The following is a 57,671-nucleotide window of genomic DNA, read 5'->3' on the forward strand; positions in this document are numbered from 1 at the left end:
AGTCTTTCCCAATCCGCAAAAAGTAATCCGGGTTCGTATTCTTTAAATTTTTCCTTGAGCGCGGATAACTCTCTGCAAGGAAACGTTTCCCATCCTAAAACTTTGAGATGCGCTCGGATTCTTTGAAACAAAAGCGGTTCGGGTCCGATCACGATCGAATTCAATCCTTTTTTTCGAGGAACATTTTCCAACGGGATATCGACGATCCGAGAAGTATGAAGATCTAAAAAGTAATTCAGTCCTTGCTGAAATAGATTCCTCAAGAGATAGGATTCCATTCTACCGATCAATAACGGCTGTTTGGACCAATCGATTGCGGTTCGTAACGATTCGATCTCGATCGTTTTCCGAACTATAATTTGTCCCGGATCTGATTCCGGAAATCTTCCGGCTCCCGCCCATTCCTGAATTGAAATTTCTTTCCAATCCAAAAGCGAGAACAGCAGCTTTTCTTCCTTTTTTGTAAGCCCGTTTAAGAAGAGGCAATCGAACGGTAGGCTTGTCATGGATTTTGCTTGACCGAAGGCTTTTCCGGCGAATTCTAGAATTGTGCGACGCGCAAAAGAAGCAACCAATTAAAATGAAACTTCTAAAACGATATGCGAATCGTAGGCTCTATGATCCCGAAACGAGCAAGACGATTACTCTCGAAGACGTCGCGGAGATGATTATCCGCGGAGAGGAAATTCGCGTGATCGACAATATGTCCGGTTCGGATATCACTCCGAAAATTCTCGGACAAACTTTTCTCAAAGTTTCTTTAGGACAAAGAAACGAAGAGTTTTCCAACTTCATGCTTTCGGCTCTGATCCGCGAAACCGGTAAGGACATAAGTTCCCTCTTCGGTAGATTGGTGTTAGGCGGAATCGGCGCGAGTTATCTGACTCGGGATCGTTTGGAAAAAATTCTCCAATCCATGATTTCGTTAGGCGAACTCAAACTCGAAATGGCGACGGAATACAGAGACGATCTTCTTACTCATATGGCGAGCAGAGCCTCCGAAAACAAACTCAGAATTCAAGAAGACCTCAAAAAGATCGGTAAAGAGCTGGAAGAATCCGCCGAAGCCGATCTTCCATTGGAAGACCTTTCCGAAAAAATCCGCAAAATTGCGGAAAGTGTAAAAGAAAAGGAAGCCTGAAACTTTAAGCTGAAGATTTCAAAAACCGATATTACAAGGGAGGGAATTTCATGTTTAAGAATATTTCGATCTCTATCATTCTGTTTTCTTTCGGCGTTTCGCCTTTATTCTCCTCGGATAAGGCGGTTGAATACGCCGACAGAGCGTACTTCGAACAGATCCGAAAACTCGAATCCGGTTCTTACGAAGAAAAATTAGACGCAGCCGATTATCTCAAATTCGTTAGCAACAAACTTGCGGTCCGTCCTCTTCTAAACGCGCTCCGAGGAAATCCCAAAGTTCCTAAATCTCTTGAAAATCATCCTTATCTCAAGTTTACGGTCGCTCAAGCCCTTTCGGTAATCGATCTGGAAGTCGCCATCAAACCGACCATTGAAGAATATAAAAAATTGGAACCCACCATCCAAGAAAAGGACGAACCTTTTTTCACTTCGAAAGAGGATTATACGATGGTGATCGCAGTCGGTGAGATTTTAAGAACGATCGGATGTTATCCTTATGCGAAAGAATCCGAAGACGTTCTGATCAACGCACTCAGTCATCCGAATTATTATATCCGCGCTTCCGCCGCAGACGGTTTGAAATATATGAATCGCAAGGAAACCGTAAACTTTCTAGTTTCCACCTTTGAAAAAGAAAAGAACGATTTCACAAAGGCCGCCCTTCTCAATTCCATCGTTAACATCATGAGAGTTGCCGATAAAAGTTTTTATAATCTCTGCGATATGCTCAAGAGCGAAAGCCCTTCCGTTCGTTATCGTGTTTCGATGGCTCTCGGAGAAGTCGATTTGAAAGCGGCGGAGTATTATCTGCGTCAGGCTCTTTTAGTCGAAGATAAACAACACGTTCGGGATCAGATTCGTAAGGATTTGGCGTCCGTTCTCGGTTTTAAACTGCCCACGATTTCCGTGATTCTGGCGGAGTAAGTTTTTTCCCGTACGTTTTACAAAACTTGCGGATGGATTCTTCCAAAACGCGCATTCGTTCCGTATGAATTTGAGGTTTTGAGATAAAACGCAAATCGAAAAAGAAAAACCAAACCGGTCATTGGAAAGCTCCTGTAGTTCAGGGGCTTTTTTGTTGTTTGGGTTCTTCCAAGAAAAAAAGATAAATTCCTGCGATCAAAGCCGCGACTCCCGAAACGACCAAAGCCACGTTGGAGTTCCAACGAACCCATAAATATCCGGTGATCGAGCTCGCGAGAATCATACAAATACTTTGAAATGCGTTAAACGTTCCTAACGCGGTCGCGGTTTCCGTTTTAGAAACTAAATTGCTGATCCAAGCTTTCGAAATTCCTTCCGTAGACGACGCAAAAATTCCGTAACCCGAAAATGAAATCCAAAGAACCCAAGCCGATTCGCCGAATCCCATTCCAAAATATACGAATGTGTAACAAATCAATCCGAAGATAAATAACTTCTTCAGTCCGATCTTATCCCCTAAGATTCCGAGCGGATACGCGGTGATCGCATAAACAATATTATAAAAAATATAGGCTCCGATCGAGGAGGAATCGTCCATTCCGGATTCTTTTAATCTCAAAAGCAAAAATACGTCCGAACCGTTGAACAACGTGAAAAACAAAATTCCTTGTGTTAGATTTTTGTAAGACGGAGAAGCGTGTTTCCAATATTTAAAAAAAAGAAAAATCGAATATTCTTCTTCGTCTTCCGATTTTTGAGGGATTGTTTTTTTTTCGCGAATCCAAAATGTAAATAGAATGGCGAAACATCCCGGTATAAACGCTAGAAGAAATAATTCCTTGTATCTTCCCGGATAAAAGTAAAGAAACACGAGCGCGCAGATCGGTCCGAGTACGGCGCCTAACGTATCCATGGATCTATGAAAACCGAAAACCGCACCCTTATTTTCGATCGTGGTTTCGTCCGAAAGAAGAGCGTCCCTCGCAGCCGTCCTAACTCCCTTTCCTAAACGATCTGCAGTCCTGACAAAAAATACCCAAATCGGAGATACGAAAAATGTCATCATCGGTTTGGAAAGTGAACTTATAAGATAACCCCATCGTACGAAAGGCAATCGTTTCCCGCTGAGATCGGACATTCTTCCGAAAGAGCCTTTGCTAAATCCTGCGGTCGCCTCCGCCACTCCTTCTAAAATTCCGATGAGAAAGATCGAAAAACCGATTTCCTTTAAATAAATGGGAAAAATCGGATAGAGCATCTCGGATGCGATATCCGCAAACAGACTCACAAACGAAAGAACCAGAATTGTTTTTGTGATAATTCTCTTGGAAGGATTGGACATAAAGAACGAAACTTTCGAGTTCGACTCTTCGGTATGAGAAAAACAAGATCAGAACGGACCCTTTTCGCGAAAAAAGGGTGGTGGGAGATACTGGGATCGAACCAGTGACCTCTACCATGTCAAGGTAGCGCTCTAACCAGCTGAGCTAATCCCCCGTTCGCGGTCGCTTTCCAGAATTTGTTTCCCGTACAATTCGTAAAGAAGATTCCGCACTTTTCCATTCATTCTACGTTTTTCAAAAACGAATCGATTCGAAACGTCCACTCTTCAAAATTTTCCACAATCTATTTCTTACGAATGAAACTGCAAAAAACTGAAGTGATTGGCGATATGCATCGAGTGCGCCAGATCGTATTCTTCTTTGGACAAACTTCCGTAAGCGAAATGCGGTTTTAACTCTCCGTCGTAGGTTTGAAACTTAAGAACCGCGTCCCGTAAAACCGAAAGGCTTTCCTTCCAGTTCGTATCGGTTCGTATTTCCGTTCCACCCGGAATCGGAGCCTCTAGATCGTGGGACATTTTTTGGGAAAATGCGAACTTTAAGAATACGAGTTTTCCGATCGTATTCTGAAAAAACGCGCTTTTGTTTTCCGGATAACCTTGGATCGAATATTCGATCGATTGAGCGCAGTGAAGAAACACCTTACCCGCGTCCCAACTTCCGTATCCCTGAATTGAATTCAATTTTTTGAATGTTTCCAATTCGTTCAAAACTTGGGAGAGAGAAACAAAAGACAGGTTTTTGTTCACGAGGTCGGAGTTACATCCTATAACGGTCGGGAGGAGCGCGCCGCCCGCGCCTGCAAGGACGAAAAATTTTACGGAAGAATTCAGAAATTCTTTTCTGTTCAGCTTTTGCATGTCAAATTCTCTTCTTATGATTTTCAATGAATTACAGGTGCAACGCAGGAACTCAATAGGTTAGGAATTAGGGGTTAGGGGTTAGGGATTTTACAGAAGAAGAAAATCTGTCTTTGTTAAAGTCCAATCCCTCTATTAGGAAAAATCCCTCTGAACCTCTGAACCTCTGAACCTCTGAACCTCTGAATTCTATCCACTGATTCCTAGTATTAGTAAGAGATTCCCACTTTTTTATAGAAATAACTGAGGCACCAAGCCGGACCGATCAATAAAAACTGAATATCTTTAAAGAAGGAAGGTTTTTTGCCTTCTACCTTATGACCGATAAACTGAAAGATCCAAGCCACGATAAACACGCCTACGGACACGGCAATCAAAGTGGAAACTCCCGAAAGGGAAATATAATAAACTCCCGCGAGCATCACCGCGACCATTGTCATCATTCCGATAAACATAACCACGGAAAGTCTGAGATAAAAAATACCTGCGATCAAAACGAAGATCGTCGCCCAGTTTAAAAAAAGTCGCGCCTGACCTAACGATTCGGGAACGATACTTTGAATACTTCCGGAAGGAATGGACCAAAGCATTCCGAGTAACGTAAACATAATGGTCGGCACGGCGATCCAGTGAATTCTTTTATTGATCCTATTCTGATGACTCTCTGCATATTCGTTCAGCCATTCTTCAATCGTTTTCATATCCCGCTCCTTCTTGTAGATTTAAGTCGTTTTTTAATTTTTGACTTTCTTTTAGAGTCGACTATCGTCCTCGATTTTGCAGAAGATTACTTGAACGGAACTGCTATTTTTTAAAAAAAGAGAAGGTTTCAAGCCGAACATTTCCCGAAAAGTTCGGCTCATATGAGCCTGATCCGCAAAACCCGCTTCGTGAGCGGCGACAGTCAAAGAATTTCCCTTGGAAAGTGCAAACACACAGGTTTTGATTCTGAGCCACTGAACGTATTTTCTCATCGGAATTCCGACCTCTTCCTTAAACAAATGCATTAACCTGCTTTCGGATAAACCGGTGGAAAGAGTCAGTTCTTCCAAAGGAAGATTTTCAGGCATGGACCGGGCGATTTTTTGGACGACTCGTTCGATTCTGGAATCCCTTTGTTTTCGGAAGTTCCTATTTGGATCGAGTTCGTCCAGGATCTTTTTCCAGAGAAGGATCGCTTCTTCGGAAGTCGAAGGTGGAGTTAAAAACTTTATAATTTTTGCATATATTTCCGGTTTCAATTCCAAATACTCGGAATCAAAATCCAAAATCGGTCCTTGAATACGAACACTATCGGGATCAAAATGAAAAATGAATATGTCTTCGTTAGGAGTTTCCAGTTGTTGTTCCACGTTAGGACGTACGAAAATCGCCTTGGATTGAATCCAATCCGTAAATCCCGTTCTAAAACGGAAGGGTTTTCCTCCGCTCAAAAGTAAGGAAGCGCTATAGTGTTCGTGCAATTCGTTGGCGATCGGAACTCCGGTTAAAAGTACGTTGGAGCCTATCAAAAACAACTTCCCTGCCATCACGGGAAAATTTAGGAAACATTGAACTCATTGCAACTCACTTTTCTAGTGGCTAGGTTTTAGGGGTTAGGAATTAGGGGGGCTTGTAGCGTTCTAGAAAAGTTTTTTTGTTTTAGGAGTTTAGAGATTTCTGAAAAATTTACGTTTTCATAGTTTAACGTTTCATTGTATTCCGGACGAACCGGGTCCGGGGGTTTCAAGTGGCTAGGGGTTAGGAATTAGGGGGGCTTGTAGCGTTCTAGAAAAGTTTTTTTGTTTTAGGAGTTTAGAGATTTCTGAAAAATTTACGTTTTCATAGTTTAATGTTTCATTGTATTCCGGACGAACCGGGTCCGGGGGTTTCAAGTCGCTAGGGGCTAGGAGTTAGGTATTAGGAGCTTTTCTGAATATGCAAGTTAGGGATTAGGGGCTAGGAGTTTTTCTGAATATGCAGATTTCCTTGTGTTTCCACAAAAAATCCCCCGGAGAAGGGGTGAGCGGAGACCTTGGCTCCGCTCAGGGGAAAACTTTCCCCTACCCCAAGTCCTAAAATCCGATTCCTAACCGTATCACTTGCCACTTGAAAAACGCGTTAGTGCATGATCTACTAACGCGAAATCCTGTTTCCGCAAGAGTCAAATAGTTTTGGCTAAAAACAAAAAGATAAAATTTTCTCAAATCACGAATTTTTTTAAGGAAGTAACAATTTATAATTCTCAAAAATAAAAAACGAGCAAAAGCTTGAAAACACCTTGTTATAATCGATACGGGTAAAGCTGTTCGCTCATACGAACGGAGAAACTTGTTTTGAAGGAATTGTTTGAACTACCAAATAAAAGAACATTTCCATCCCGTAAAAAAAAGTTTCTGGAAAAATAGGAAACAAAAAACAACTAAAGGATTCGGATGTGGAAGAGGTTGAATATTATTCTTTAGCGGCAACGTTATACTTTATGATTGCCGCATTCGGGTTTTTCAAAAAAAATAGACAAAAAAAAATCGGCTCTCCGGTGCTGTTTTTCTTAATGTCCTGTGTTTTTTGGTCTTTTACGGCCACGATTTTTATTTCGGAAAATACACTCGTAAAAAAGTTGGCTCAGTATTTTTACGCCTACTTTTCGATCGCGGTCGCTTTATTTTTTATGAACTTCGCCGTAAGTGCAAAGAACGGAAATCTTCCGTATGTATATTCGGATTTTACGGCCCTTCGAAAATTGCTCCTTCGCAGTTTTGCCTCCACCGCCGCCATTGTAGTCGTCTGGGATTTGCTTGATGAATTCAAAATTCCTAATCTATCCGAGATCGTATCATTAGGAATTTTTTTGTTTTTTGTCTATCTTCTATTCCAAAACTTAATTCTTTTGCGTTTTTCGAAAAACAAAAAAACTTTGATCAAAATTCTTCCTTCCATCGGTTTGTTACTCGTTATAAAACTAACGGAAGTGTTCCGTTATTTCGAAGGTTCTAAAGTCATCGAGCCTATCCATAGGATCAATTATTATTTCTTAATTCTTTCTCCGATTATCTTGAGCGAATGTATTTCGATGATCTCCGATATTCAAAAAACACAAAACGAATTTCTATTGAGCGACGATTCGGCCGGAGAAAACAACACGGACAAAAATCTTTCTCATCGTGATTCTTCCGCCCAGGAAAAAAGATCTCTTTTGGAAGATCTCAATATTGAAAAAGTAGAAAGCAAACTCACCGAATTGATGCAGAACGAAAAGATTCATTTGGACGAAGAACTTCGCCTTCCCTCTTTAGCTTCGGAGATGGGCCTGTCCGTACATCATCTTTCCGCTTTTTTGAACGAACATATGGGAATGAATTTCAATTCCTTTATCAACCACCATCGAGTGAAAGAGGCAAAAGTGATGCTTCTTGAGGAACCGGATCGTTCCATTCTTTCGATCGGAATGGCGGTCGGATTCAGCTCTTCTTCCGCTTTTCACAGAGCCTTTTTGAAAGAAGCTAAAAAATCTCCAAAGGCTTTCCGAGAAGAAAATCTTCCGAATTACAAAAGTAAGGAAGATGAAATGGAAGACTTACGTTCCAGATATTCGCATTCGATCTAATGCGCTTTGACGGTAAAACATTGTTAGAAAACTTTACAAGGGAGTCGCGATTCGATCGGGATCGAATTCTTGAAATTCGATCCGTTTCGACAAACGATTGGGGTTTTTATTTTTAAAAACGGATTGTACTTTCGTATTTTGTGGGAACTTCGTTTCGGCAAGTTCAGTAGATTGTGAATTTTGTAACGTCTTAAAAGATGGATTGCGCTTTTACAAAGTACGATTTCCTGATTCAGTAAATTTACTATCCGCTAAAATCCATTCACTGACTCCTAACACGCGCGAGGTCGTTCAATTGCGATGAGAACGATTTCTTCCTATGATCGTATATAACCCCTTTGCGACCGTTTGAAGCATCCTCGTCATCACACCTTTCAATTTGATCTTTAAAAACAGTTCCAAAACGAGTTCCCTAAGCGCGAGGTCGAAAGGTAAATTATAATTCCGCCATACAATCGTAAAATGAAACGGATAACTCTGTTCGGGTTTATCCTGAGAATGAGGAGCGAAATGAATCAGAGTTCCTTCCACCGTCGTTTCGTCCGAATTGATGTGTTTGAATTCCACATAAATCCGAACCCTGTTTTTAAGAAACGGAAGTGGAATTACCTGCAACCCCGCGAGCTCCGACCAAGTGATGTCGCTTAACGATAAAAATCCTCTCGTTTCTCCGGCCAACACCCCGATTTTGAGAGTTCCCCTTTTGCCGAGTCTACAGGATCCGCTTTTGGTTCTAAAAAGAATTTCAAGAGGAGAACCCGAATCCATGTATCCGCCTTCGATCGCGATATCGTGCAATTGAATCGAATACGTAGGAGTTAAAGTTTTATCCACGATGGAAATCGATCCGTTTTCTATTTTCATATTTTGGAATACGATTTTTCCGCGTTTGGGCATGAGTCCTATTTTTTTATGGGGACTTATGATGTTCGTATAATCCATATGAAAATTTTTGAATATAGAAGAGGGAAATCTCAACTTTCCCTTAAAGAGGGAAAAAAAATCGATCTTCAGATTTAAGGAAGAAACTCTCGCATAAACCTGATCCGTTTTTAATATACCCGGAAATTCGATCGTACAATTTTTGGAGATTACGTAAAAAACCGGAAGTAAAATTCCGGAAGAGATCCATCGGAATTTGAAATGACGAAACGAAAAAAAATTAACGAGGAGTTGCAGGACGGGACCGGAAACCAAAAACTGAATACCGGCGTAAACGATTAGAAGATAGAATAACGTTTCCCAAACCCAATTCATACGGATTTTACGCGCAGAAAAGCCGCGCCAAACGGAAAGCACGTTATGCGCTCTTTGTGAATGGGAAAATTGTAGGTTTTAAAGGAAACCGAAAAGAAAAGAGGATCGTTTTTCAATCGAGGCGTTTACTTCTTTTTCCCAAGAATTCTGCTTTCGATATTCTTCTTGTCCATCGAAGATATTTCGAGTTCCTTTGCGAGATCGTCCAAAAATTCCTTTTCCTTTTTTGTAAGAGCTCCGTCCATCGAAACGATAACACACGCGTCCTCGTAAAAACCGGCGGCCATGATCGGATTTCCTTCCGAAAAATTACGAACCGTTTTTACGGGAAGTGGATTTTCAAACACGTCCGATAACTCGGCGAGGATGGAAGTTTTTTCGCTTTGATGATCGAAGAAAATACAACCTTCTTCAAAAAGCGCTTTCACCATCTGCCCGACCAGACTTCCTTCCTTTTGATGAAAGATTCCGTCGGCCATACAGGAATAGGACCAAATGCTGACGAGAACCTTTGCATAGTTCATCTTCAGATGGAATATTTCCTGTTCCGGATTCATTTCTTCTCTGAACTTTTCATAGAATTCATGCCCCGGCAGGACTTTACTTGCAAGGGATGAAAGATTCTCCATTGGCATCGGGAGTTCCTCCAGGTTTTCAGAAAATTCTATCCGAACCATTGATTTTGCAATGAAAATCCGAAAAGAAAGACGTTGATTTTGACCTAAATTTTAAGAACCTGACTTTTGTGAACTCTTCTTCATCTCACAGAAAGATATTGGTTACTTCCGCGCTTCCTTATGCAAACGGTCCGATTCATTTGGGCCATGTGTTGGAAGGAATTCAAACGGACATTTGGGTTCGTTTTCAAAAAGCGATCGGAAACGAATGTTATTTCTTTTGCGCGGACGATACACACGGAACTCCCGTGATGTTGGCGGCGCGCAAGGAAGGAATCACTCCCGAACAACTCATCCAAAGAGTCGGGCAAGAACACTATCGAGACTTAACTTCTTTCGGAATTCGTTACGATCATTATGATTCCACACATTCTAAAGCGAATCAAGAAATTTCCGAAGGTATCTATCTGAAACTGAAGGAGAAAGGACATATTTCGAGAAGAAGTATCGAACAGGCTTATTGCGAAAAGGATCGGATGTTTCTTCCCGATCGTTTTATCAAAGGTGTTTGCCCCAATTGTAAATCGAAAGATCAGTACGGTGATAACTGCGAGGTTTGCGGAGCGACTTACAGCCCTAAAGATTTGATCGATTCTCACTGCGCTTTATGCGGAACTTCTCCCGTCGTTAAGAACTCGGATCATATCTTTTTCAAACTCGGAGACTTTCATAAAAAAAACGAACAAACGCCGCTATCCAAAGAGAAACACACGACCCAATCCAATGCGGATTTCGATTTGCAAGACTGGGTGGAAACGAGCGGAGTTGTTTCCGAATCGGAAGGTGTTATAAAAAAATTAAGGGAATGGTTCGATGCGGGGCTGCAAGACTGGGACATTTCCAGAGACGGGCCTTATTGGGGTTTTGAAATTCCGGGCGAGAATCATAAATATTTTTACGTTTGGTTGGATGCTCCCGTGGGTTATATGGCTTCTTCCAAAAACTTTTTTGAAAAAAATTTTCCAAACGATCCGAATCGGTTCGATTCTTTTTGGAAAGATAGAAACTCGGAGATCGTTCACTTTATCGGTAAGGATATATTATACTTTCATACTTTATTTTGGCCGGCGATGTTGGAAGGAAGCGGTTACAGGGCCCCCTCCAAAGTTCACGTTCACGGTTTTATCGGAGTGAACGGAGAAAAAATGTCCAAGTCTCGCGGAACGTTCATCAAGGCGGAGACGTTCGTAAAACACTTGGACCCGGAACATCTTCGTTTTTATTTGGCCGCAAAACTTGGGCCCGGAATGGACGATATCGACCTTTCCTTTGACGATTTTGTACATAAAGTGAACGCGGATCTCGTGGGAAATTTAATCAATTCCGTTTCCAGGGTTTCCACTACGATTTTGGACGTTTTGGATCGCACGTTAGGCGTCGTTCCCGAGGAAGGGCGCGTTTTGCTTGAGGAAATTCTCAACCAGCCGGTAAAAGTCGGAACGGGAGAGGATTCGATTCAAAATATTATAAAAACTGCATACGAACAAAAAAACTACGCGAAAGTGATGAGGGAAATCACTCGTCTAGGAGATCGGGTAAATCGTTACGTAAACGACAACGCTCCCTGGAAACTCGTTAAAGAAAATCCGGAAAAGGCAAGGGAAGTCGTAACTACAACTTTGAACGCGAACCGATTTCTTGCGATTTATCTTTATCCCGTGGTTCCTAAAATTTCGGAGCAGATTTACAAACTCCTAAACTTGGAAGGGACCCCGCAATTTCAGGATTTGGATGTTGCAAACATATTAGAAAAAACGAAAGTAAATCCGTACGAAATGATCACCAAACGCGTGGATGAAAAGGCAATTAACGTTATGCTGGAAGAAAACAAACAATCCGAACTCCCCGAAAAAGAAAAAACTCCCAAGTCCTCCGAAAATTCCGGTAAGGAAGAACGGATCGAAATTTCGATCGAAGACCTTTCCAAGATCGAACTGAGAGTCGGTCAAATCGTGGAAGCCGGTCCGGTCGAAGGCGCCGACAAACTCGTAAACGTAAAAGTGGATCTCGGCGAACTCGGGATCAAAAACGTTTTTGCGGGGATCAAAGTCGCTTATCAACCGGAGGATCTCAAGGGTTTGAAAGTTGTTGTCGTCGCCAATCTCAAACCGAGAAAGATGAAGTTTGGAATTTCGGAAGCGATGTTGCTCGCTTCGGGTGAAGGAGAATCTTTGAGTTTGTTCGTTCCTCATAGGGACGCCAAACCGGGTGATAAGCTGAAATAAACAGTCGTTCTTGTTTTGCGTTGATTTCTCGCAGGGTTTTGTTACGGGAGTTCCGTAACTTTCAACCTTAGATAGAGAAGAATCGATTTTGAAATTGGGTTTCTATCTTTGTAAATTTTAGTCGGACTTTAAAGTCCGACGTTTCGGAAAAGAAAGATTTAAAAAGTCAGTGGATAATGTAATAATTAATAACATAATATGCCTTTACAATTGGATATCACATACAGTTTTCAGAGACTCTTGGAAAAGAGTAAAAACGTGGGCGGTCGGCTCGTATCCAGACAACTGACTCATATCGTGGATTCTTTTATCCTTTCCAAATTTGAAAGTTCCAAAGTCGGATTAAAATCCGGAGATCAACTCTGTATCGTTGCAATGGGCGGTTACGGAAGAATGGAGATGGCGCCTCATTCCGATATCGACCTATTGTATCTGCACAACGGAATCAAAGAACAAAAGTTGGAATCGATTATCTCCAAGATCAACACTTACCTCTACGATTCCGGAAAGGAAGTCGGACATTCCTGTAGAACGATCAAGGAATGTTTTCGATATCTGGACGACATGTCTTCTTATCACGCGTTTTTGGACGCTCGTTTTCTCGCCGGATCCAGAACCATATTCGAAAAGTTTAAAACGAATTTCTTGGAGAAACTTCCCGTTAAATGGACAAAACGTTATAACGAAATCAAGGAGGAAATTTTAACCTCCCGGTTTCTCAACGAAGAACGTCCTATTTTGTTAAGCGAACCGAATCTGAAAACGGATCTCTGCGGGCTTCGAGATATCCAGTATATGTTTTGGATGGAAAAACCCGTCCGAAATCTACCTTCACTGAGCGGATTGTCCATACTGCCGGTTTTTCAAAGAGGAGAAATCCAACTCCTTCAGGAAGCCTACGATTTTATACTACGCACAAGAATCGCGATGCACAGGATCACTTCCCGAAAGACGGATCGATTGGACCTAAGTCTTCAACAAGAAGTGGCGGAGTATTTGGGTTACGGAAAAAAAGAGGAACTTTCCTCCGTAGAAAAGTTCATGCATGCATTGTACCACCATCAGAAGAATGTCTATTTTATTATCCGCACGTATTTGGATTCCATCATCGAAAAAAGAAAAAGTTCTAAAGGGGAAAGTTTTTCTTACGAGGATCTTCATTTTTTTAAGATAGACAACACGGTATTTCCACCCGCCATCGGAACGTTGTTTACGAACCCGCATACGATTTATAGGGACGTTATGCGTTCTTTTCGAATGATTCAGGAAAAGAATTTGCAGGTTTCCGGTACGTTGTTAAACGAATTCAGATTTGCGGCGAATTTTTTGGACGACGACTTTAAGTATTCACCCGAAGTAAACGAGGATTTTTTAAAAATTCTAAGAACCCCTACTCGAAGAGGAACGGTTTTGAAGTTGATGCACGAATCCGGCGTTTTAGGCGCGATTTTACCCGAGTTCGGAGCATGTACCAACTTCCCGCTGTTCAGTTATCATCACGAGTTTACCGTAGACGAACATACATTATTGATTTTGCATGAACTCGATCTGTTGGATCGGGGAGAATTTCAGGACGCAGAAGTTCAAAAAGCGTATCGGGGATGTTCCAAAATAGAGTTGTTGGCGCTTGCGATTTTGTTACACGACGCCGGAAAGATAAAAGAAGGCGACCATTCCGAATACGGAGCAGAACTCGCAATTTCGGTGGGAGACAGACTCGGGCTCGACGAAGAGGATACGGATCTCTGTCGTTTTCTCGTGGAAAAACACACTCTTATGTCGGAGTTGAGTTCCAAGAGGGACATAGGCGATCCCAAACTGATTTTGGATTTTGCGAAAATCGTAGGAAGCCGAGAAAGATTAAGAAAACTTTATATTCTTACGGTAATAGACACCAAGTCCGTGGGAACGGGCGTTCTTACCAACTGGAAAAGCGCGATCTTGAACACTCTCTATCAAAATACGATTCCTTATCTCGCAACCGACTCGAAAGAAGATTTTGAAGAAGCCGGTCCGACTCGCGAAGTTCAATTGGAAAATTTAAGGAACTATCTCGTCGCCAAAGAGGGTATGGACGAAAATATCTCCAAAGCCGTCGTAACGTTCGCGGATAAAGTGTCTCCTTCTTCGTATGTCAACACTGTATCCAATCGTAAAATATTCAGGAATTTTAAATCGATCGGAGCGCTTGCACAAAACCCGCCTTTAGGAATGATTTTCGAAACGGAACAGGATCCCGCGTTCGTCACAATCGACGTCGTTACCGCAAATCAGCCCGAAATTCTTTTGGATCTATCCTGCGCCGTTTCTTCCGAAGGACTCAGTCTTTTAGGAATGAAAAGTTATACTCTCGGCGAGTTTTGGATCACGACGGTTCAGTTGACCGATTCGGCGGGAGGCGGAAATCTTTCGCACGAAAAGTTGAACCGAATCGAAGCCAAACTCAAATCGATTTCTTCCGGAAATTTGAAAAGGGAAAGTATCGCGTTTCAAAGAACGGATTGGAATCCTCGCAAACCGGCTCCGGAAAGTATCGTCAATCGATCGGTTTTATTTTACAACGAAGACCTTCCGGACGTAACGATCATGGAAGTAAGAATGCCGGACGTCGTCGGTTTGGTTTATCGAATTCTTCAGATCATTCTTCATCTGGATCTAAAGGTGCGTTATTTGAGAGTATCGACAAGCGCCGATTATGCGTATGATTCTTTTTACCTTCAAACATCCGACGGAGTCAAACTGGAAGATCCGGATCTACAGTTTACGTTACGGGAAAAAATTCTTACCATCCAATTCGGAGAACAAATCTTGGAAGAGTCGCCCGCGTTTCAAGTGGCGAGGGTTTTAGGTTTTAGTGGCTAGAGGTTAGAGTTCAGTTATTTTTTCCTAATAGAGGAATCAGACTTGAACAAAGATTAATCTTCCTCTTCTGTAAAATTTCTGAAATCTGAAATCTGAAATCTGAAATCTGAAATCTGAAATCTGAAATCTGAAATCTGAAATCTGAAATCTGAAATCTGAACTCTGATTTCTGAACTCTGATTTCTAAAATCTATCCACTAGAACGTTCAAGCTCGTTTGTTTTCCGTTTCTTTTTCGCTCGCACTCAAAACCGCGCAAAGTTATACTTTCCAAAGAATTAGGAGAGAATCATGCAATATCCTTTAAATCAATCCGCAAACCCGGCTCTTGCCCCCTTTGATATTTCCAATTATCGAGGAAATCGAGGAAAGAACTTTTACGAAGAAGACCGAGTGTTGCAAACTCTTGTGGAAAAATATTCCAAAGGTTACGACGCAGCCCATAAGAAAGCGATGATCGAACATCTTTTCGGTTACGGCACGTTAGTCGGAGGAGTTCTGGACGAACTCACGGACGCTTCTCACAAGGAAGGAAAATACGGAGAAGTCGTTAAGTACGATCGAACCGGAAATCGAATCGACGCGGTCGTATATTCGAACGAACAAAAACTTTCCAGAAAAATTTCCTATGATTATGGAATCGTAAATCTCAACTATCATTCTTCTTGGAAACATCCTTTTACCGATTTACATCGTTATTCTCTCGCTTATCTCGCCAATCAAAACGGAGAAGGAGGAGTCACTTGTCCTCTTGCGATGACCGAAGGTATGATCAAGGTTTTGGAGGCGCTCGGAACTTCGGAACAAAAAGAAAAGTATTTACCTCTTGTCGCGGGAGAAGGAAGCGACTCTCACTTTATGGCCGGTCAGTACGTCACTGAAAGAGTCGGCGGTTCCAACGTAAGCGCGAACAGAACGATCGCGAGAAAACAGGAAAACGGAAAATGGATTCTAACCGGAGAAAAATGGTTCTGTTCCAATCCGGGCGATCTCTGGGTGACCACCGCAAGAGTGGAGGATACGAACACGATCGGAATGTTTTTGGTTCCGAGAATCAAAGACGACGGAACGTTAAACGGACATCATATTCTCCGTAAAAAAGACATCATCGGTTCGAGAGGAAAACTTACCGTCGAAATCGTATACGACGGAGTCGAAGCGGAAGCGCTCGGCAGACCGGCGCACGGAATCGCGAACTTGATCAAATACGTAATCGGAATTTCAAGACTACACGTATCCATCGCCGCATCCGGAATTTCAAGAAGAGCTTGGATGGAAGCCTACGAATACGCGAAGTTCAGAACAGCTTACGGAAGTAAAATATTAGAATTTTCTTCTTTACTCAAGCAGCTCGGCGATCAAAGACTCAAACACACCGCGATGTTGACTTCCATCTTCAGACACTTTCATACTCCCGAACCTTTGAAACTGGCGGGAGAAGTGTTGGCCCCTCTTTTGAAATACAAATGTTCCGCAATCTCCACCGAGATCACATACAACTCGATCCTTGTATTGGGTGGAAACGGTATCGTAGGGGACTTTTCCGCGCTCCCGAGACTACATAACGATTCCATCATAAACGAAACCTGGGAAGGAACCCATTTATTGTTAAGCGAACACGTACTTCGCGGATTCAAAAGGGAAAAGGTAGCAAAGGCGTTCTTCAAATACGTGGAAGAAATCACGGATACTAGTTCGTCGGCTGCGGAAACGATCCGAAAAAAATCCGAACTTTTGCAAGGATTGTTGAACGATTCAAGTTCGCAGGAATTGGATCTGAACCGGATTTATATATCGGATCTGGCTTTCGAAACGTTCGCTTTGGCTGCGTTATCCGACATCTCCGGTAAAAATCCTCCGAATCCCCAAAAGGATATGTCGGTTTTCCGAGACGGCTACCTGGAATTGGTGACTGCTTCTCAGGAGTTTTTAAAACAGGAAAGTTTTTCGGGAAATACGGAACGTCTCAAATCGGTGATTCATTTCTAAAAGAACTTTAGAATATACTCATGAACTTAGGCCGTCGCGGGTCCGTGTGATTCTAAAAAAATCCACGGATTCCGTTTTCGATTTTCTTGATAGCGACTCCGGCCGTACTCCCCAAAAAAGCCTTACATCGAATTACATTTTAAAAAGTATGACCCTTTTCGTTTTCGTAGGAATTTTCAATCCATAGGAAGAAGATACGTTGTCTTGTGTTCCGTGAGCGGTTCGTAAATTTCCATCGACGCCCTTCCTTTTAAATCGCAACCTCTTTCTTCGCAGGCTCTGAAAAGTTTCGGATAAACCTTGTAGATTCCGAGAAAGATGGAAAGAAAATTTTTGAGAGGAAATTCCGCGAAGATATATTTTCGGGAAGGAATGGTTCTTGTTTTAAGATCCAAGGAAAGCCCTTCCGGAATTTTCGATAAAGGCTCCGTAAAAATCGCACCGACTTCGGATCGTAATTTTTCTTTCGGAACCTCGTTCGGATTGTCCAAATAAATGGAAAATAATTTAAAATCTCGGATTCCTTTTTCAGGCAATTCCTTTTGAAGCGCCTCAAACGTAAGACCTACGTTTCTATAATCGCCGATTCTTTCGTGAGAAAGAACGTAAAAAGGTCCTTTCATTTCCTCTTGAATCCGGACCCGGTCGAACGCGCCCATATAAAACAGGAAAACGGCGAGTAACAACACTAAAACTAAAACACTCAGTGCGAAAATTTTCATAAACCCCTCAAAGAATTAAAATTAGAAAGAAGAGAACCGCCAAACACATATTTATATAGAACATATAAGAATATCTTTTGAAAACGGACCGTTTCTTTTTTAGGAGAAACAGATCTTGGACAAGTAAAATTCCCGCGAGAAACAACAAAAAGGGGAAAAAAAATCGGCGGAATCATTCCTTTCGTAAGGAAAATTGTGAAAAAATTTCAACCAACCCGGCCCTCTTACGAACAAACTTGCAAAAACCAAGATTAAAAATAAATCCCACGGGACGAGTAACGTAAGTCCGAAAGCACAACTGCGATCGTGTTCCCATAACAATCGAAACGATCTAGATTCGCTCGAAATTCTTTCCCTAAAACCTGCAATTATAATATCAAATAAATGGAATATTCTAAAAATTCCATCTCGATAAGAATCTTCCGGATGAATCCGAAGAGCGTCTTTTATTCTTTTGGAAAAAAAACGCGGGTACACAATTTGGAAACACCGAAAAAACATTTTCAATTTCCTAAAAGATTCAATTTCTTCGCTCTCTTTAAGGTCGTGTCCAATTTTTTGAGCTCGTAAACGAGTATCCCTTTTCCATCGGAAGTAATCTCATAATAGAGTCTTCTCGGATCGTCGTTTTCGGACGTTTTTTTCTTCGAATATCGAATCCAACCGAAACCTCGAATCGTTTCCAAGGTTCGATATAAGGTCCCCGGTCCAAGACGAAAATTTCCCGCCGACGAGACTTCTATCGACTTTCCAATTCCATATCCGTGTTGCCGTCCTTCCACCAAGGAAAGAAGAATATGAAACATTGCGGGAGTAATTCCTTTCGTTTCAACGGATTCTTCCTTAATTCCCATATATCCATAATGGATATATCCACTTTGGACTCAAGCATTTTTTAAAAGAGCGTTCTGGGGCGAAACGATCGTTTTGCGATGTAAAGTCCTAATCCCAAGTCACTAATCCCTAACCACTCAAAGCGGGCGTGCCCCGGCGATATTTTTCCTTTTTCATCGCGCCGGGTCGCGCTCTTCGCTTCAATCTGCAAAGCACCATGTTAATCTTTTCGTATGTTCTAATTTTTTAATTTAGTTCATGGCGCATTGCAGTATTTTCGCTACGATCGCTCACGCAGGTTTTAAGAGTCAGTTGAGAGGTATAAATGTTAGGACTTTACACCTTGCCTGTCCCCTGATTCCGTAACTCAGTGTCGCGGCTTTCTATGGGCGCCGTGGAGAAACTCAATGCCGCGGCTTTCTATGGGCGCCGCGGCAGGATAAATTTTCGCTTTAACACGGACCCTTTCTTAATCTCCATTCGATCCGTTTTGCGCCGCGTAAATTTCCTCGAACAATACGACAATAAAATTGAACATGTTCAATTTTTTTATTGCAAAAAAGAACGTTCGATTTAATATTTGAACATGTTCAATTTTTGGAGTTAACTATGAAACGTCTTGTTTTTTGGGTGTTACTATTTGGAATCACTGTTTCGACCTCGGCAGGGTCCCCAGCCAACTTCTTCGAGAAAATACGCAAAGGCGATCGGATACAGGCGGAAAAGATTCTTTCTTTGGAACCGGAGTTGCTGGATCAAAAAGATAACAGAGGCAGAAGTGCGGTCTTTTTTGCGATTGAAAGCGAAAACGCGGATATGTTGAAATTTATCTTATCCGAGATGAACGAATCGGCGATGGATCCGATCCCCGATCATGCCGGAGATTATCCCATCCATTTTGCCGCTCAAATTCCGGACAGTAGAATTATAGAACTGTATTACTCCCGATATCCTCATTCGGATTACCTGAATCGTCACGGTGAAAACGCGTTAGACGTCGCTTCCCGCTATCAAAACACCGCGGTCGTTTCTTTTTTGGCGGCCCAGGGTGTTCAACATTCCAAAATGAGTTCCGGTCCTTATACGATCAGCCTTTATTTCGGATATTTGATCATCAGCATTCTGATGACAATCTGGGTCGCAAGAACGCTCTTTAACTACGGAAGAATTTTTCTCGTAAAGATGTTCAGCGGAGAAGAGAAACTCGCGGATTCCGTGAATCATCTACTGATCGTAGGATTCTATCTGATCAATATCGGCTATATAAGCCTTTCCTTGACCTCCAGCCAGAAACCTGTAGATCTGGCCGAATGTATCGAAGTTTTGACTGGAAAAGTCGGAATCGTACTTTTGATTTTAGGAGCGATGCATTTTTTCAATCTATTTTTGTTTGCAAAATTTAGAAAAAAAATCTCCAATACTTTCGGAGAAACTTAAATCTCGGCATGATTCGCAAAAAAAACACGAAACCGAAAAAGCAAAAAGAGACCAGGAAATCGCAACAAACCCGGTCTCTTCTTTTTAAAACCGCAATTTTATTGTTTCAAAAAGAAGGTTATGACGAAACGACGATGAGAACCGTCGCGAAAAAGGCCGGGCTTGCCGTAGGAGCCTCTTACTATCATTTTAAAACGAAGGAAGAAATCGTTTTAGAATTTTATAGAGCAACTCAAGAAGAAGCGAATATTCATAATATTGAATTTTGTAAAACCGATTCCGACCTCAAAGCGAGGGTGAAAAACATCGTTCGATTCAAACTCGGGCAATTTAAAGGTTACGAAAAACTTTTGCACGTGCTTTCACGAAACGGAGGGGATCCGAATCATCCTCTTTCTCCGTTTAGCAAGGAAACAAGACAAATCCGGGAAGACGCGATTTCTCTTTTTAAGGACGCAATTTCCGATTCGAAAAATTCCTTTTCGTCCGATCTAAAACAGGACCTTCCTTTTTTATTTTGGCTTTTTCAACTCGGAATCATTTACGTTTGGCTTTTCGACGAGTCCGCACATAAAAGGAAAACCGAACTTTTAATCGATAAGGGAGCGGACCTCATATTCCAACTGTTAAAACTTTCTTCGTTACCGATCTTTCGATCCGTTCGTAAATCGGTTTTATCCATGATCGATCTGTTCAAAAAAGAACCATAAGGAAATTATAATATATGCGTCTCAAAGAAATAGACACTCTTCCTCCGAAGGATAAAATCAAAGAGGAGGTCCTTCAAAAAACGGAGGAATACATTCGGAATATTTCCGATCTTCAGGATAAATTATTTGCCCGGAAAAAACATTCGATTCTGATTCTTTTACAGGGAGTGGACACCGCGGGTAAGGATGGAACGATCAAACACGTTTTTGGGGGAATCAATCCCCAGGGTTGTTACGTAAAATCCTGGACAAAGCCTAATTCCGAAGAAATGCAATTCGATTTCCTTTGGAGAATTCATAAACACGTTCCTCCGAAAGGTATGATCCACATTCACAATCGTTCTCACTACGAAGACGTATTGATGCCGAAAATTCAAGGAACGCTTTCGGATAAAAGGATCGAAGAGAGAATGGAATCGATCCGCGACTTCGAAAAACATCTTTCCAGAGAAAACGAAACCGTCATTTTAAAATTTTTCCTACACATTTCCAAAGAAGAACAACGGGAAAGAATTCAGGAAAGACTTTCCGATCCGGATAAAAATTGGAAATACGATCCGTCCGATCAAACGACCCAGGATCGTTGGGACGATTATCAATCCGCTTATGAGATGATTTTGAACGATAAAAACCAAACTAAGGAATGGAATCTGATCCCGGCGGATAAGAAATGGTTCCGCAACCATCAAGTCGCAAAAATTCTCCGTAATGAACTGGAAAAAATCGTTTCTCTTAAAAACGACTGAACACAGCCACAAACATAACGCCCGCCGATTCGGAAATAAAAATGAAAAAGTATGGCGCTCCTGCGCTTTATAGTTCGTAAAACAAAATCAAAATGTAAAAGCGCAGGCCGGGTTTGTTACGCGGGATCGCCTTCGGTCGTCTGTAACAAAATCGATTTCCATTTTTGCAACAACTCCGAAAGTAACTTTCGCTTTTACGAGACCAGCCTAGTTCGGTATTCTACTTGTTTGAATGATTTGGTTATTTAGCCTGGTGAGAGGAGTTCAAAATGAAATTCAGTATAATCAAAAATTTGAATCTAGTAATCGCCCTACTCGTTTTATCTTCTTGTAAAGACGATAGGATCAAAATAAGCGATTTAGGAGTCATCGACAAAGATAAGAAGAACCAGACGGCTTTTGTTCTTCAACCCGAAAAACTACTCGTGATGGTGCGGACGGATTCGGATCTGGACGGTAAAACGGATCTTTGGACTTGGGTCCGAGGTGATGATAAGGATCCGAAGGCGAGTCTTGTTTTTTTTGAGGAACTCATCCGAAAGGGAAATCACAGTCGGACTTGGTATGGGCCGGGAAACAGAAAATTAATCGAACAAAACGATTTGGATGAAAACGGCAGTTGGGAGTCGATGGTATATTACAATGCTTCCTCCGTTCCCGGGCAAACGATGCGGATCGTTGCTCATGTGGAAGTGGATCTTTATGGAAAAGGAAAACCCAGTTTGTGGATCTTTCCGGAAGCTCGGATGGAGTTGGATGGAAACGACGACGGAAAGCCGGATCATCTGCTTACAAGTCAGGATCTTATGTTGGAAAATTTCGCAAAACTTCAAAAGGGAAAAGAAATTTCGCAAAAGGATTTCAGTCCGATGTCGGCGGGTAGTTCTTGGGTTTTAAATCCGAAACAAATCGTCAACCCTCGTTACCAAGCGTTGATCCAAGGAAGCCTATTTCCCGTAGATTTAAAACCGAATATTAGCAAACCTTAAAACTTGCTTGCCGTTTGGTTTCACGGAAAACTCTTTTCAAAATCCAAAAAATTTTAAACCGAGAGATTCAAATTTCTTTTCTCAAAAAAAAAGCCGCACTCAAAAGTGCGGCCTTTCCCAATTTACTTAAATTCTAAAAAAGAATTAGTATTTAGGATAAGTTGTAGGACAGGTTCCTGTGTTTTTTACGTTTGTTTCGGTTCCAACTGTAGTTTTGTTACCGACTGCTTCTTCGTCAAAATCACCGTATTTACAGGATAAGCTAGAAAAAAGTACTTCGGTTGCGGCTTCCGCTTGAGCAGTAGTGATAATACCGTCAAGAAGTCCACCTGTCATAGCTCCATTAAATCCAGCACCTTGATCATGAAGAGCAAAAGCAATTTTCTGAGCTGCTTCCGGTTCTTGAGCTAAAATATCCTTAGCGCAAGTAAGAGCTGCAGCCTGCGCAGCGGATCCAAATGCAACTAAAGCAACGCCTGACTTACCTGCAGTTGTCAATTCGGTAACATTGATCAAACGACCTTTAGCGGCTGCATCCGCAGTCCATTTGAAGTTGGATGCAGTAACTGCAGCTGTTTTCTGTTTGAAAGCAAGATTGGTGGCCATATCAGTTGCAACGGATCCAGCGATCGTTGAAAAAACTAAACTGTTAAGCAAAGCTATGTATTTTTCCTTTGCTTGTTCAGACGCGCAGGCTACAACAGTCTTCCCAAAATACTCAGGGTTAGGATCTACGCTCAACGAAGTTCCACCAAAAGTTAATTGGTTGAGATTCCAGCCAGCACCCAGGCTTGTACAACTACCCAGGGCAACAGCTGCAAGGGTTTGCTCAACCTTAAGCGTTGTTACGTTGTCTGCTGCGGCTTGAAGAGCCGTACCTACGGCGGCACAATTTGATCCCGATGCTGTGGCTTTTTCTTTAGCCGCTATGTAGGCTGCTTTAGCAGAAGTTGCAACTGCTTCTGCATTGTTTAGGATAAACACTGTATTGAAACTACTTGCACAAGCTGCTTTTGGTCTAGTGCTACCAGTTGCTGTGTAAGTAGCTTTTCCGTCTCCGGCTCCTGCGGCACCAGAATGCGCTGCGTCATTTTTCGTAAGCGTTACGCAGTTTCCACTGGTTTGATCCACTAAATACAACAGAGCCAATGTGATCGTGTCGTCATCGTCTTCGCTTTTTTTACAAGCCGACAGTGCAACCGTTAAAGCGGCTACAGCGGCAATTTTCATTATGTTTCTTCTCATAAAGAAAGAACCTCTTGTGATTTTTAAGTGATTCCTGAATCACTTTCTGGTTTATAATATTCTTGGAGAGTGGAAATTCGGTCAAATCTAATACGAAAAAGTGGAATTTTGGAGTCTATTATTTTTATGAAAATTAGCGCCTTTAAATTATGAAATCTTAATATTTTTTAATTCAAAATATAACATGAAAATATTTTTATCCAAGACTAACTCTTTTGGGTTATATGGACGGTTTTGTCCCTAATTTTGAAGAGTTGAATTCTTGCACTCTCGTAAACGTACGTTCATAATTTAGGAATCGGGAATTATTTTGTTAGTGATTTTAGAACGCAAGATCAACCTAACTCCTCGCCACTGGAAACGAACGGATCAGATTTCAAAAACCGAGGACAAATTGTAAGTTTTACGAAAACCAACGGATGATATTATGAATCCAACTCTCACTACGTTCCATCCGTCGACAACGGCCGGCTCAGAGGCAAAAACGACATACGACTCGACCGACGCGGCAGGGATCGAAGCGAAAATACTGCAATGCAACATGCACTTAAAAAGATCATAATATTTACGAGATTACTTCATGTTGCTTTGCAGATTGTAGCGAAGAGCCCGGTCCGACTCTTGGGCAAAGCCCAAGAGTCGGAGCCGCCCCGTAATCTTAAATGCGGGAACTACTACCCTAACACCTCCTAAGAAACAATTCAAGATGGATTCGGCGGAGTTCCGGTCCAAGCCACGTTCAATTATATTTCTTTATTTTGCTGTCTGTGAAATCGGCTTGGGACCAATCACTCGTACGCGCCACGGATACGTAGAGACCCGACGGTCCTTGTAGATGAAGATTTGTATTTCGAACTTCTTGGCAATATGGAAACGGGACTTTCGGAGAAGTCGTAAAATTCAAAAGCGACCTAATAATTCTTGGTTTTTCGGTTCATTTTTCTATAATCGCCACGTTATGACCTCTAACATTCACGAAAAAGAAATCTACTTCCAATATTTGGAATCCGAAATCAATTCCACTCTGAAAAAAGTCAGCTTTTATTCTTCCATCATGGGTATCGCTTCCGCCGTCGCGCTCGTTTGGATGCAGAAGTTCGGACTCGTTTCTCAGATGCAGGTTCCGATTCTTTGGACCTTGATCGGTGGGACGTTCTCGTTTTTCTTTTATCTTCTCGCAAAGTTCAGGTTGGCTAAGGGAATTAAGATTTACCTTATCATCCTGTTTTATTCCACGATCCCCGGAATTCTTTACGCTCTCGCGGAAATCTATCTGCCGTTAGGCGCCGCGACGTATATCACCGGACCCGCTTCGTATCTTTATTTTTTTATGATCATCCTTTCCGGTTTTGCGATGAACGAAAAGTTATCCACGTTATCCGGCGCTTATTGCGGTTTTCAATATCTTGTCGCGTACTTCGTTTCTCAAAAAGGAATTTTTGAAATTCATTCCTCGGATCTTTTACAGTGGCACGACTTAACCGATCCTCCGATCTATTGGTTCAAATCGATGATGATGGTTTTTTCCGGAATCGTCGTCGGTGTGTTGGTTAGAAATACGAAACGCCTTTTATCGGAGGTTTTGGAAAGAGAAAAAGAAAAATCGAAACTCTCCAGACTTTTCGGCCAATTTGTTTCGGAGGAAGTTAAGGAAAAACTTTTAAGGGAAGGTGTCACCGATCGAACGGATAAAAAACAAGTACTCGTTTTATTTTCGGATCTCAGATCTTTCACTTCGTTATGCGAAAGGTCCGATCCGGAAAGATTGGTCCTTCAGTTGAACGAATACTTCGATCGAATGGCGGATTGTATCACGAGAAACGGTGGAACGATCGATAAGTTTATCGGCGACGCAATCATGGCCGTGTTCGGCGGTCTCTTAAACGTGGAACGTCCGGCCGACGCAGCCGTAAAAACCGCTCTCGAAATGCAAAATGAATTACGTTCTCTCAATCAAGAATGGATCCTTTCCGGTTTTCCTTCTCTGGAATCCGGTATCGGCCTTCACTACGGAGAAGTCGTTCAAGGCGCGATCGGTTCCAAAAATCGTTTGGATTTTACGATCATCGGGGATTCGGTGAATACGGCCTCTCGGATCGAAGGTCTTTGTTCCTCTTTGCAAAGGAATATTTTGTTTTCTTCCTCCGTTTACGATCTCCTTTCGGAGGAAAATCGTAAACGATGCGAATCCCTTGGAAAATCAAAAGTAAAAGGGAAAGAGACGGAAATCGATTTATATAGTTTGAATATTCCTTGATCCTTGATAAAACATTTATCTTGTGTTCAATCCAAAAATGAAAAATCAAACCTTCCGTCTTCATCGGGTAATATCTCAAGAACTTCTTCAATCGCATCCAGATTCAAAGGACCGTAGATATGCGGAAATATATTTTTTCCGTCTTCTTCGGAAAACCGAGTAGATGCGGCAGCCTCGTACTTCAAAGGAGATTTCAATCGATCCACGTTCACAATCAAAAGAACCAAATCTTTTCGACCGGAAAAAATTCGATTTGCCGTGTCTTCCACTTGATTCCTCCTGGAACTGTGAATAAATCCCTCGGAAGTTAATGAATCCGTAATATAGAATCCTTGTTTCAAAGCCTCTTCGTAGTCTTTTTTGATCGCGAGGTTATAAATGCGATTTTGAGAAGGAGTTACCATCTTGCGACATGATCTTCGGCCCAACCCTGACCGTCGGTAATTTTATATTCGTTCTTTCCGAGTCGAATCACTCCCGAAAACTTTCCGATCATCTGATGAACGGTCGATGCGAGAACTCCCGTATTTGTCGATGCCTTTCTATGATATTCCGGAACGAACCGAAAGTCGATCGCTTGAGAATCTTTCGTATAAAGGCGCCAAGGTTTCATCCAATTCTCTCGATCGATTTCAAATATCGCGTCGGAGGGAATTTTGTAGATTCTACCGTTGATTAAAATCGCGTTTTCGGTCGTTCCGGTTTCATCCGTCCATCCGGCGCCCAAATTCATCCCGATCGTATCTCCTGCGTTATGCGCCACCATGGAAGCCCAGTTCCATTTTGTGGAATAAGGCCATATTCCCCTTCCGTAATCCATACAAGCAAAGGAGGATTTGAGTCCGAATTTATATTCCATCGCCCCGTAACGTACGATTCCCTGCGCACCGACGCCGAATAACTTTTCCGTAAATTGAAATCTTCTTTTGGTCCAGGGAACGACTACGTTTAACGTTTCCCAGTTTTCGGGAACCGGAACAAAAATCTCCGCTTGAACGGGGATTTTATTTTTGAGCGAGACGTTTACCGAAAGACGATATCCTTCTTCCTCTCTGAAAAATTGGAGACGCGCGTTTTTTCCGATATAAGTTGCGTTACTTCCCACGAGTTGTCCGAGACTGACTCCCGATCCGAAAGGCGTGAGAACGGTTCCCTCTTCGAAGTTTCCGGTCCTCCGATCGAGCCAATAAAAGAAAACGACTCCCGCGTAATCCAAGTCCGAGATCGTAAAGGACGCTAAGAAATTTTCATCGTATATACACCAGTAATTCCATTTCTTCTTTCTCAAGTAGTGTCCGCTTAGGTTACATCTGTGTAACGGTTTTTTGGACCAGCCTACCGCGTTTACGTTGAGATTTCCGGCTTTGTCGCAAAGATTCGTTTCTTGTCTAATTTCAGTCTCTAAGTTCATCTTAAGAACACTCTTTTTAAGTTATCAGACGGATGTCACTTGTGAAGTCGACTTCTTTCTTTCATCTTTGTCGTCGTCTTTCGAATAGGATAAAACGCCCTATTCTTCCGAGAATTTCTTTTCATATCATCCCCAATCCTTTGAGTCGAAAAATATACTCAGTTAGGAAAAACATCATGGTTCGTTTTTGTATTCTTCTTTCCATATTCATTCAGGGTTGCTCGCCCATACGAGGATTGTTCAACATCTCCGATTCCAAAACGAACAACTACTGGTGGATAGCCCTACTTCAAGGTAACGTCGGTTCCGCTTATCGCGAAAATTCGGAGGCCTTGGACGAAAACAAAAATGACTTAACGGAAAACGTATTTCCTGAAAACTTAGATGCCTTTAACGAAAATGCCGACGCGTTGGGATGGACTTTGTTGGTAGGAGCGCCTAACGCAAATACTGTGGATTCAAGACTCGCTATCGATACGAACGGATTTATCTACCTCGCAGGAAGTACCAACGGCGGAGTTTATAACGAGAATTCCATCGGAGCCCGGGATCTCATTCTCGGAAAATACGATTCTCAAAAGAATGTAATCTGGACGAAACAAGTCGGAGTCCCGGGCGTAAATTTGAGTGCTGCGGATGTTGGGGTGGACGAGAGAGGAAACGTCTACATAACCGGCAGCACAATGGGTAATTTTGCAAACGAGCTTAGGAGCGCAAGAGACCTATTCGTGATTAAATTCGATCCGAACGGAAGAGAAGTCTGGCGACTACAAAGAGGACCTATAGGAGAAAGATATTTCGTTTCTCCCGAAAAGATTTTCGTAGATCCGAACGGAATTGCTTATATCGTCGGAACTTCGAACGGACCTTTCGGCGGTCCCGTTCAAGGTAGAAACGGATTTCTTTTCAAGATCGACGAGTTCGGAACCGAGCGTTGGAGAATACAGATTTCAATTCCCGGAGCCGAAATCTTTCCAGAGGGAGTTGTGGTTGCACACGATACGGGCGATATATTTGTAACCGGGTACGGAAACGCAAACTTTGAAAACGATACGACTCCGGGTACGGGAAACGAAGACCTCTTCATTCTTAAATACAATAGAGCCGGAAGAAGACAATTCTTCGCACAACTTGGTAATGCATTCAACACTACGGAAGGAACCTCCGTAACTTTGGATACGTTCGGAAACCTTTTTGTCGGCGGTAAGAGCGACGCAAATTTCGATCCAGGAGGAGCAGGCGGAACGAGTTCTCGTGGAACCTTAGTAAAATACGATTCTTTCGGTGTTAGACAATGGATCCGACAATTGGGCCCGATCGACGGTCGTAGAAATACTAAAATCACCGCGATTACAACCGATGCAGAAGGGAACGTTTATGCGACCGGTAGGACCGACGGTAATGTAATAGACGGAAGCGAGAATTCGATCGGATTCGAGGACGGCTTTTTAACCAAATACGATTCTTTTGGAAATAGGGAATGGGCCCGACAAATGGGAAACACGTTAGGAACCGGAATCCGACAAGACCTTCAAGGAAATTTTTATTGGGCTGGATTGACCAATACTAGTCTAAACGAAATTCAACCGGCCGGACTTTCTGACCTATTCCTTCTGAAATTCAGATAACGGATCGAAATGTCTTTGATGAAAATTCGAACATACTTCATTCCCGAAGTTTTGGAATTCACTCTATGGAAAATTTTTCCGCAGAGCTTCCTTGGAAACGTTTCCGTCCCAATCCATTTGAAGAAGAAGAGCATCTATGTACTGAGCCGGTTTTTTCTTCGTATAAGAAAGGATCACGTAACCTTTGTCGTTCTTTAGGATTTTATGAGCCATATAAAGTCTTTGAGAATGTTTCTTTTCCCAGATTTTTTTTCCGTTGGAATCGAACTTAACGACGGTCATCGGACCTTCCCCGTCGGAAAGAACTCCGAAAAATCCACGATCCGGGGATTCGATGATCGGACCCATAAAATTATGACCGCCTAATCGTTGTTTGGTTTCCCAGATCGTTTCACCTTGAGGAGACAATTTCAAGAGCCAAACGGCTTGATTGTTCGACCCGGAAATTCCTCCGGATAAAAGCAGGTTCCCGTCGGAAAGCTTAAGGATGGAGACGGCCAAATCCTCCGCGTTCGGAGTTCCGAATCTTTTTTTCCAGAGTTGTTTTCCGTCCGAATCGTATCGATGAACGATTAAATCCCTTTGAGATTCTTTTCCGGACACGTTATCCGTGCTTACCGCAAAAACGATCCCTTCTTCGTAAGCAGCGCTTGCGCTCGGAGCAAATTCCAAATCCGGAATATACTTCGAACTTTTAACGGAACCGTCCTTACCGAAAAGAGTGTAAAAAAATCCGGTTTTAATTCCGTTGACGATGATCGTAGTACTCCCTTGTTTTTCAGTCGTTTCCGACCGATAAGAAACGGAAACGAGTCCCCTGAATTTTTCGTTGGAAAGTTCCTGAAGATGAAATAGATGCGGGTCTTCAAATCCGCAAAAGTCGTCGCAGATCTCTTTCGCTTCGACGATTCGATCGGCTACGAGATCACCCTCTCCGCCGTACTTCGAAAAGACGATCTTTCGATTGTAAGTTCCGCTTCCGATCGAACCCGCGGCGACAAAACCCCCGTCTTGAGTGGCGAGAAGATTCTCCCCTCGAATACTATCGTGGTTATGAACGTTGATCGTATAACCTTCCATATCCACGGGTTTACTCGTAAAAAGATATTTCCACCAAACCGGATTTCCGGACGAATCGATCTTTGCGGACCAAGCCGCACCGTATTTCTTTTGTTCGATTTTGGAGTTCGTATCTTGTTTCGCGCAATCGTTCGAAGAGCCGACTACTACGTAACTTCCGTCCTTTAAAGAAACGACTCCCGAAGGAAGTTCCTCCGGGCATTCGTTCGGTTTTAATCCGTTGTATTGTTCTCCACCGAAAATAGTTTGCCAAAGAGAATTATTTTGCGAAAAAACGGGGCTGCCGCAAATCAGAAGAATGAAAAAAACGAAGTTGCGTTTCATCGTGTGTTCCTTGTGAAAAAGGAAGTGTCAAAGGGGTTTTAAAATTGTAAAGAATTTATTTAAACTCGGAATGGAATTTCGCCCCCGCAAATCAGGTCGCGTTACAGGTCGAAATCAAATGATCGAGAATTGAATGTTACTTTTATTATATTCTATTTTCATAATTTTCATTTCCTGAACCAGCAAATTCGATATTGCTCTTTATGAATCGCAATATAAGGAAAGCTAACGGTTTTACCGCCTTCTTTTCTCCGAAAGCCGATCAACCAGGACCTGTTTCAAGAACAGATCCTGATCGTTTCGAACCCTTATCTGCCGTACTTTGCTAAAATTTGAGCTTCAGCGATTTTAAGTTGATGGATGTAAAAACCGATCAAGGCTCCGGAAGAATTCTGATCCGCCGGAATTTTATCTTTGAGCGCATAAACGGTAAAGTAATAACGATGCGGTTTGTGGCCTTGAGGAGGACAAGGACCGCCGTAACCCGGTGCGCCGAAGTCGGTTCTGCTTTGAATCGCTTCTTTAGGAAGAAGATTTTTTTCCAAGTTTCCGGCGTTTGCAGGAAGAGAAGTCGTGGTTGCGGGAAGATTAAAAACCACCCAATGCCACCAACCGCTTCCGGTCGGAGCGTCCGGATCGTAAACGGTAAGCGCGATACTTTTGGTTTCTTTCGGAAGGCCCGTCCAAGATAACGAGGGAGAAATGTTTCCGCCGGAACATCCGAAACCGTTAAACACTTGTTCGTTGGCGATCGGTTTACCCGACGTCAATTCGGGACTTTTCAATTGAAACGATTCCGCTTGAAGTAAAGTAGCGCCGAGCAAAAACACGAACACAAACCCTTTGATTTTCATAAACAAATTTCTCCTATTTAAACTGAAACTGATAATCCGACGTCAACTGAAAAGAGGCAAGGCGGATTTGGGGATTTTTGAAAAGACCGTATAAAAAATCCATGTTTCAAAGAAGTTGATAAATTTTGAATATGAGAAAAAAGAAAAGAAGCCCCCAAAGAAATCGGACTACTTTTGAAAGGATTTTTAGTTTAACCGAACCTTACGATGGTCGTTCGCGTATCGCGGGGCGTTCATCCGTATTTCCTTATCAAATGGAAACAAGGTTTTTAGGAACAAACATTCATTCGAATTCTCTTATTTTCGAATGTGTAAACAAATAATCGTTTGTACTTTTCTCGAAGCGACAAACGTTAGTTGCGATTCGATCGGAGGAATGGAAAAACGTTTCACAATCTACAAATGCGTCCGATTCTTTTCTTTGGGAACCGACGCGTTTTATAAAAACATTAGAGATATTTAATAAGTATATTATATTATGGTTTGATTCTCGGATATCCGTTCCTTTACCGAAGGTCTGGAAATAAAACCGAATCAAAGGATCGATACGAGGATTGAAGATTTTTTGAGTCTTTTATTTTCTGCGGAAAAACGTTTCCGGACGAAAATCGGATTTCCGCAGAAACAAAAGAACTCTGAGCGGATGATTAAAGTTTTAACTTCTTTTTGATCAGATCCAAAAAGTCGGCGACGAACTCGTCTCCCCTACGATTTTTATCCGCGTATTCGAAAGCTTCCTTTGTGGAATCTTCCAGCTTTTCGCTTTTTGTGGTGATGTTCAAAAGAGAAGCCAAAGAAGCATAAACGATGTCTCCGTTTTCGGAGGAGATGATTTTGTTTTTCAGAGCGATCGTAGCATCGCCCGGCTCCGCAATTTTTCCTAAAGCGATCGCCGCCGCGGTTGCGATTTTAGGTTCGTTATTACGGTTGAGAAGGTGGATCAGTTCCGGAATTGCGGACTTTTCCTTATTCTTTCCAAGAGCGATTGCGGACTCGTATTTTTCGGAATCGGAACCGGAAGAAAGAGCTTTGATATGTTCTTCGGCGGATTTTTCCGCAAGAAGCGCGCCGGATGTAAAAGAAACAACAAACGCAAAAATGATAAGAGAACGAAATTTCATGAGTGACTCCTTTCCCTCGGAAGAATCACGCGCTGAAACGGAATCGTCAATCTAAAATTGCCGTCGAGTCACTCGTAGACGTTTGATTTCCGGGGTTTTGAGATTTGTCGCGGTCGTATTTTTATATCCGACAAGTTGTGCCGTTTTTCATTAGAATTGTTTTTGAAAAACGATCTTTTAGAAACAAACGGTAAACGAGCGAACCGATTGTCTGTTGATCGCGAAGGGGTTGCCATTTGCGGAAACCTTGCCAGAATGGCCTTAGGTTTCTAAAAAGAAAAGTATGTCCGCAATTTCTTTCCGACCTCTCAAATCCTTTTACCACAAATGGAAGAAAGAATTGATTCCACCTAGAATTTTGGATCAATATTTATTCGGAGAGTTTTTCAAGATATTTATCGGAACCGTTGTCCTTCTCACCGGAATCATGCTCCTTTCTCTCGTAAACGACAACATGAGAAATTTCACGACCACAAAAGCGCCTAGATATCATGTGGCTCTCTTTTTAGTCTACAGTCTTCCCAAGATTATATCGACTACGGTCGTTTCGATGTCGCTGATGTTTTCGATCTGTTTTACGGTCGGTCAGTTTTCCGTGAACAAAGAACTCGTATCGATGATGGCCGCTGGAGTTTCCTTTTTTAGAATCGTCGCGCCTCTCATCTTATTCGGAATCTTAATGTGGATCGTGATGCTTTTTGCGACGGAACTGATCGTAAGACCGGTCAACAAACTCGCCAAGATAGAACACGATACTCTCACCGAAGGAATGGGAACTCTCGCAAATAGCGTATATCAATTTCACGTAAAAGGAAAAGAAGGATTTTATTATTTGTATTTTTACGATCCGGACAAGGACGAGATCAACGGCGGATTCAATTACATTCGGCTCCGACCGGACGGATCGCCGGAAACGGTAATTTCTTCCTTAAAGGCGAAGTACAACTACGAAACCAAACTCTGGAAGATGAAAACGGTGGAAGAATGGCATTTCGACAACGACTTAAAACTCAGTTCGCAGGAATCCTTTGTCGAAAAAGAATACGAACTTCCGGAAGATCCAGCCTACTTTAAGGTTCCTGCGGGTTCGGTGGAAGAGATGAATCTCTTTCAGTTGAAAGAAGAGGAAAAAAGAAGAATCCAAAAAGGACTTTCTTACGGAGACGTTCTTACCGAAAAACATTCCGTCTTTGCGTTGCCTATGATGACAATCATCGTGACCTTGATCGGGACGATTGCGGGTTATTTTACGAAAAAAACCGCGGGAGTCGCTTCCTTAGGAATTACGATCGGAGTGGTTTTGATTTATTATATATTCAATTCCGCCGGTAAATCCCTGGGAGAAAACGGAGTGATACCGCCATTCATCGGAGTTTGGATCACACCCGGTTTGTTTTTGGGATTGTGTTTCTGGATGTTTCGTCGTATGAATCTTTAGAGTCGTTTTTTTTAAAAACGGTAGATTCCCAGTTCCTTACGAACCCGATCCAGAACGTTCGAGATCGTCTTTTGGGCCTTTTCTTTTCCCTTTTTCAAGGTTTGTTCCGCATAGGATTTGTCGGCTCCGATTTTTTCCCGTTCCTTACGATAAGGAGCGAAGTAATCCAACGTATCCTGCAAAAGTTGTTTCTTAAGATCCCCGTATCCGGTTCCGGGGGTTAAAAACTTTTGTTTGAGAGTTTCCTTCCCCTTCGTATCTAGAAACAAAGAATGAATCGCATAAATATAACTTTGGGAAGGATCCTTGACTTCGTTTATGCCCGCCGAGTCGGTCGTAATAGACATTATGGATTTCTTAAGTTCTTTTTCGGAATCGAAAAAGTTGATCGTGTTTCCGTAAGACTTGGACATTTTCTGTCCGTCCGTGCCGGGAACCAGCGCCGTCGTTTCGTCGATTTCGGGTTCCGGAATTTTAAACACGGGACCGACTTCACGATTGAAACCGGAGGCGATGTCTCTCGCGTATTCTAAATGTTGTTTTTGATCCTTACCGACTGGAACTCGATCGCTATCAAAACCTAAAATGTCCGCCGCCATCAAAACCGGATAAAAGAAAAGTCCGCCTCCGGGATGAAAACCCTTTGCCACTTTATCCTTGTAAGAGTGTGCCAAACTCAATTGATTGACTGAAATCGAATGACTGAGGTACCAAGCGAGTTCGGTGACTTCCGGAACGGAGGACTGTAGCCAAAACGTACATTGATCCGGATCGATTCCCAGAGCTAAAAAATCGCAGACGGCGTTAAAGGTGTTTTCCCTTTGTTTTTCCTTTGAGGAGAAAGTGGTTAAAGAATGCAGGTCCGCAACAAAACAAAAAAGGTCGGTTGAACTTTGGTATTCTTTGAGTTTACGAATGACGGAGAAAAAATTTCCTAAGTGAAGTTTACCGGAGGGTTGGACTCCTGTGAGAATCCTCATGTTTCCTCCGTTCGTTTTGTATCGTAAGATTTACCGGCAAGTCTCTCGTATTCTTTCAGCAACGAGCCGAGTTCCGCGTCTATTTTTTTATGTAATGTCAACTTAGTGATCGTGGTTTTATCTTTGTAAATCACCGCGTAGTTGTAGAAAAGTTTCGTCATTTCCAAAAAGGTAAAATCCAACGTTTTTCCGTTCAGTCGATTTCCCGAAACGATCGTCGAGTCGCAGTAAGGAATAAATCGGTGAAGAATTTTGATTTCTTCGATCACCTTCTCCTTGGAAACCAAAACTCTTTCGTTCAGTTTGCCGGAAGCCTCGTACTGTTTTGCGAGTAAATGGTTTTCGACAAGTATGTTGATCTTCTCCGCGAATTTTCCCATAAAGGCCGCGGCGTCTCCGAGTAACTTCAAAAGATTCTGAGTGATCTGATCTTCCACTCCCACGGTCGAAGTTGTATGTTCGTTGTAAGTGGCAAAACTGTATTGAAAACTCGGATACTTTTTGTTGAACGCATCCAAAAGACGAAGCAGGTTGTTGATTTGTTCGATATCGCTTTTAAAAAGACCCGGAAGCATAATGATCACGTCCCTACTCTGATTTTTAGAACCGACCTTTACGGTTCCTTCCAAGATCGGAGCGAACGAAGCTTGGAAATCCCTCAGTAATAAGTACATCAATTTATGAGGAGTTCCTTTAAACGAGGATTTGAGCGACGCAGATTGCATGTTTTCGGGAACGTGGTTTTCAAAGTAATCGTCAACGATCAGATTCAGGAAGTCGAAATTCATCCTTCCTTTATCGTCGATTTTGAAATATCTTTCCCTTAGGTTTTGCAGTTCCTCTTTGCGGTTCAATCTCGTCTGGATGTCGTCCGCAAGACGAAGCAACGTAGTTTCCACTTCTTTGATGATATCGGGAGAACCTTGGAATTTGGTTTCATTGATCGGAGGAACGTTGAGTTGTTGAACGATTTCGTCCCAAGTGATCATTCGTTTGGTTGCGACGATATGAAACGCACGGATCGAGTCGGACATTTTAGGTTTACCGTCTTCGAGATTCAGACCGTAAGAAAGACCCGCCATAATTTGCGGCATTTTCGGAACCAGCTTTTCGTCCTTACGGATCAGTTCGGGAACCTCCGTCATAACGATGTCCTTACAATCCCCCCGACTCAAATGTCTTGCATAATAAAGTTCTAATTTAGTCGCGCGGTTCAAAAAGATTTCCGGAGAAATCTGATCGATAAATAAACTATCCAAAGTGATGACGCTGTTCAAAAGTTTGTTGAAGTTTAGAACAACGTTATATACGAGGGGCTTCCAATATCTCCAACCCTGTTGCTCGCAAAATCGAAGCGCCTGGATCGTCGCGATGATTTGATCTTCTTTTAAAAATTTGAATAAGTTATGAACGCCGGAAGAAACCTGTAGTTTTCTTCCTAAAAAACCAACGTCTATCGTTCCGGATTCTCTTGCAAATTTATTGATTGCCGGATTTCCGCCGAAGAGGTTCGCCAAAAATCCGATCCCGGCGTCGGGTTTTCGAGCCGGTCTTGCGGCGGGTTTTGTAGGAGCCGAAGTTTTGTCGGAACTTTTTTTGGATTTATCCTCTTCTTCCGACTTCTTGTTTTCTTCCTGTCTCTTTTTCTCGAACTCTTCGTCGACCTTTTTCATCAAATCGATACGAATGAAAATATCGTTCGATTTTTGAATGACTTCGTCGATCTGCTCCTGATGTTCGGGGCTTCTCTGTTTTCTATAGAGATCCGCGAATGTTTTATGGGCGTCGGTCCTTGAACTTCCAGGCAAGAGAGTTTATTCCTTTTCGTTCAGAGGATTTTCGACGATCTGTGCGCTGGAAGGAGCGCTAAAGTTGAACAAAGAAGCCGAAAGACCCACGTTTGTCTGCACACCGGAAAAACTGATCGATGTGTATTCGCTGCTTCCTCTACGTTTCATTCTTAAAGATTTGGGAGTGTTATCGCCATTCATGGTCACTACGATTTCTTCGTATGCTTTGGTAGACGATTTCAGTCGGATCGATCCACCGACTTGGGTTACTTCTTCGTAACCGCCGAGCAAACCGAAAACACCTCCGGAACTTCCTCGGAGATCCTGTTTTCCGACAATGGCCCTTGCGGGAGAATAAAACCAAAGAAATCTTCCGTTGGAAGATACGACCCTACCGTCGGAGAATTTGACGTGCAAATAGTTCGGTTTTTTAAAGGAAAGTGTTCCCGATATTTCGTTGTTGATGGTTACGCTGGCTCGAAGGCTGGAAATTTCTCCCATTCTTCCTAAGAGAGCGTTGAGTCTGTCTCGTCCAGGATCCCCGGAAACAGAAATGCCGCAGACTAAGATCAGAGCTGCGGCACCCGGGAGGATTCTCCTGATTTTCAAAAATGCCATAGTTTCAAACTATGCGCGAAGGTTGATTATCCAAGTACTTTTTTGAATAAAAACTCATGCTCAACTCCCTACGGGTCGTTTCGCAGGTTGATTATCCAAGTACTTTTTTGAACTCGGCAGTCACAGCAGGAACTACCTCGAACAAATCGCCTACGATTCCATAAGTCGCAACTTTGAAAATCGGAGCGTCTCCGTCTTTGTTGATTGCAACGATGTATTTGGAAGATCCCATTCCCGCTAAGTGTTGAATCGCGCCGGAAATTCCGCAAGCGATGTAGCAGTTCGGAGAAACGGTTTTACCGGTTTGTCCGACTTGGTGAGAGTGAGAAATCCAACCTGCGTCCACAGCCGCGCGAGAAGCTCCCAGAGCCGCTCCGAGTGTGTCTGCAAGTTCTTGTAAGATAGGCCAGTTTTCCGGTCCTTTGATTCCACGACCGCCGGATACGATGATCGAAGCTTCCGTCAATTGAACCTTAGAACCGCCGCTCAAATCGGTAGAAACGATTTTTACTTTTGCGTCGCCCGCAGCCGGAGAAGCGGCTTCCACAGCGCCCGCACCCGCCTTTTGTGTGATCTCTTGAGAGTTCGGACGAACGGTAAAAACTTGAATCGCGCTCGTAACTTTGAAGTTCGCGTAAGCCTTTCCGGAATAGATCGGTTTTTTTGCTACGACCTTTCCGCCGTCCACGGAAAATCCGACTACGTCCGCGATGATTCCGGCGCCGACCTTTACGGCTACGCGAGGAGAATAGTCTTTTCCTTGAGAAGTATGCGGAAGAAGAACTACCGCAGGGTTTTGCGCTTTGATCACTTCTGCAACTTGATTGGAATAGGTTTCCGCGTTGTATTCTCCGGAGTTTACGGTGATGATCGTGTCGGCTCCTACCGCAGCCAATTCAGGAGCGTGTTTTTCAACACCGCTTCCGATCAACAGCGCTATAACTTTTCCACCGATAGAATCGGCGATCTTTCTTCCCGCTGAAGTGATTTCCCTGGAGATTTTTTTCAGTTCTCCGTCTTTCAATTCGCCAACAATTAATACGTTGCTCACTGTCGTTCTCCTTATATAACCTTAGCTTCTTCTCTGAGAGCTTTTACGAGTTGAGCTGCATAAGCATTCGCATCTGCGGCTTCCAGTTTTCTACCGGGAATTCTTGGTGGAGGAGGTTCCAGTCCTACAACTTCGATTTTGCTCGCGGGGTTTCCGAGATCCGCAGCGGATTTCGTTTCCACCGGTTTTTTCTTAGCGGTCATAATTCCTTTGAGAGAAGGATAACGAGGTTCGTTCAATCCTTTTTGCGCGGTAAGAGCGACAGGGGTGGAAGTTTCAACGGTTTGAGTTCCGCCTTCCACTTCTTTTGTGGCTTTTACGGCGGTTCCGTTGATTTCAAGATGAACGGCAAATGCGATGTGAGGAATTCCGAGGAGTTCCGCAACTTGAACCACAACTTGAGAAGAATCCGTATCGATGGATTGTCTTCCTCCGATGATTACGTCCGCGTTCTCCGCTTTTGCAAAGTTCGCGATCAGTTCCGCGGTATTGTTTGTGTCAAAAGGAACGTAATTATCCACTTTGATGTGAACCGCACGATCGGCGCCCATAGCATAAGCGGTTCTAAGAGCATCTACAACTCTGTCGGGTCCGAGGGAAACGGCGATTACTTCGCCGCTGTGTTTTTCACGCAGCCTGATCCCTTCCTCGATAGCAAATTCATCATAGGGAGAGATAATCCATTTGACTCCGGCTTCGTTGATGGATTTATCCCCTACTTTAATACTGGTTTCGGTGTCAGGTACCTGTTTCACTAATACGATGATCTTCATTCAATGGGTACTCCAAAAAAAATTAGTGCTGTTAAACACAAAAATCTTGTGTCTATGTCGTGCAAACCACTTTTTTAAACAGGTCCGATCTAAGCGGTCTCATCGGTCGAAAGAAGATATTTCAACCAATAATAGGTCCAAACCATAAATCCGATTACGATCAAAACATTCGCGTCCGTCTTTAGAAAAAAAGTCAGTCCCCAAAATAAGGGTAAAAACATCCAAGCACAAAGAGACAGAAGTAGAAAAATCGAATTCTTACGAAAAGGAAAATGGATTGCGTTTTGAAATTCCGAACGAAGCGAGGATAGAAGATTCTTCCGATTTTTTTCGCTCGTTGTGGAATTCGATCCTTGTAAAGAGGGGGCGGAGCTTACTGAGGATCGATTTGGAGAAGAATTCTTAGAAGAAGAATCCGCGTCCACTTTTGAATCTTTTTGTAAAAGAGAATTCGATTTTTGAGATAAGCCGTAAGATAGAAAGAAAAAAAGCCCACAAAGGATTGTCAAAATCAGAGCGTAGATCATAAGATAGTTTTTGGAAAATAAAGATTCTCTGTCGAGCTGTTTTAGTCTTGGGAAAGAGGATATGAGAGAAGAGGACAACATGAGAGCTGTACTTGAAAAACCGAATGATTTATTCAATCCGACGGAGAACCATCTCGCGCTTCGGGAAAACGTAGCAAAATTTGCAAAAGAAAATATGGACGCCCAAGCGAAAGAACACGACGACCACGAAACCTTCAACCTCGCGCTCTTTCGAAGGATCGGTTCCGAACTCGGACTTTACGGAGTTACGGTTCCGGAAGAAGACGGAGGAATGGGAATGGACGCGGTTGCCGCGGTCATCATCCACGAAGAAATGTCCGCATATGATCCGGGATTTATGCTCTCGTATTTGGCGCACGAAGTATTGTTCGTAAATAATTTCTATCATAGTTCTAGTCCGATCCAAAGATCAAAATATCTTTCGAAAGTGATTTCGGGAGAATGGATCGGAGGTATGGGAATGACCGAACCCGGAGCGGGAACGGACGTACTCGGAATGAGAACCCTCGCCGTAAAAAAAGGCGACAAATACGTGTTAAACGGTTCCAAGCAGTACATCACGAACGGAAACACGGGAAGTGTATTTTTGATATATGCAAAAATGAGCAAGGACTCTAAAAAGCCGACTTCCTTTATCGTGGAGAGTTCCTTTCCAGGTTTTAGCGTGGGTAAAAAAGAAGAAAAGATGGGAATGCGCTCCTCTCCTACAACTCAGCTTATATTCGAAGATTGTGAAGTGCCTGCGGAGAATTTAGTCGGACAGGAAGACGGGGCTCTCGTTCACATGATGAGAAACTTGGAGATCGAAAGAGTCACTCTTGCCGCTCAGTCTCTGGGAATCGCAAAACGTTGTGTGGACATCATGGCGGATTACACGATTCGTCATAGAGAAGCGTTCGGAAAAAAACTCGCGGAGTTCGGGCAAATCCAAAGGCTTTTAGCGGAATCGTACGCGGACTATCAAGCCGCACGCGCTCTTGTGTATCAGGTTGCGAGCGGAATCAATCCGGAAAGTAGAAATTCTCTCGGAGCCGCCTCCGCAAAGTTAGTCGCCACCCAAATGGCGGAAAGAGTCTCTCGAAACGCAATACAAGCGTTAGGTGGTTACGGTTATTGCAGAGAATATCCGGTGGAAAGATTACATAGAGATTCCATTCTTCTTTCGATCGGAGGAGGAACGAACGAAGCGATGCAAAAGAATATCGTAGCGGACTTGAAAAAAATCTACGAAGGCACTCCTTGAGTCGAAAGAACATTCAACTTACGGAAAAACTGGAAGATTATATTTTCCGGAATTCCGTAAGAGAGCCGGAATCTTTTCAAAGACTGAGAGAAGAGACCGGCAAGTTGGCTCAAGCCAACATGCAAATTAGCCCGGAAGAAGGACAATTCCTCGGCATTCTTACGACAATCAGCGGGGCCAAAAGAATCATCGAGATCGGAACCTTTACCGGTTATTCTTCTCTTTGTTTTGCTTCCTCTCTTCCGCCGGACGGACAAATTCTCTGCTGCGATATCAGCGAAGAATGGACGGCGATCGCTCGCAAATACTGGAAAGAAAACGGCCTTGAATCCAAGATCCGTTTGAAGATCGGATCCGCATTAGAAACTTTGCAAGTACTTTTGGATTCTAAAGTTTCACCGGATTGGGCGCCGGGCTTTGGTTGCGGACCGGGTTGCGTCGATTTGGTTTTTTTAGACGCCGATAAGGAAAATTACCCGAACTATTATCCTCTCATTCTAAAACTTCTTAAGTCCGGCGGGCTTTTGATTGCAGATAACGTTCTTTGGGACGGAAGTGTGGCCGACCTTGGACACCAAGAGACTTCCACGATCGGGATTCGTAAGTTCAACGAACTGGTTCGTAACGATCCAAACGTGGATATCAGTATGATTCCGATTGCGGACGGAGTTTCCTTGGTGAGGAAGAGGTAATCGTTTTCGAAAATCCGACGACGAGCCTTCCCTCGTTTTATATGATAAAAAGAGGGAAGGCCCGTTTTTTTAGTTACAAGCGTTTGGAGCCACACCTCCGCCCGCGTAGTAAACGAAAGTTGCGTTGCTATAGTTTCTAATATCCAAACCGTCCATATGAGTCGAAGACATCGTAGGCGCAAAGTGATCCCAATAGTTATTCATTGCGTACTGATTTTTTGGAGTGTCACCTCCTATCTGCACATCCTCGTATGAATTGCAGGAAAAGGTATTGTTTCCTACGCTTCCGGTCGCTCCCAGCCCCAAATCAAGTCCCAGCGTTGTGGCTATACCTACGAAATTTTGAGAAATGAAATTATTCTCCACTTTATCACCGGAAGTCCTAATACCATAATCGGCGATTCCCCAATGACTAGAAGTGATTTGATTTCCTGAGATTATATTTCCACCGAGAGCCGTTACATAAAAATTTTCGAAATAGATCCCGCCGCCCGAAGGGATTTCAGTGATCGTATTATTCTTAATCTTTACGGATACGAAGTTCTGTATGGAAATCCCTCTTGTATAATAACCGCCCGGACTCATCGGGTTGGGGTTGGTGATTTTAAACCCGGCAATTTGAGAATTATTTTTTGGGATGAGAGTGGCATTCCAAGATGTGTGATAAATATCGAATCCTCCTCCTTTGATCCAAGTAGGTCCCGTTTTAGGAGTCGTTCCCGGTGGTCCCGCGTAAAGGGAAGAAGAACCTCCGACCAAACCTTTTCCGTCGACGTCTCCGTACACATTGACACCGTCCGGAATATAGATCGGAAACGTTTCTCCAATGGACGTGTCGTAGGTGCCGGGTGCAACATTAATCACTCTTGTACCGTCGGCTTTAGACGCCAAGATCGCCTTTGTGATCGTGCGATAAGGTGCGGATTGAGTACCTGCATTGGAGTCGTTTCCGGAGATGGAATCCACGTAATGTATAGGTATATAGATAATCGCCAGTTCCGAAGGGTTTCGTTCAGGGTGAGTAAGGGTCACCGATTGGTTATTGACGATTCCCAAAAGTAATTGGGAAGCGTTGTTGTTTTCGCCGTTTTCCGGTGCACATCCGGCTAACAGCAATACTACGAGAAAAATACTAAAAAGTTGTTTCATTTCCATTCTCCTTGTTTCAAGAATTCGGAACTCTAAAACAAAACGGAAATTTTGTCAAGTCTTGAGCCATATTATCATCTTTATTTCAAAAATTTAACATAGATGATCCATGAAAGATTATCGAAATTAAAATCCAAAAAGAGAATTTCTAAAACTTCAGGCGGGGACGTTTCGGTTCGTAATAACGCAAGGATGCGAAAAAAAGCGTAACATTTCGATTTAGCCGCGACTTTGGCGTTTGAGTTTTAAGTCCGAACTCAGGGTATTTAAACTCACGTTATTTAAATTTCATAAGGAATAAATCTCTATTTCCAGTTACGGGAACTCCGTTTAAGGCGCCGGTGGTCCATCCGGTGCAATAGAGATTTCCTTCCAAGTCGATTTCGACTCCGTTTCCGGACATAAGAGACCCGGCGGTTCCCATTTGTCGCTTCCATTCGTTTTGACCGGAAGGATTGTGTTTGGTCAGAAAAACATCCGCACTTCCTATCGAATGTTTGCCTTCATCCAATATACTCCCATTGCTCCAACCCGTTGTGAAAACGTTTCCGACCTTATCGGTTGCCATTGCCTGAATTACGGTATTTTTTCGCCCGACGAATGGACCGAATTGGCTCACCCATTGTCGAACGCCCGATGAATCATATTTTACTAATGTTCCCAGAAAGCTGTTTCCAACCGTTTCCGAACCGAAAATTGCGTCGCTGGGACCGGCCGCAAATACGTTTCCGAATAGATCGACGGCGACGGAATACGCGCCCATTCTTTTTTTAGGAACGCCGAGTTGAGTGAAAAATCGTCCGTTGCCGTCTGCGTCGTATTTAAGGATAAAAAAATTGTTATACCCGATACCGGGAGACGAATTGGTCTCAAAGTTTACGTTTCCGTAGCCGGCCATGTAAACACTACCCGTGACTTTGTCAAAGACAACCCCCATCGGAGAGATAGTACCGTCTTGGATAGCAAGCTGTTTGACCCAAATCCGATTTCCGTCGGTATCGAACTTGACGATAAATCCGTTGCCGCGTTTCTTCTCGTCGCCTCCGAACGGTCCGTCCGAAGTTCCGACTATATAAGAATTTCCGAATGTATCTATCGCGATTTTTTCCGGAGAAACTTCATAATTTCCGCCGTTCGGTCCCGTTTGTTTTTTCCACATAACGTTTCCGTCCGGAGCAAATTTAACTAAGAACAGATCCTTTTTGACTCCCAGGGATACTCCTTCAAAAGCTCCCACGATAGAACCGGTTACGTACGTGTTTTCGTTCCAATCGACCGCAATTCCCGTAACTTTCAACTCCGCGCCAGGAGCTCCGACTTGTTTGGTCCAAATTGTTTTTTTCTGAGAATCATATTTTCCAAGTATTAGATCTCTGATTCCGCGTACCGGATTGTCCTGAGGTTCATAGTGCAGAGGATTGCCGTCGATATCGACACCAATATCCGCCGCCACATAAATGGAACCGCTTCTATCAATCGCGAGTCTAGAACGCATGGTTAAAACGGTCGGAGATCCTACCATCAGAGTCCAGTCTAAGTTTCCTAAATTTTCGTGAAACTGAATCGAGTCTTGATTCACAAATAGATCTAAACTTTCGTTTTCACTTTCATTTTCGCGAAAGCCGGAGTCGCCGCTTTCTCGGAATAAAAAAAATGTCCACGAGTTATTGTTCGTTTTCGTATCGGAAGTAGGCGAACAAGCTTGAAGAAATAGTATAAAAAGAAGAATCAAAAAGCGGATCATAATCTTTTTCCCCTTAAGTCTGTCTTCGACTAAGAAGACCCGATTCTTTTGGAAAGAACTTTATAGGAGAATAGGGTGTTTTATCCTATTCGTTCTAGGGATCAGCGGTTAGAATTCAGAGTTCAGAGGGATTTTTCCGAAAAGGGCGATCAGACTTTAACAAAGCGTAATTTTTCTATTCTGTAAATTACACTGAAATCTGATCCCTGAATTCTGATTTCTAAAATATACGTTATGCGTCTTTGGTCGGTCGGATTTTCGGGCGGGGTAAAAACGAGAAAGAACCTAATTTTCCCGTTTTCTTATTATTCTTTAATCAGTCTCTCGATCGTTTTTTCCGAGAATTGTTTCATCTGAACGTTTTTGCCGGTGATCGTTTCCAAGGACTTGGAAAAATTATCCCGATCTTTCAACATTCCGACGGAAAAGATATTTTCGGATTCCACTTCTAAGTTACGGATCGCATCGCTAAGTTTGTTTTTCTTTTCTTGAATCCGCTCTTTCAAAACGGCTTGGTCGATATCCGGATTTTCCACAAGTTCCCTAAACAATGGAGTTTCGCCGAACAGAATATTGATGAGTCCGCTATTCGGAGTATTCTCTTCGTTTAAAACACCGAGTTTCATTTGTTCGCGGGTAAACTCACCTTGAAGACCGGAAAGAGTTTCCTGAATTTTCAAATAACGAGACGTGAGTCCCGAAGAAAATTCGGTTTTATCCAGACTTCCTCGTTCTTCTTGAGTAGACGCGGTTTTACCGCTAACGGAGGACCGTTTATCGCGGATGAGTTTTTCCGCCGAGCTGATTAAATTCGTGAGTGGAACGTCCATGTTCTTTCCTCCTCTTCAGAATTCAGATCCGGAAAGAATACCGACTTGGTATAAACTTTAGGAGGGACTTCTTTCCCGAACTACCCTATGTCGCATCAAAGATCTTATTTCTGGGGACAATCTAAACTAGATATCGGACGGTACGCCGGAAAGAAATGAATTTTTTTTCCGAAATTATAAAAAAAATTCAGTTTACCTGCTCTGCGCTAAACTGATCCGGAAACCGTAAAGGATATGGAAAAACATATCCGAAATTGGTTACCCTGTTCCGCATTTTCAAAATTCGCGCTCGGAACGTTTACCGGGATCGTCGTCGACTTAATTTTTCCCGGAACGGCCCTCCTCCGGATCGGAATCTGCGTAGTCGCGTATTCGATCGGGCAATTCCTAAAAAAACGATTTCAAATTTCTGAATATTTTATTTTTGGAATATTTTTTCTCGCGTATGTTTCGTTCGTATTTCCGGAAAGATTTCAAAAAAATCCGGAAAAAAAATCCTTCAGTGTTTCCAAAAAAAATCCGTTCGGAAAACCGGAAAAAATCTTCCAAGAAAAATTTAGAGAACAAGTTTTACTCGAGTTAAAGGAAGCGGACCTGGAAAAAAATTCCGGTCGAGTCGCTTTAGGACTTATTTTCGGAGAGGCGAAACAACTTTCCGGAGAATTTAAAACAAAGGCAAAAGAAGGAGGAATTCTACATTTGTTTGCCGCCTCCGGATTACATCTCGGAATATTGATGGGGGTTCAGTTTCGACTTCTAAGTCTGATGCCGAGTTTGGGGTACAACCTACCGAGAATCATTCCATTGTTAACCGGATTTTTATATCTTTCCGCATTGGGTTATCCCGTTTCACTCGCGAGAGCCTGGATCTTTGCGGGAATGTTGTTGTTCCAAGGATTATTCTTTCGAAAATTACGGTCGGCCGATCTACTACTGGGTTCCGCTTGGATCCTATGGATCGCGGACCCTCCTCGATTTTATACGGTTTCCTTTTGTCTTTCTTTCGGAGCCGTCGCCGGAATATTCTTTTTTTCTTATCCGATACAAATCGCGTGTGATTTTCTTTCGGACGAAAACCGCATAACGTCCTTCTTTAAGGAAAATCTGTCGATTTCATTTTCCGCGGGACTCGGAACCATGCCCGTGTTACTGTTTGCTTTCGGGTCTTTCAGCTTCGGATCGATCCTACTCAATTTGATCCTGGTTCCTTTGGCGGGAATTCTGCTTCCGATTCTTTATCTTTCCCTGCTCGTACAAAAAACAAAACTGACCTTCCTCGCCGAACCGCTTTGGTCCATTACGGAATTCTTAATTCAAATTTTAATCTACTTGTCGGAAACGTTATCCAAACCGCTCGGTTTTTATAGGGAAATGGGCGAAGCGGTCTGGATCGGAATTTTCGGTTGGTTATTATTGTGTTTTATAATATTCTTTTATTCTTATTTTATAGAGAAAAAATATTTACGCAGGATTCCGATAACCCCGAAACTAGTCGTAAAAAAAGAGGTCTTGAGTTCCGGAGGAGAAGTTTCGAATCTTTCCGAACCTTTCCTAAAAAACGAAAACACCGAAACTTGGTCAAAAAGATCGGGCTTGCAACGTTGCGAAACACAACCCTACGGATCGCCCCGAAAACTCAACGAGATTCTAAATAACATTCAAAATTCAGAATATTATTCATTCCCCGCAAAAGGAATCTTCGGCAAAAAATCGTATCCGATTCTTTGTGTTTTGTTTTTTACTTCGGTGTTCGGGATTCACGTTCTTCTCTACCAATCCCCGAATTTATTTCCTACGACCAATCGAATCGTCAACAATCGGTTTTTCTTTGTTTTAAGAAACGGAGATTCCTTGATTTTTTCCGGAAAATGTAAATACGGAACCAAGACGATCTCGAAGGCGTTTCGAACCTCGAAAAAAATTTATTGCGATTCCACCGACAAACGTCCTTTGAAAAACGTATTCGTGGAACACGAGTCTTGTCTCACTTGGGCCTTTCCATGTTTGTCAGATCGAACACAAATCGACGTCCTTTATTCCGGTCGAGATTTCGAACTTTGGAGTCGAGCGAGTCGGTTCCGGATTCTCAAATCGAATCCGATTCGCGAAATTCCCCTCTCGAACCGATCCAAAATTTTATTCTTTCATACGAAAAAGGATTCACTCATTCAACTCGCTCAAAAAACAAAAACGGGCGGCGGTTGGATTCTTTTAGAAACTCCTTTCGGAACCCGAGACGATTCGGAAGTCTGGAATCGAAACCGAAAACTGCTTGGGCTTTCGGAGAGTTGGGTGTTTCTGGAAAAAGATGAGCTCCAGAGAATACCCATTTCGGAAAGTTTCTGAAATCCGGAAATTTCTGGAGTCAAAATCCTCGGCCCCGTTAAAAAAATGGGGACAGAATTTTTTAATCGATCCGAACGCGATCCGATCCATTCTTACTTGTCTGAGTTCCGACATCCTTTCGACGATCGATCGAATTTTGGAAATCGGGCCGGGCCTCGGCGCGATCTCACACGGATTGTTCGACTTTCAAAAGCCGGTCACGTTATTCGAAATCGATCCGGTTTACGCAAGTTGGCTCCGGGAATATCTTCCGGAATTCGAACTCAGAGAAGGCAACGCCCTGGATTTTTTAAACGAATACTCCCAAGAATCGGTTTATCTTTTTGGAAATCTTCCCTACTACATTTCTTCCGAGCTGACGTTAAACGCGGTTAAAAATTTAAAAGGACTCAAAGGCGCGACGTTTCTCGTACAAAAAGAATTCGCAAAAAGACTTTCAAACGAACCTTCCTCGATTCGATTTTATCTTTCCGCGTACGGAAGTTGGAAATTAAAAAAAGACGTCAAGGCCGGAGCTTTTTATCCGAGACCGAACGTGGATTCTTCCATCTTAGAATATAAATCCTCTCCGGTATTTGAAAACCGATCCGGCTTTATCGCGCTCGAATGTCTTTGTAGGACCGCCTTCTGGGGAAAAAGAAAAAAATTGACTTCCTCGTTTCGGGACGCTCCGATCGCTTCCCTTCCTGTAGAGGTCGTCTCCTCCGAAAATTTTTCGGAAGAACTCTTTCGTATCGAATGTTTTCGGGCTTTGGAAAACGCGGGGATCGATCCCGACAAAAGACCGGAAGAATTGAAACCGAAGGATTTCCACGAAGCCGCAAAATCGCTTTCCGTTTATATATCAAGAATATTGAATATATCCTGATTAACGCGAGCACCAAACTCGTGTTAATCAGGATTTTTTGTCAAAGTCCTTGTATTCCTTAAGGACTTTTTCCATAAACTCGGTTAACTCTTCTTCTTTTTTAAAATCGAAATGCTGAAGAACGACGGATTGTATCATGGAATAATCCGAAAGACCTTGGGAAATATCGATGATCATATCCGAAAGATAAATCGAAAATACGGGATCTTGAAATTCTTTTTTCACCAAAAGAGGTCTGTGGTGCATTTCCGCTGCAACTCGAATCGTATCCGAAAAGTTCCATTTCTCGCAGACCATTCCGCCCAAAGTCGTATGAGAAATCCCTAATGCAGCTTCTTCCAAAGTCAACGGAGCGGGGTAAAGTCTATTTCCTAAAATTTCGGCGATTTTTGCGGAGATGTCGGGTTCGAGAGAAAGCAAAATCACCCGGCCCACGTCGTGTAACAAGGCCGCACAAACCAGAACGGTGATGCTTTGTTTTTTCCAACCCATTCTTTCCCCGAGGCGTCTACAGATAAACGCGGACAAACTGGATCTTTCCCAGATCGATTCGAACTCCTTGTATTTTTCTTCCAGAATTTTTTTAGTTCCCAAACTCAAAAGAATGCTGTTCAACTCCGAAAGGCCGATGACCTTGATCGCATCCTCCAAATTTTCCACCCTCGTCCTTTGGGAAAACGAAGCGGAATTTGCCAATTTTAGAATATTCGTAGAAAGTGATACGTCTCGACCCACAAGTTCGGTGATGTTCTGGATGGAAGAATCCGGTTTGTTGATCAGGCTCATAATCTGATTTACGTTGTCCGGAAACGTGGGAAGGGAATCCAATTCGGAAAGAACGTCTCCCGTTTTTTGAAGAATGACGTTTCTTTTTTTAAATTCGAAAGGGATTTTGATATAAGCCGAAGTGACTCCTTCTTCGGATTTGATCCGATACGAATCCCCTTCGATTCCCTCGTTTCTCAACATCAGAAGCGACATCGCAAGTCCCAGGCCCGCTCCCTCCGATTCGTCCCCGTGATTTTCGAAAACCTCGGAAAGATCGTTGTACGAATGCGCCTTCGAAATTCTCTCTTGAATCCTTTGATCCTCTTCGGGAAGAATGCCGACGTTGTTTGAGACCTTCAACAGAAAACTATTCTGATTAAAGCCGAACGTGATAAGAACGTACAATCCGTTTTGTTCCACAAGATCCGTGTAAAGTTCCTTCTTGGAAATCAATTCTTCCTTGAACTTTTCCATCCCGATCGCGTATTGATCCGGATCCTGAATGTCCAAACCCGCTTCCTTAAAAACCACCCTCTTTTGATTCGCCTTTACGGCGTTCATAATGGTCTCCCTTAAAATGGAAAAGATACATTCCCGAAGAGGTGCGATGTCCAAATACTGAAGATAACGATCCAGAAGAAAGCCGATGATCTTATCGATGTTTCGGTTGAAATGAGTGATTCGTAAATAGAGCGGATTGAGAGACTCGATCGGTTCGTTTAGGTTTTTGACGGAGAGAAAATATCCCTCCTTTTCATAGTGAAACCATTGAATCTTCATGTATAGACTTCCAAATTCCGTTCGGATCGTCGGAACTCCGACCCAATATAGAATTATGACTCTTTAAAGATTTGTCAACGGCACTTTACGTTTAGAGTTCTTTCCTGTCCAGAACAACTTTCACCAATCCGAAACAGAGAACGGTCCAAACCCCGATTTGAACGAGGGAATATTCTCCGTAGTAATGAACCTGTGAAAGACTCTTTGCAAGGAGAGAACTCGAAAAAAAGAACACCGTTCCTTCCTGAGGTAAGATCCAATAAATCACTTCCAAGATCCTTTTTTTTAAATCCGAGGTTTGAACCATACTCGCCGCGGCGGACTCGTAGATGAACAGATCCAAGAAAGTGGAAAAAACAAGAAGCGCAAGCCCTCCGAAAAACGCGGCGTTTTTACCGAAACCGAGAACAACTACAAAACCGAAAAGGATCAGAAAGTAAAAAACGAAAAACATCGTAAGACAGGCTTTCAAAAGATCCCAGGAAAAGTTTCCTCCCCCGATCCATTGTTTAACGAGATACGTTCCGATCAGAAAAACTCCGTTTGCAAAAACGAGTAAAAGAACTCCCAGGGATTTTCCGCCGATATAAGCCAAAGGAGAAACGGGTCTGGAAAGAATCGGAATATACGTTTTATTTTCCAACTCGTCCCCCAAAAGCGAAACGGGAAGGAACAAGGCGAGAACGGTGTTCCAAAACGCGAAAAAAAGAAAAACCACGTAAATTTGAAAATCCGGATTTCCGGATTGATCCTGTCCGCCGATCTGAATCTGACAGGTGAAATTCAGAAATAAAAAAAGAGCGGATATTATAAAAATGAAATATACGATTCTTTTTCGAAGCGTTTCTCTCAGGGTCAGGAATGCGATCGAAAAAACTTTCGGAATCTGATCTTGAATCCAGGAAAGATTATTCATTGTTTCCTCCGGTGACTCTTAAGAAAACCTCTTCGAGAGATTCCGTGGTTCTTTCGTACATCAAGATATTCGCTCCTAGGTTTACGAGTTCTGCGGGAATTTTTCTCGGATCGATTCCGTTTGCGGGAAGAAATTCGATCCGATTTTCCGTGATTTTCAGTTCGGAAGAAATTTTACGGACGTAAGAATCCAGTTCGAAAGTCAACGATTCCACTTTGACGTGAATCCGATTTTTTCCCTCCTTCAAGGATTCCAAAGGTCCGATCGCCGCGAGAGTTCCCAAGTTGAGAATTCCGATTTCATGACAGACTTTTTCCACTTCCAAAAGTCTATGAGAATTTAATAATACTGTTGTGCCTTTCGTTTTATTCTCTTCCACGAGAGTTTCTCGGAAATCGATATAACCTTTCGGATCCAAACCGGAGCCCGGTTCGTCCAAGATCAAAAGTTCGGGATCGCCGATCAAAGCCGATGCAAGCCCGAGTCTTTGTAACATCCCTTTCGAATAACCGGAAACTTTTTTAGAGGACGCATCCGCAATGCCGGTTTTTTCCAAAAGGATTTTTGATTTTTCCCGGATGGAAGAACTTTTTATTCCGGCTAACTTTCCGCTAAAGGTTAAAAATTCTTCTCCCGTTAAAAATCCGGGGATGGAAATTTTTTCGGGAAGATAACCGATTTTTTGCCGCAAATGAGAAGAGAACGAAAGTCCGAATAAGCGAAAGTCCCCTTCGGTTTGTTGGGAAAATCCCATGAGGATTCGGACCAAACTCGTTTTTCCCGCGCCGTTCGGACCGAGAAGACCGAAAACGGAACCTTGGCGAACCCGAAAGGAAACACCTTTGAGGGCCAATTGTTCCTTGTATTTTTTTCGAATCGAATCGATTTCAATTGCAAATTCAGACATACACTTTTCCTTGGAATCAGAGCCTTTTTCCCGAAGTAGAATCCATATTCTTCGTAAGGGATACGCGACGCGAAACTTTTATGAAAGAATTCGATTTTGTGACAAACTTGAAAAACATAAATTTATTGCACCTTTCCGACAAACGAAAGTTCCAACTAGAGAAGGCTCAATGATTTTCAGGAATCATTCCCTGTCAATTTCTAGAAAACATGAAGATTATTATCGCTAGACACGGGGAAGCGGAAACGACTTCCCAGGATGGAACCGATCGTTCCAGGTCTCTCACCTCCAAAGGGGAGGCGGATGTACGAAAGATGGCGAACTTTTTTAAGATCGGTTTTAAGGTCACAAAGATCTATCATAGTCCTTACGAAAGAACCAAAAACACCGCAAAAATTTATACGGACATTCTTCATCCCGAACAAGAAACCGAGTCGTTGAATCATTTGGAAGCGGGACAAGACATGTCTCTGGTATGTCCGATGATTCGAGAATATTCGAACTCGGATACGATCCTTTTGGTGGGACATAGCCCGGACGTTTCCATCTTTGCCGAAAAACTTTTAGGAATCAGCGGAGTCGGAAAGAGTTTTCTTTTTTCTCCGGGTTCGGCCCTTGCGGTTAACGTTCCTCGCGAAAAATTTCTCGGCGGTCAAATCATCTGGTTTGTTTGTCCCGATTTTCTTTGTTAAAGTCTTTTTTCTCTCCTTTAAAACCTTCTTATTTTTTAAGTTTACAGAAGAGCCTTTTCGGAAATTCTTACTGTTATAGAAAGAATCGGGGTGTAGCGCAGTGGTAGCGCACTTCTCTGGGGGGGAAGGGGTCGCTGGTTCGAATCCAGTCACTCCGAGATTCTAAACCTTGTTTTAAACCCGAACATTTCCCCATCACGCGTTATCCGCGTTTCATCCGTTCGATCGCCTTTCCAATCAACTTAGAATGAAGTTTACAAGCGTCTTCCAAACCTTGATACAAAAGAAGACTTTTTTTCGCGACTCCCAACCTTTCGTTTTTCTTTTCTTCCAAACTCAGTCCGCCTTCATAACCTTCCGTGATCATCAAAACGGTTCTTTGAATGCTCATTCCTAAAATTTCAGTAAGACCTTTTCGAGAAGAAACTTCTTCGTCGATTTGATCCATCTCTTTTAGGTTTTTCAAAATCCGATCCTTAAAACGATCCTCGTCTTTTATGTGAGAATACAGAAGATCCGAAAGAATTTTTCCTCTCGTAACCTTCTCTGAAAAACCTTTGAGTTGTTCCGATAAAACGATCAGTTCGGAAAAAATTTTTTTCCGAGGATTCGGTTCTTTGTTTCTGTCGATGAGAACGTTCCTTTTCGAAATTTCAAAACTGCTTGTATTACCGCCGAATTTTTCCGTTACACTTTCTACGGTTTTATCGTTCTCATTTGCGATTTTAACGATTTTGTTCCGAGTTGATCGAACGAATTCCAAATCGCATTCATTTTGCTGCATGTATTTTGAAAGTTCCAGATTGGAAATTCCCTCCAGAACCGCTCCTTCTTTTCCGAGATTGAACCAAGGACTTATTTTCGGATGTTCTTCGAACCATTTTTTGAAGATGAGAAGTTTTTCGTTGGTTCTAATTTCTCCGCCTCGGATCGAACGAGCGCGTTTCACGGGAAGGGCGGTCATCTGTTTGTGATTGTGATATTCTCTTCTGAGTTTTCTGGACTCGATATGATTGAGTCTTTCTTCCAAAACCGCGCCCTTACAATGCGCGAGTTTGTCCGGAAAGGAAAGATCCTGTCCTACAAGAAGAATGTTTTTAGCTTTCATCTTTTCCGCGAGACTGACCGCGTTAGTCGAAACCGAACCTCCGAAATCCACGGTTCCGATTTCTTTTTCCGGTTCGGAAGAAAGAATCTTGATCAGTGGAAACGGAGAAGAAGTAAAAAAACCTTTTTTAAATTCTCCGGGAAGCCGCAGAGAATGATACGAGGAAGTAGGATCAAAAACGATCTTAGCGTCGCCGTTATAACCTTCCAAGTATTTGGTATTGAGGGCCTGGGGGTCCACGGAAAAAACAAGATCGGGATCGATCCCCGCGTTCCAAAGAACCATAAGCGCGGTATCGACCGCGATGAGAATCAAATTCTCCCTGTAAGTTCGAATGTCCTCCAAAGAAAGAACCAAAGAAGGTCCCGCTCCGCAAACGAGTATGTCCGCTTTCCCCTCACAAATTCCGAACAAGGAAGCGATCGGTTGCATCTTTGAAAGTTCGGGAAGATTGGAAATAAAATTCCGGGTCCAGATTCTTTCAAAACGAGTCAGAGTGGAAATGTTTACGTCCTTTTTATGAAAAAATCCTTCCGAGATAAAACGCAGTTCCTCGTATGAATCCTTTTTCCAACGATTGCTTCCCCGATGCGGAATAAAACTGATCGGAAAACCGGAAATCCCCCGAAAGGCTGAATGAAGATCCTGTTCGCCAATCGGAGACAATAAAATTCTAAGTCTTCCGGATTCTAAAAACTCGGTGTAATCAAAAATAGAAAGCGCATAACGTAGGACGATCGGCTCGGCTTCCATCCAAACCGTCGTTACGTTCTTAAATTTTAAACTTTCTTGAACTACGTATCCGACCCCCGCGCCGAAAAAAAGAAATACCCTTTCCTCATCCTCTTTTTTTAAACCTTCGAGAAGCCGTTTGGATTCCGTAATCGGGTCCACCAAACTATGCAAAGCGATTCCGTCGGCGACGACAACGGGATGTCCGGTTTTGGAAATTTTGATTTCCATCGAAGCCGAAGTAGTAGATGAATCGGTAGAAACGGATGAAGCCGAAACAAAAGACGAATCGTCGGATGTTGCGCCCATAAACGAAGACGAATCGGAAGACGAGGAAAAATCCGGACTCGACTTCCGTATTTTCTCGCCGATCGAAGGAAAGGCTACTGACAGACTTTTTAAATTTTTTTCAAGAACCGATTTGTCGACGGAATAATACATCATGATTTTAGAATATACTTTGTCATTTGAAATATAAAATTTACTTGAAATAGAGATTGAGTCTTCCGTTTCCGATTTTTTTTCCCGGAGTCGGTTCTTGTTCGTAACAAAACCCGCTTCCATGAAACTTAACCGGAATTCCAAGGGGTCTCAGAATTTCCAGGGCCTCGCGTTTGCTCTTTCCGACTATATCAGGAATTTCTCCCACGTTAGTCGCTTTTGTATTCTTTCTTTGAAAACGTTTCAGCGAAACGTTTAATGTTTTTTCCCCTTGTTCGATGATCGGAATGATATTTTCCACGACGTCTTTGAAAACGGGCGCGGCCAATCCTCCGCCCGAATGCGTTCCACCTTTGGGTTCGTCGAAAAGAATCAGACCGACGATTTTAGGTCGCTCTGCGGGAAAAAATCCCAAAAAGGAAGCGGACCACAAACCTTCCACGTAACCTTTTCCCGAAACGGCTTTTTGTCCGGTTCCCGTTTTACCCGCGATCGAATACTCCTGGATGTACGCGTTTTTTCCCGTTCCGGATTGAACCACTCTTGTCATCGCTTTGAGAATTCTTTCCGTAGTGTATTCCCGAATTCCGATCGGCGTTTCTTGAGTTTTAAACTCGTGAAGAATTTCTCCGTAAGAATCGCTGAAGTGAGAAACCACACGGGGAGTTAACATTCTTCCGCCGTTAACGACGGAAGCCGCGGAAGCCACCAACTGAATCGGAGTCACGGAAATCCCCTGCCCGATCGCCATGAACATGGAAGTTGCGGGAGTCCATTTTTTCAAAGGAGGGAAATAACCCGTCGACTCGTTCGGTAAAAAGCCGGTTTTTTCTCCGAACTGAAATTTCTTCATATAATCATAAAGTAATGTTTCCGGAATTTTCTGAGAGGCTTTGATAATTCCCACGTTGCAGGAATACTGAAGAATCTCTTCGAGATTGAGATGCCCGTGAGCTTCCGTACATTTGATTTTTGTCTTACCGAGTTCCACGTAACCGGGACAGTGAAACTTCTCGTCGGGACGTATTAGATTTTCATTGAATAGAACGGAAGCCAGAAAAATTTTCATCGTGGAGCCGGGTTCGTAGACGTGACGGATAGCCCAGTTCGTATGAGAATCCTCTCCCGATTCGTTGTATTGATTGGGATCGAACGTGGGAAAGGAAGCGGAAGCCAGGATTTTTCCGGTGTTGATATCCATCAAAATCCCGATGGCCTTTTTCGATCCGGTTTCCTCAAATCGTTTACCGAGAGCCTTTTCCAGTTTGTACTGAATCAAACCGTCGATCGTAAGATGGAGATTACTTCCTCTCGAAGAATCCGATTCGGTCGGAGTCATTAAGTCCTGATTGTATTGAAGTTCCAAACCGGAAATCGCACGGTCGTCGTCCATTCCGGTAAAACCTACAAGGCTGGACGCCAGATTTCCGTGCGGATAAACACGTTTGTATTCTCTTTCTCTTCTTACGCCCGGAAGAGAAAGATCCATGATCTTGTTCCCGAGAGATTCGTCGATTTCTCTCTTTAAAAGAAAGTAGCGACTTTTTTCCCGAATCATGGATTCGATTTTATCGGAGGGCATTTCAAGATAAGGCGCCAATTGGACCGCGGTAAAATTCGGGTCGTAGATATTTGCGGGATAAATTCCGATCGTCGCGGAATCTACGGTCATCGCGAGTTCGATTCCTCTTCGGTCGTAGATCGCGCCGCGCATGATTCTGTCTCCGGTTTTTAAAACGACTTCTCTTTCGTTTAAGAAAGTAAGAAAGACAACTCTCCCGATGAGAACGCAGAAAAGAATACAGAGGAAAGAGAAGAGAATCGTGAGTCTGGTTTTGCGAGAATTCATCCTATACTTATAAGGTCGTCCGATGTGCGGATTTCGGAAAGTGTTTGTTTTTAAATCGGCCGCTTGCCTTACAAATCCAAGATTCGTGTTTCCGGAGGATTTTTGAGAGCCTCGGGTCGCCCATCGGCTCCTAAAACGTAGGAGTTCCCGCACTTCGAGTGACGAGTGATTAGATTCTTGGGTTAGAATAGGCTGAGGACTTTTTCAACTTGAAGTGATTTATGTCTTTATCTCGTAATATTCTGGTCCCGATTTCATTCCAACACTATGTCACTTAACATGGCCTTTTTCCGGCACTCTCCCCTCTTCGATGCTAAAAAAATTCGATTTTTATGCCGGAAGCGAACCTGAATTACTTTCTTCCTTGACATTTTTCATGGAATTTGGAAACTAATTGTATCAATTAGCACTCTAACATTAAGAGTGCCAGAAATCAAATGGATCTCACAGAACGCCATCGGAGAATTCTAAAAGCCCTTGTAGACGAGTTTATCCAGGAGAATCGACCCGTAGGTTCGAAAACTCTCTTTGATAAACACGACATCGGCCTTTCCCCCGCTTCGATTCGAACCGTGTTGAAGGATTTGGAAGACTACGGTTATCTCGCATCCAAACACACTTCGGGCGGGAGAATTCCCACGGAAAGGGGATATCGTTTTTACGTGGACTCACTCGTAATTTTATACGAGCTGACTCTCAAAGAAAAACAACGCATCCAACAAGAATATCTGAAGATGCAATTCAAACTCGATCAGATTTTGAAAGCCACCGCTTCGGTGCTTTCTTCCCTGTCCAATGCGGCGGGAATCGTGATCGGTCCGGCAAAAAATTTGGACACTCTGAAACATCTGGAACTGATCCACGTCCGCGGAGACGAAATTCTGATGATTCTCGTGATGAGATCCGGAACCGTTTTACACAGAAATATTTTTGTGGATCGGAATTATTCTCAGGAAGCGCTGTATCAGATCTCCAAATATCTGAACGACAATCTGAAAGGTTATGATATATACGAAATTCAGAATGTAGTGATTCCGAAACTTACGGTTCAAAGAGACGGGCCCGAAGATTTTACGAGAATCGCGGATCTGATTTCCTCCGCGATGACTCCGGACAATTCCGAGGTTACGTTGTATATCGACGGGTTTAAAAATCTCTACGCGAATTTCAGGGACGAAGAACAAC

The 57,671-nt window shown here is 42.9% G+C and carries 47 protein-coding genes, 2 tRNA genes and 4 pseudogenes (2 of these 53 running past the window's edge); 22 read left to right on the forward strand and 31 right to left on the reverse strand.

The features are described from left to right. Nucleotides 1–506: the 5' portion of a hypothetical protein gene (locus LEP1GSC060_RS02040; RefSeq protein ID WP_036095209.1), read on the reverse strand. The gene continues 352 nt to the left of window position 1, outside the view; the window shows 506 of its 858 coding nt (coding positions 1–506); it begins with the start codon at nucleotides 504–506; its stop codon lies beyond the left edge, outside the window. A 74-nt stretch (nucleotides 507–580) separates the two neighbouring features. On the opposite strand from LEP1GSC060_RS02040, the gene LEP1GSC060_RS02045 reads away from it, so the two are divergent. Both LEP1GSC060_RS02045 and LEP1GSC060_RS02050 read left to right on the forward strand, forming a co-directional pair. Next, nucleotides 581–1,141 carry a polyhydroxyalkanoate synthesis regulator DNA-binding domain-containing protein gene (locus LEP1GSC060_RS02045; protein ID WP_002995412.1) on the forward strand — a complete coding sequence of 187 codons (561 nt, stop codon included), beginning with the start codon at nucleotides 581–583 and terminating at the stop codon, nucleotides 1,139–1,141. A 50-nt stretch (nucleotides 1,142–1,191) separates the two neighbouring features. Then, nucleotides 1,192–2,067, forward strand: a complete 876-nt coding sequence (locus LEP1GSC060_RS02050; protein ID WP_002995158.1) for a HEAT repeat domain-containing protein — start codon at nucleotides 1,192–1,194, stop codon at nucleotides 2,065–2,067. A 139-nt stretch (nucleotides 2,068–2,206) separates the two neighbouring features. Here LEP1GSC060_RS02050 and LEP1GSC060_RS02055 read toward each other — a convergent pair whose 3' ends face one another. From LEP1GSC060_RS02055 to LEP1GSC060_RS02075, 5 genes are all read right to left on the reverse strand, one after another. After that, nucleotides 2,207–3,409, reverse strand: coding sequence for an MFS transporter (locus tag LEP1GSC060_RS02055; protein ID WP_002995134.1), 1,203 nt, complete (start codon nucleotides 3,407–3,409; stop codon nucleotides 2,207–2,209). Nucleotides 3,410–3,487: 78 nt separating this feature from the next. Further along, nucleotides 3,488–3,564: transfer RNA gene (locus tag LEP1GSC060_RS02060), tRNA-Val, on the reverse strand. A 136-nt stretch (nucleotides 3,565–3,700) separates the two neighbouring features. Beyond that, entirely contained in the window at nucleotides 3,701–4,270 is a 570-nt protein-coding gene (locus LEP1GSC060_RS02065) for a DUF1569 domain-containing protein (protein ID WP_002995290.1), read from the reverse strand. 209 nt (nucleotides 4,271–4,479) lie between these two features. Further along, on the reverse strand, nucleotides 4,480–4,971 hold the full coding sequence (locus LEP1GSC060_RS02070; RefSeq protein ID WP_002994826.1) for an Mpo1 family 2-hydroxy fatty acid dioxygenase: 492 nt from the start codon (nucleotides 4,969–4,971) through the stop codon (nucleotides 4,480–4,482). Nucleotides 4,972–5,022: 51 nt separating this feature from the next. Continuing rightward, entirely contained in the window at nucleotides 5,023–5,781 is a 759-nt protein-coding gene (locus LEP1GSC060_RS02075; protein ID WP_002995170.1) for a helix-turn-helix domain-containing protein, read from the reverse strand. Between the two features lie 905 nt (nucleotides 5,782–6,686). Between LEP1GSC060_RS02075 and LEP1GSC060_RS02080 the strand changes: the two genes are divergently transcribed. Further along, complete coding sequence (locus LEP1GSC060_RS02080; protein WP_002995542.1) at nucleotides 6,687–7,856, forward strand: AraC family transcriptional regulator; 1,170 nt, start codon at nucleotides 6,687–6,689, stop codon at nucleotides 7,854–7,856. A 291-nt stretch (nucleotides 7,857–8,147) separates the two neighbouring features. Here LEP1GSC060_RS02080 and LEP1GSC060_RS02085 read toward each other — a convergent pair whose 3' ends face one another. Then, entirely contained in the window at nucleotides 8,148–9,113 is a 966-nt protein-coding gene (locus tag LEP1GSC060_RS02085; RefSeq protein ID WP_036095211.1) for a hypothetical protein, read from the reverse strand. Nucleotides 9,114–9,238: 125 nt separating this feature from the next. Beyond that, the gene (locus LEP1GSC060_RS02090; RefSeq protein WP_002995267.1) at nucleotides 9,239–9,742 is read right to left on the reverse strand and encodes a tellurite resistance TerB family protein; all 504 of its coding nucleotides are present in this window, start codon (nucleotides 9,740–9,742) and stop codon (nucleotides 9,239–9,241) included. Nucleotides 9,743–9,858: 116 nt separating this feature from the next. Between LEP1GSC060_RS02090 and metG the strand changes: the two genes are divergently transcribed. From metG to LEP1GSC060_RS02105, 3 genes are all read left to right on the forward strand, one after another. Next, entirely contained in the window at nucleotides 9,859–12,015 is a 2,157-nt protein-coding gene (gene metG, locus LEP1GSC060_RS02095) for a methionine--tRNA ligase (protein WP_036095142.1), read from the forward strand. 198 nt (nucleotides 12,016–12,213) lie between these two features. Continuing rightward, nucleotides 12,214–14,877, forward strand: a complete 2,664-nt coding sequence (locus LEP1GSC060_RS02100) for a [protein-PII] uridylyltransferase family protein (RefSeq protein ID WP_002995456.1) — start codon at nucleotides 12,214–12,216, stop codon at nucleotides 14,875–14,877. 290 nt (nucleotides 14,878–15,167) lie between these two features. After that, nucleotides 15,168–16,865 (forward strand): acyl-CoA dehydrogenase family protein, encoded by a 1,698-nt coding sequence (locus LEP1GSC060_RS02105; RefSeq protein ID WP_002994840.1) that lies wholly within the window; start codon nucleotides 15,168–15,170, stop codon nucleotides 16,863–16,865. Between the two features lie 176 nt (nucleotides 16,866–17,041). Here LEP1GSC060_RS02105 and LEP1GSC060_RS02110 read toward each other — a convergent pair whose 3' ends face one another. From LEP1GSC060_RS02110 to LEP1GSC060_RS02120, 3 genes and pseudogenes are all read right to left on the reverse strand, one after another. After that, nucleotides 17,042–17,587: a GyrI-like domain-containing protein gene (locus LEP1GSC060_RS02110; RefSeq protein ID WP_002995419.1), complete on the reverse strand. Its 546-nt coding sequence runs from the start codon at nucleotides 17,585–17,587 to the stop codon at nucleotides 17,042–17,044. A 7-nt stretch (nucleotides 17,588–17,594) separates the two neighbouring features. Further along, nucleotides 17,595–18,088 (reverse strand): annotated as a pseudogene (locus LEP1GSC060_RS02115) (hypothetical protein). A gap of 2 nt (nucleotides 18,089–18,090) precedes the next feature. Further along, the gene (locus LEP1GSC060_RS02120; RefSeq protein WP_002995498.1) at nucleotides 18,091–18,441 is read right to left on the reverse strand and encodes a PadR family transcriptional regulator; all 351 of its coding nucleotides are present in this window, start codon (nucleotides 18,439–18,441) and stop codon (nucleotides 18,091–18,093) included. 589 nt (nucleotides 18,442–19,030) lie between these two features. Here LEP1GSC060_RS02120 and LEP1GSC060_RS02125 point away from each other — a divergent pair. From LEP1GSC060_RS02125 to lsa25.6, 4 genes are all read left to right on the forward strand, one after another. Next, a complete protein-coding gene (locus LEP1GSC060_RS02125; RefSeq protein ID WP_002994923.1) occupies nucleotides 19,031–19,858 on the forward strand; it encodes an ankyrin repeat domain-containing protein in 828 nt (275 codons plus the stop codon). An 8-nt stretch (nucleotides 19,859–19,866) separates the two neighbouring features. Next, nucleotides 19,867–20,568 (forward strand): TetR/AcrR family transcriptional regulator, encoded by a 702-nt coding sequence (locus LEP1GSC060_RS02130; protein ID WP_002995165.1) that lies wholly within the window; start codon nucleotides 19,867–19,869, stop codon nucleotides 20,566–20,568. A 14-nt stretch (nucleotides 20,569–20,582) separates the two neighbouring features. Beyond that, nucleotides 20,583–21,314: a PPK2 family polyphosphate kinase gene (locus tag LEP1GSC060_RS02135; RefSeq protein WP_002995387.1), complete on the forward strand. Its 732-nt coding sequence runs from the start codon at nucleotides 20,583–20,585 to the stop codon at nucleotides 21,312–21,314. Between the two features lie 269 nt (nucleotides 21,315–21,583). Continuing rightward, nucleotides 21,584–22,303, forward strand: a complete 720-nt coding sequence (gene lsa25.6, locus LEP1GSC060_RS02140) for an adhesin Lsa25.6 (RefSeq protein ID WP_002994903.1) — start codon at nucleotides 21,584–21,586, stop codon at nucleotides 22,301–22,303. Between the two features lie 144 nt (nucleotides 22,304–22,447). On the opposite strand, the gene LEP1GSC060_RS02145 is transcribed toward lsa25.6, so the two are convergent. Continuing rightward, the gene (locus LEP1GSC060_RS02145) at nucleotides 22,448–23,548 is read right to left on the reverse strand and encodes a lipoprotein LipL36 (RefSeq protein WP_002995244.1); all 1,101 of its coding nucleotides are present in this window, start codon (nucleotides 23,546–23,548) and stop codon (nucleotides 22,448–22,450) included. Between the two features lie 958 nt (nucleotides 23,549–24,506). Here LEP1GSC060_RS02145 and LEP1GSC060_RS02150 point away from each other — a divergent pair. Continuing rightward, complete coding sequence (locus LEP1GSC060_RS02150) at nucleotides 24,507–25,805, forward strand: adenylate/guanylate cyclase domain-containing protein (RefSeq protein ID WP_036095217.1); 1,299 nt, start codon at nucleotides 24,507–24,509, stop codon at nucleotides 25,803–25,805. A 26-nt stretch (nucleotides 25,806–25,831) separates the two neighbouring features. Here LEP1GSC060_RS02150 and LEP1GSC060_RS02155 read toward each other — a convergent pair whose 3' ends face one another. Both LEP1GSC060_RS02155 and LEP1GSC060_RS02160 read right to left on the reverse strand, forming a co-directional pair. Further along, nucleotides 25,832–26,209 carry a DUF952 domain-containing protein gene (locus tag LEP1GSC060_RS02155; protein ID WP_002995423.1) on the reverse strand — a complete coding sequence of 126 codons (378 nt, stop codon included), beginning with the start codon at nucleotides 26,207–26,209 and terminating at the stop codon, nucleotides 25,832–25,834. Further along, the gene (locus LEP1GSC060_RS02160; protein ID WP_002995097.1) at nucleotides 26,203–27,216 is read right to left on the reverse strand and encodes a DUF2804 domain-containing protein; all 1,014 of its coding nucleotides are present in this window, start codon (nucleotides 27,214–27,216) and stop codon (nucleotides 26,203–26,205) included. Before LEP1GSC060_RS02160 ends, LEP1GSC060_RS02155 begins: the two co-directional genes overlap by 7 nt. 176 nt (nucleotides 27,217–27,392) lie before the next feature. On the opposite strand from LEP1GSC060_RS02160, the gene LEP1GSC060_RS02165 reads away from it, so the two are divergent. Then, nucleotides 27,393–28,844: an SBBP repeat beta-propeller lipoprotein, LipL53 family gene (locus tag LEP1GSC060_RS02165; protein ID WP_002994992.1), complete on the forward strand. Its 1,452-nt coding sequence runs from the start codon at nucleotides 27,393–27,395 to the stop codon at nucleotides 28,842–28,844. Nucleotides 28,845–28,907: 63 nt separating this feature from the next. On the opposite strand, the gene LEP1GSC060_RS02170 is transcribed toward LEP1GSC060_RS02165, so the two are convergent. The 3 genes from LEP1GSC060_RS02170 to LEP1GSC060_RS02185 all read right to left on the reverse strand — a co-directional run bounded on the left by LEP1GSC060_RS02170 (nucleotide 28,908) and on the right by LEP1GSC060_RS02185 (nucleotide 32,223). Further along, nucleotides 28,908–30,248: a PQQ-binding-like beta-propeller repeat protein gene (locus tag LEP1GSC060_RS02170; RefSeq protein ID WP_002995398.1), complete on the reverse strand. Its 1,341-nt coding sequence runs from the start codon at nucleotides 30,246–30,248 to the stop codon at nucleotides 28,908–28,910. Between the two features lie 308 nt (nucleotides 30,249–30,556). Further along, on the reverse strand, nucleotides 30,557–31,102 hold the full coding sequence (locus LEP1GSC060_RS02175; RefSeq protein ID WP_002995493.1) for a YbhB/YbcL family Raf kinase inhibitor-like protein: 546 nt from the start codon (nucleotides 31,100–31,102) through the stop codon (nucleotides 30,557–30,559). Between the two features lie 647 nt (nucleotides 31,103–31,749). Next, nucleotides 31,750–32,223, reverse strand: a complete 474-nt coding sequence (locus LEP1GSC060_RS02185; protein ID WP_002995426.1) for a HEAT repeat domain-containing protein — start codon at nucleotides 32,221–32,223, stop codon at nucleotides 31,750–31,752. A gap of 283 nt (nucleotides 32,224–32,506) precedes the next feature. On the opposite strand from LEP1GSC060_RS02185, the gene LEP1GSC060_RS02190 reads away from it, so the two are divergent. Then, nucleotides 32,507–33,661: an LptF/LptG family permease gene (locus LEP1GSC060_RS02190; RefSeq protein ID WP_002995060.1), complete on the forward strand. Its 1,155-nt coding sequence runs from the start codon at nucleotides 32,507–32,509 to the stop codon at nucleotides 33,659–33,661. Between the two features lie 11 nt (nucleotides 33,662–33,672). Here LEP1GSC060_RS02190 and trpS read toward each other — a convergent pair whose 3' ends face one another. The 6 genes from trpS to LEP1GSC060_RS02220 form a co-directional block, all read right to left on the reverse strand. After that, a complete protein-coding gene (gene trpS, locus LEP1GSC060_RS02195; RefSeq protein ID WP_002995434.1) occupies nucleotides 33,673–34,641 on the reverse strand; it encodes a tryptophan--tRNA ligase in 969 nt (322 codons plus the stop codon). Then, nucleotides 34,638–36,449: a hypothetical protein gene (locus LEP1GSC060_RS02200; protein ID WP_002995247.1), complete on the reverse strand. Its 1,812-nt coding sequence runs from the start codon at nucleotides 36,447–36,449 to the stop codon at nucleotides 34,638–34,640. Before LEP1GSC060_RS02200 ends, trpS begins: the two co-directional genes overlap by 4 nt. Before the next feature lie 6 nt (nucleotides 36,450–36,455). Continuing rightward, nucleotides 36,456–37,049 carry a LolA family protein gene (locus LEP1GSC060_RS02205; protein ID WP_002995366.1) on the reverse strand — a complete coding sequence of 198 codons (594 nt, stop codon included), beginning with the start codon at nucleotides 37,047–37,049 and terminating at the stop codon, nucleotides 36,456–36,458. 91 nt (nucleotides 37,050–37,140) lie between these two features. Continuing rightward, nucleotides 37,141–38,100, reverse strand: a complete 960-nt coding sequence (locus LEP1GSC060_RS02210) for an electron transfer flavoprotein subunit alpha/FixB family protein (protein WP_002994834.1) — start codon at nucleotides 38,098–38,100, stop codon at nucleotides 37,141–37,143. 11 nt (nucleotides 38,101–38,111) lie between these two features. After that, on the reverse strand, nucleotides 38,112–38,873 hold the full coding sequence (locus tag LEP1GSC060_RS02215) for an electron transfer flavoprotein subunit beta/FixA family protein (protein ID WP_002995037.1): 762 nt from the start codon (nucleotides 38,871–38,873) through the stop codon (nucleotides 38,112–38,114). Between the two features lie 89 nt (nucleotides 38,874–38,962). After that, complete coding sequence (locus tag LEP1GSC060_RS02220) at nucleotides 38,963–39,400, reverse strand: LIC10362 family protein (RefSeq protein ID WP_002995295.1); 438 nt, start codon at nucleotides 39,398–39,400, stop codon at nucleotides 38,963–38,965. 79 nt (nucleotides 39,401–39,479) lie between these two features. On the opposite strand from LEP1GSC060_RS02220, the gene LEP1GSC060_RS02225 reads away from it, so the two are divergent. Both LEP1GSC060_RS02225 and LEP1GSC060_RS02230 read left to right on the forward strand, forming a co-directional pair. Beyond that, entirely contained in the window at nucleotides 39,480–40,664 is a 1,185-nt protein-coding gene (locus LEP1GSC060_RS02225; protein WP_036095149.1) for an acyl-CoA dehydrogenase family protein, read from the forward strand. Continuing rightward, the gene (locus tag LEP1GSC060_RS02230) at nucleotides 40,661–41,356 is read left to right on the forward strand and encodes an O-methyltransferase (protein ID WP_002994943.1); all 696 of its coding nucleotides are present in this window, start codon (nucleotides 40,661–40,663) and stop codon (nucleotides 41,354–41,356) included. Before LEP1GSC060_RS02225 ends, LEP1GSC060_RS02230 begins: the two co-directional genes overlap by 4 nt. Nucleotides 41,357–41,425: 69 nt before the next feature. On the opposite strand, the gene LEP1GSC060_RS02235 is transcribed toward LEP1GSC060_RS02230, so the two are convergent. From LEP1GSC060_RS02235 to LEP1GSC060_RS02245, 3 genes are all read right to left on the reverse strand, one after another. Next, nucleotides 41,426–42,505 carry an LIC10774 family surface protein gene (locus tag LEP1GSC060_RS02235; protein WP_002995114.1) on the reverse strand — a complete coding sequence of 360 codons (1,080 nt, stop codon included), beginning with the start codon at nucleotides 42,503–42,505 and terminating at the stop codon, nucleotides 41,426–41,428. Between the two features lie 277 nt (nucleotides 42,506–42,782). Further along, nucleotides 42,783–44,249 carry an SBBP repeat beta-propeller lipoprotein, LipL53 family gene (locus LEP1GSC060_RS02240; RefSeq protein ID WP_002995273.1) on the reverse strand — a complete coding sequence of 489 codons (1,467 nt, stop codon included), beginning with the start codon at nucleotides 44,247–44,249 and terminating at the stop codon, nucleotides 42,783–42,785. Between the two features lie 305 nt (nucleotides 44,250–44,554). Beyond that, nucleotides 44,555–45,079 carry an LIC10415 family protein gene (locus LEP1GSC060_RS02245; protein WP_002995280.1) on the reverse strand — a complete coding sequence of 175 codons (525 nt, stop codon included), beginning with the start codon at nucleotides 45,077–45,079 and terminating at the stop codon, nucleotides 44,555–44,557. Here LEP1GSC060_RS02245 and LEP1GSC060_RS19185 point away from each other — a divergent pair. The 4 genes and pseudogenes from LEP1GSC060_RS19185 to rsmA all read left to right on the forward strand — a co-directional run bounded on the left by LEP1GSC060_RS19185 (nucleotide 45,078) and on the right by rsmA (nucleotide 48,293). Beyond that, a pseudogene (locus LEP1GSC060_RS19185) lies at nucleotides 45,078–45,294 on the forward strand (hypothetical protein). The gene LEP1GSC060_RS02245 and the pseudogene LEP1GSC060_RS19185 sit on opposite strands and share 2 nt — an antisense overlap. A 19-nt stretch (nucleotides 45,295–45,313) precedes the next feature. Next, a pseudogene (locus LEP1GSC060_RS20925) lies at nucleotides 45,314–46,556 on the forward strand (ComEC/Rec2 family competence protein); the annotation flags it as partial. 176 nt (nucleotides 46,557–46,732) lie between these two features. Then, nucleotides 46,733–47,425: pseudogene (locus LEP1GSC060_RS20930) on the forward strand (ComEC/Rec2 family competence protein); the annotation flags it as partial. Then, complete coding sequence (gene rsmA / locus LEP1GSC060_RS02255) at nucleotides 47,388–48,293, forward strand: 16S rRNA (adenine(1518)-N(6)/adenine(1519)-N(6))-dimethyltransferase RsmA (RefSeq protein ID WP_002995372.1); 906 nt, start codon at nucleotides 47,388–47,390, stop codon at nucleotides 48,291–48,293. The pseudogene LEP1GSC060_RS20930 and the gene rsmA, both read left to right, overlap by 38 nt. Before the next feature lie 27 nt (nucleotides 48,294–48,320). Here rsmA and LEP1GSC060_RS02260 read toward each other — a convergent pair whose 3' ends face one another. The 3 genes from LEP1GSC060_RS02260 to LEP1GSC060_RS02270 form a co-directional block, all read right to left on the reverse strand. After that, a complete protein-coding gene (locus LEP1GSC060_RS02260) occupies nucleotides 48,321–49,841 on the reverse strand; it encodes an HDOD domain-containing protein (RefSeq protein WP_002995018.1) in 1,521 nt (506 codons plus the stop codon). A 91-nt stretch (nucleotides 49,842–49,932) separates the two neighbouring features. Further along, entirely contained in the window at nucleotides 49,933–50,757 is an 825-nt protein-coding gene (locus LEP1GSC060_RS02265) for an ABC transporter permease (protein ID WP_002994877.1), read from the reverse strand. Further along, nucleotides 50,750–51,664 (reverse strand): ABC transporter ATP-binding protein, encoded by a 915-nt coding sequence (locus LEP1GSC060_RS02270; protein WP_002995465.1) that lies wholly within the window; start codon nucleotides 51,662–51,664, stop codon nucleotides 50,750–50,752. Before LEP1GSC060_RS02270 ends, LEP1GSC060_RS02265 begins: the two co-directional genes overlap by 8 nt. Before the next feature lie 209 nt (nucleotides 51,665–51,873). On the opposite strand from LEP1GSC060_RS02270, the gene sixA reads away from it, so the two are divergent. Together sixA and LEP1GSC060_RS02280 are read left to right on the forward strand one after the other, a co-directional pair. Continuing rightward, entirely contained in the window at nucleotides 51,874–52,356 is a 483-nt protein-coding gene (gene sixA, locus LEP1GSC060_RS02275) for a phosphohistidine phosphatase SixA (protein ID WP_002994945.1), read from the forward strand. A gap of 86 nt (nucleotides 52,357–52,442) precedes the next feature. After that, a tRNA-Pro gene (locus tag LEP1GSC060_RS02280) sits at nucleotides 52,443–52,514 on the forward strand. A 44-nt stretch (nucleotides 52,515–52,558) separates the two neighbouring features. On the opposite strand, the gene LEP1GSC060_RS02285 is transcribed toward LEP1GSC060_RS02280, so the two are convergent. Beyond that, the gene (locus tag LEP1GSC060_RS02285) at nucleotides 52,559–54,637 is read right to left on the reverse strand and encodes a motility associated factor glycosyltransferase family protein (RefSeq protein WP_036095218.1); all 2,079 of its coding nucleotides are present in this window, start codon (nucleotides 54,635–54,637) and stop codon (nucleotides 52,559–52,561) included. A gap of 40 nt (nucleotides 54,638–54,677) precedes the next feature. After that, complete coding sequence (locus LEP1GSC060_RS02290) at nucleotides 54,678–56,486, reverse strand: penicillin-binding protein (RefSeq protein WP_036095150.1); 1,809 nt, start codon at nucleotides 56,484–56,486, stop codon at nucleotides 54,678–54,680. Nucleotides 56,487–56,923: 437 nt separating this feature from the next. On the opposite strand from LEP1GSC060_RS02290, the gene hrcA reads away from it, so the two are divergent. Next, a protein-coding gene (gene hrcA, locus LEP1GSC060_RS02295) for a heat-inducible transcriptional repressor HrcA (protein ID WP_002995271.1) crosses the window boundary here: on the forward strand, nucleotides 56,924–57,671 show its 5' portion. The gene runs 281 nt beyond the window's last position; the window shows 748 of its 1,029 coding nt (coding positions 1–748); its start codon is at nucleotides 56,924–56,926; its stop codon lies beyond the right edge, outside the window.

It is taken from the genome of Leptospira weilii serovar Ranarum str. ICFT (assembly GCF_000332415.1).
GTDB lineage: Bacteria > Spirochaetota > Leptospiria > Leptospirales > Leptospiraceae > Leptospira > Leptospira weilii_A.

Bases quoted from the DNA above. Each gene is read 5' to 3' on its own strand.
- LEP1GSC060_RS02055 (WP_002995134.1), bottom strand. From the start codon at position 3,409: ATGTCCAATCCTTCCAAGAGAATTATCACAAAAACAATTCTGGTTCTT.
- LEP1GSC060_RS02120 (WP_002995498.1), bottom strand. From the start codon at position 18,441: ATGGGAATTAAGGAAGAATCCGTTGAAACGAAAGGAATTACTCCCGCA.
- LEP1GSC060_RS02160 (WP_002995097.1), bottom strand. From the start codon at position 27,216: ATGAACTTAGAGACTGAAATTAGACAAGAAACGAATCTTTGCGACAAA.
- LEP1GSC060_RS02285 (WP_036095218.1), bottom strand. From the start codon at position 54,637: ATGTATTATTCCGTCGACAAATCGGTTCTTGAAAAAAATTTAAAAAGT.
- LEP1GSC060_RS02290 (WP_036095150.1), bottom strand. From the start codon at position 56,486: ATGAATTCTCGCAAAACCAGACTCACGATTCTCTTCTCTTTCCTCTGT.
- LEP1GSC060_RS02260 (WP_002995018.1), bottom strand. From the start codon at position 49,841: ATGAAGATTCAATGGTTTCACTATGAAAAGGAGGGATATTTTCTCTCC.
- LEP1GSC060_RS02170 (WP_002995398.1), bottom strand. From the start codon at position 30,248: ATGAAACGCAACTTCGTTTTTTTCATTCTTCTGATTTGCGGCAGCCCC.
- LEP1GSC060_RS02190 (WP_002995060.1), top strand. From the start codon at position 32,507: ATGTCCGCAATTTCTTTCCGACCTCTCAAATCCTTTTACCACAAATGG.
- LEP1GSC060_RS02135 (WP_002995387.1), top strand. From the start codon at position 20,583: ATGCGTCTCAAAGAAATAGACACTCTTCCTCCGAAGGATAAAATCAAA.
- LEP1GSC060_RS02185 (WP_002995426.1), bottom strand. From the start codon at position 32,223: ATGAAATTTCGTTCTCTTATCATTTTTGCGTTTGTTGTTTCTTTTACA.
- LEP1GSC060_RS02050 (WP_002995158.1), top strand. From the start codon at position 1,192: ATGTTTAAGAATATTTCGATCTCTATCATTCTGTTTTCTTTCGGCGTT.
- trpS (WP_002995434.1), bottom strand. From the start codon at position 34,641: ATGAGGATTCTCACAGGAGTCCAACCCTCCGGTAAACTTCACTTAGGA.
- LEP1GSC060_RS02130 (WP_002995165.1), top strand. From the start codon at position 19,867: ATGATTCGCAAAAAAAACACGAAACCGAAAAAGCAAAAAGAGACCAGG.
- LEP1GSC060_RS02225 (WP_036095149.1), top strand. From the start codon at position 39,480: ATGAGAGCTGTACTTGAAAAACCGAATGATTTATTCAATCCGACGGAG.
- LEP1GSC060_RS02205 (WP_002995366.1), bottom strand. From the start codon at position 37,049: ATGGCATTTTTGAAAATCAGGAGAATCCTCCCGGGTGCCGCAGCTCTG.
- LEP1GSC060_RS02150 (WP_036095217.1), top strand. From the start codon at position 24,507: ATGACCTCTAACATTCACGAAAAAGAAATCTACTTCCAATATTTGGAA.
- LEP1GSC060_RS02110 (WP_002995419.1), bottom strand. From the start codon at position 17,587: ATGAAAATTTTCGCACTGAGTGTTTTAGTTTTAGTGTTGTTACTCGCC.
- LEP1GSC060_RS02245 (WP_002995280.1), bottom strand. From the start codon at position 45,079: ATGGACGTTCCACTCACGAATTTAATCAGCTCGGCGGAAAAACTCATC.
- LEP1GSC060_RS02105 (WP_002994840.1), top strand. From the start codon at position 15,168: ATGCAATATCCTTTAAATCAATCCGCAAACCCGGCTCTTGCCCCCTTT.
- LEP1GSC060_RS02155 (WP_002995423.1), bottom strand. From the start codon at position 26,209: ATGGTAACTCCTTCTCAAAATCGCATTTATAACCTCGCGATCAAAAAA.
- LEP1GSC060_RS02270 (WP_002995465.1), bottom strand. From the start codon at position 51,664: ATGTCTGAATTTGCAATTGAAATCGATTCGATTCGAAAAAAATACAAG.
- LEP1GSC060_RS02220 (WP_002995295.1), bottom strand. From the start codon at position 39,400: ATGATCTACGCTCTGATTTTGACAATCCTTTGTGGGCTTTTTTTCTTT.
- lsa25.6 (WP_002994903.1), top strand. From the start codon at position 21,584: ATGAAATTCAGTATAATCAAAAATTTGAATCTAGTAATCGCCCTACTC.
- LEP1GSC060_RS02265 (WP_002994877.1), bottom strand. From the start codon at position 50,757: ATGAATAATCTTTCCTGGATTCAAGATCAGATTCCGAAAGTTTTTTCG.
- LEP1GSC060_RS02090 (WP_002995267.1), bottom strand. From the start codon at position 9,742: ATGGAGAATCTTTCATCCCTTGCAAGTAAAGTCCTGCCGGGGCATGAA.
- LEP1GSC060_RS02175 (WP_002995493.1), bottom strand. From the start codon at position 31,102: ATGAAAATCAAAGGGTTTGTGTTCGTGTTTTTGCTCGGCGCTACTTTA.
- rsmA (WP_002995372.1), top strand. From the start codon at position 47,388: ATGAGCTCCAGAGAATACCCATTTCGGAAAGTTTCTGAAATCCGGAAA.
- LEP1GSC060_RS02085 (WP_036095211.1), bottom strand. From the start codon at position 9,113: ATGAATTGGGTTTGGGAAACGTTATTCTATCTTCTAATCGTTTACGCC.
- LEP1GSC060_RS02100 (WP_002995456.1), top strand. From the start codon at position 12,214: ATGCCTTTACAATTGGATATCACATACAGTTTTCAGAGACTCTTGGAA.
- LEP1GSC060_RS02145 (WP_002995244.1), bottom strand. From the start codon at position 23,548: ATGAGAAGAAACATAATGAAAATTGCCGCTGTAGCCGCTTTAACGGTT.
- LEP1GSC060_RS02125 (WP_002994923.1), top strand. From the start codon at position 19,031: ATGAAACGTCTTGTTTTTTGGGTGTTACTATTTGGAATCACTGTTTCG.
- LEP1GSC060_RS02240 (WP_002995273.1), bottom strand. From the start codon at position 44,249: ATGATCCGCTTTTTGATTCTTCTTTTTATACTATTTCTTCAAGCTTGT.
- LEP1GSC060_RS02070 (WP_002994826.1), bottom strand. From the start codon at position 4,971: ATGAAAACGATTGAAGAATGGCTGAACGAATATGCAGAGAGTCATCAG.
- LEP1GSC060_RS02045 (WP_002995412.1), top strand. From the start codon at position 581: ATGAAACTTCTAAAACGATATGCGAATCGTAGGCTCTATGATCCCGAA.
- LEP1GSC060_RS02235 (WP_002995114.1), bottom strand. From the start codon at position 42,505: ATGAAACAACTTTTTAGTATTTTTCTCGTAGTATTGCTGTTAGCCGGA.
- sixA (WP_002994945.1), top strand. From the start codon at position 51,874: ATGAAGATTATTATCGCTAGACACGGGGAAGCGGAAACGACTTCCCAG.
- LEP1GSC060_RS02065 (WP_002995290.1), bottom strand. From the start codon at position 4,270: ATGCAAAAGCTGAACAGAAAAGAATTTCTGAATTCTTCCGTAAAATTT.
- LEP1GSC060_RS02165 (WP_002994992.1), top strand. From the start codon at position 27,393: ATGGTTCGTTTTTGTATTCTTCTTTCCATATTCATTCAGGGTTGCTCG.
- LEP1GSC060_RS02215 (WP_002995037.1), bottom strand. From the start codon at position 38,873: ATGAAGATCATCGTATTAGTGAAACAGGTACCTGACACCGAAACCAGT.